This is a genomic window from Collinsella sp. An268 (assembly GCF_002159765.1).
Taxonomy (GTDB): domain Bacteria; phylum Actinomycetota; class Coriobacteriia; order Coriobacteriales; family Coriobacteriaceae; genus Coprousia.
In genome coordinates, this window is sequence record NZ_NFJH01000007.1 from 57,672 (window position 1) to 114,490 (window position 56,819).

The 56,819-nt window shown below is 65.8% G+C and carries 52 protein-coding genes and 1 other RNA gene (2 of these 53 cut by a window edge); 42 read left to right on the top strand and 11 right to left on the bottom strand.

Going from position 1 to position 56,819, the window contains the following annotated elements; translation table 11 throughout:
* The 6 genes in view from rsxC to B5F70_RS10635 are tightly spaced (at most 13 nt apart) and all read left to right on the top strand, a layout consistent with a single transcriptional unit that may run on beyond the window.
* Positions 1-110, top strand: partial view of an electron transport complex subunit RsxC gene (gene rsxC / locus B5F70_RS06825; RefSeq protein ID WP_087204827.1) — the 3' end only. It extends 1,228 nt beyond the left edge of the window; 110 of the gene's 1,338 nt are visible here — the last part of the coding sequence; its start codon lies beyond the left edge, outside the window; its stop codon occupies positions 108-110.
* A gap of 6 nt (positions 111-116) precedes the next feature.
* Positions 117-1,049, top strand: a complete 933-nt coding sequence (locus B5F70_RS06830; RefSeq protein ID WP_087204828.1) for an RnfABCDGE type electron transport complex subunit D — start codon at positions 117-119, stop codon at positions 1,047-1,049.
* On the top strand, positions 1,036-1,653 hold the full coding sequence (locus B5F70_RS06835; RefSeq protein ID WP_241145930.1) for an FMN-binding protein: 618 nt from the start codon (positions 1,036-1,038) through the stop codon (positions 1,651-1,653). The genes B5F70_RS06830 and B5F70_RS06835 overlap by 14 nt, the downstream gene beginning before the upstream one ends.
* A 1-nt stretch (position 1,654) precedes the next feature.
* Positions 1,655-2,296 (top strand): Rnf-Nqr domain containing protein, encoded by a 642-nt coding sequence (locus B5F70_RS06840; protein ID WP_087204829.1) that lies wholly within the window; start codon positions 1,655-1,657, stop codon positions 2,294-2,296.
* Positions 2,296-2,892: an Rnf-Nqr domain containing protein gene (locus B5F70_RS06845; protein ID WP_087204830.1), complete on the top strand. Its 597-nt coding sequence runs from the start codon at positions 2,296-2,298 to the stop codon at positions 2,890-2,892. The genes B5F70_RS06840 and B5F70_RS06845 overlap by 1 nt, the downstream gene beginning before the upstream one ends.
* Before the next feature lie 13 nt (positions 2,893-2,905).
* Positions 2,906-3,070, top strand: a complete 165-nt coding sequence (locus tag B5F70_RS10635) for a hypothetical protein (RefSeq protein WP_158094956.1) — start codon at positions 2,906-2,908, stop codon at positions 3,068-3,070.
* A gap of 180 nt (positions 3,071-3,250) precedes the next feature.
* On the opposite strand, the gene B5F70_RS06850 is transcribed toward B5F70_RS10635, so the two are convergent.
* Together B5F70_RS06850 and B5F70_RS06855 are read right to left on the bottom strand one after the other, a co-directional pair.
* Positions 3,251-3,520, bottom strand: coding sequence for a type II toxin-antitoxin system RelE/ParE family toxin (locus B5F70_RS06850; RefSeq protein ID WP_087204831.1), 270 nt, complete (start codon positions 3,518-3,520; stop codon positions 3,251-3,253).
* The gene (locus B5F70_RS06855; protein WP_087204832.1) at positions 3,513-3,818 is read right to left on the bottom strand and encodes a hypothetical protein; all 306 of its coding nucleotides are present in this window, start codon (positions 3,816-3,818) and stop codon (positions 3,513-3,515) included. The genes B5F70_RS06850 and B5F70_RS06855 overlap by 8 nt, the downstream gene beginning before the upstream one ends.
* Positions 3,819-4,097: 279 nt before the next feature.
* Between B5F70_RS06855 and ligA the strand changes: the two genes are divergently transcribed.
* From ligA to B5F70_RS06915, 12 genes are all read left to right on the top strand, one after another.
* On the top strand, positions 4,098-6,284 hold the full coding sequence (gene ligA / locus B5F70_RS06860; protein ID WP_087204889.1) for an NAD-dependent DNA ligase LigA: 2,187 nt from the start codon (positions 4,098-4,100) through the stop codon (positions 6,282-6,284).
* A gap of 159 nt (positions 6,285-6,443) precedes the next feature.
* The gene (locus B5F70_RS06865; RefSeq protein ID WP_087204833.1) at positions 6,444-7,199 is read left to right on the top strand and encodes a sigma factor; all 756 of its coding nucleotides are present in this window, start codon (positions 6,444-6,446) and stop codon (positions 7,197-7,199) included.
* Positions 7,196-7,975, top strand: coding sequence for a hypothetical protein (locus tag B5F70_RS10765; RefSeq protein WP_087204834.1), 780 nt, complete (start codon positions 7,196-7,198; stop codon positions 7,973-7,975). The genes B5F70_RS06865 and B5F70_RS10765 overlap by 4 nt, the downstream gene beginning before the upstream one ends.
* A gap of 144 nt (positions 7,976-8,119) precedes the next feature.
* Positions 8,120-9,163, top strand: coding sequence for a PepSY domain-containing protein (locus B5F70_RS06875; RefSeq protein ID WP_087204835.1), 1,044 nt, complete (start codon positions 8,120-8,122; stop codon positions 9,161-9,163).
* 202 nt (positions 9,164-9,365) lie between these two features.
* Complete coding sequence (locus B5F70_RS06880) at positions 9,366-9,965, top strand: MarR family transcriptional regulator (protein WP_206383519.1); 600 nt, start codon at positions 9,366-9,368, stop codon at positions 9,963-9,965.
* On the top strand, positions 9,958-11,745 hold the full coding sequence (locus B5F70_RS06885) for an ABC transporter ATP-binding protein (RefSeq protein WP_087204836.1): 1,788 nt from the start codon (positions 9,958-9,960) through the stop codon (positions 11,743-11,745). The genes B5F70_RS06880 and B5F70_RS06885 overlap by 8 nt, the downstream gene beginning before the upstream one ends.
* The gene (locus B5F70_RS06890) at positions 11,745-13,787 is read left to right on the top strand and encodes an ABC transporter ATP-binding protein (RefSeq protein WP_087204837.1); all 2,043 of its coding nucleotides are present in this window, start codon (positions 11,745-11,747) and stop codon (positions 13,785-13,787) included. The genes B5F70_RS06885 and B5F70_RS06890 overlap by 1 nt, the downstream gene beginning before the upstream one ends.
* Positions 13,788-13,934: 147 nt before the next feature.
* Positions 13,935-15,026, top strand: coding sequence for a GTP 3',8-cyclase MoaA (gene moaA / locus B5F70_RS06895; protein WP_206383520.1), 1,092 nt, complete (start codon positions 13,935-13,937; stop codon positions 15,024-15,026).
* Between the two features lie 5 nt (positions 15,027-15,031).
* Positions 15,032-16,246: a molybdopterin-guanine dinucleotide biosynthesis protein B gene (gene mobB, locus B5F70_RS10975; RefSeq protein WP_087204838.1), complete on the top strand. Its 1,215-nt coding sequence runs from the start codon at positions 15,032-15,034 to the stop codon at positions 16,244-16,246.
* A gap of 146 nt (positions 16,247-16,392) precedes the next feature.
* The gene (locus B5F70_RS06905) at positions 16,393-16,689 is read left to right on the top strand and encodes a PTS sugar transporter subunit IIB (protein ID WP_087204839.1); all 297 of its coding nucleotides are present in this window, start codon (positions 16,393-16,395) and stop codon (positions 16,687-16,689) included.
* Positions 16,690-16,890: 201 nt separating this feature from the next.
* A complete protein-coding gene (locus tag B5F70_RS06910) occupies positions 16,891-18,375 on the top strand; it encodes a family 1 glycosylhydrolase (protein WP_087204840.1) in 1,485 nt (494 codons plus the stop codon).
* 240 nt (positions 18,376-18,615) lie between these two features.
* Positions 18,616-19,314, top strand: coding sequence for a Bax inhibitor-1 family protein (locus B5F70_RS06915; RefSeq protein WP_087204841.1), 699 nt, complete (start codon positions 18,616-18,618; stop codon positions 19,312-19,314).
* A gap of 219 nt (positions 19,315-19,533) precedes the next feature.
* Here B5F70_RS06915 and B5F70_RS06920 read toward each other — a convergent pair whose 3' ends face one another.
* Positions 19,534-20,484, bottom strand: coding sequence for a MurR/RpiR family transcriptional regulator (locus B5F70_RS06920; RefSeq protein WP_087204842.1), 951 nt, complete (start codon positions 20,482-20,484; stop codon positions 19,534-19,536).
* A gap of 192 nt (positions 20,485-20,676) precedes the next feature.
* Between B5F70_RS06920 and B5F70_RS06925 the strand changes: the two genes are divergently transcribed.
* The 5 genes from B5F70_RS06925 to B5F70_RS06945 all read left to right on the top strand — a co-directional run bounded on the left by B5F70_RS06925 (position 20,677) and on the right by B5F70_RS06945 (position 26,907).
* Positions 20,677-22,119: a glycoside hydrolase family 1 protein gene (locus B5F70_RS06925; RefSeq protein WP_087204843.1), complete on the top strand. Its 1,443-nt coding sequence runs from the start codon at positions 20,677-20,679 to the stop codon at positions 22,117-22,119.
* Positions 22,120-22,143: 24 nt separating this feature from the next.
* Positions 22,144-22,998 carry a Cof-type HAD-IIB family hydrolase gene (locus B5F70_RS06930; protein WP_087204844.1) on the top strand — a complete coding sequence of 285 codons (855 nt, stop codon included), beginning with the start codon at positions 22,144-22,146 and terminating at the stop codon, positions 22,996-22,998.
* 298 nt (positions 22,999-23,296) lie between these two features.
* Positions 23,297-24,223, top strand: a complete 927-nt coding sequence (locus tag B5F70_RS06935; protein WP_158094957.1) for an ROK family protein — start codon at positions 23,297-23,299, stop codon at positions 24,221-24,223.
* A 126-nt stretch (positions 24,224-24,349) separates the two neighbouring features.
* On the top strand, positions 24,350-25,804 hold the full coding sequence (locus B5F70_RS06940; protein ID WP_087204846.1) for a family 1 glycosylhydrolase: 1,455 nt from the start codon (positions 24,350-24,352) through the stop codon (positions 25,802-25,804).
* A 182-nt stretch (positions 25,805-25,986) separates the two neighbouring features.
* Positions 25,987-26,907 (top strand): AEC family transporter, encoded by a 921-nt coding sequence (locus tag B5F70_RS06945; RefSeq protein WP_158094958.1) that lies wholly within the window; start codon positions 25,987-25,989, stop codon positions 26,905-26,907.
* Positions 26,908-27,052: 145 nt separating this feature from the next.
* Here the strand turns inward: B5F70_RS06945 and B5F70_RS06950 are convergent, their stop codons facing one another.
* From B5F70_RS06950 to B5F70_RS06970, 5 genes are all read right to left on the bottom strand, one after another.
* Positions 27,053-29,002 (bottom strand): hypothetical protein, encoded by a 1,950-nt coding sequence (locus tag B5F70_RS06950; protein ID WP_087204848.1) that lies wholly within the window; start codon positions 29,000-29,002, stop codon positions 27,053-27,055.
* 150 nt (positions 29,003-29,152) lie between these two features.
* Positions 29,153-30,127, bottom strand: coding sequence for a hypothetical protein (locus tag B5F70_RS06955; protein WP_087204849.1), 975 nt, complete (start codon positions 30,125-30,127; stop codon positions 29,153-29,155).
* 9 nt (positions 30,128-30,136) lie between these two features.
* The gene (locus tag B5F70_RS06960) at positions 30,137-31,084 is read right to left on the bottom strand and encodes a GHKL domain-containing protein (RefSeq protein WP_087204850.1); all 948 of its coding nucleotides are present in this window, start codon (positions 31,082-31,084) and stop codon (positions 30,137-30,139) included.
* The gene (locus B5F70_RS06965; protein ID WP_087204851.1) at positions 31,081-32,286 is read right to left on the bottom strand and encodes a hypothetical protein; all 1,206 of its coding nucleotides are present in this window, start codon (positions 32,284-32,286) and stop codon (positions 31,081-31,083) included. The genes B5F70_RS06960 and B5F70_RS06965 overlap by 4 nt, the downstream gene beginning before the upstream one ends.
* A gap of 9 nt (positions 32,287-32,295) precedes the next feature.
* Positions 32,296-33,060, bottom strand: a complete 765-nt coding sequence (locus B5F70_RS06970; RefSeq protein WP_158094959.1) for a LytTR family DNA-binding domain-containing protein — start codon at positions 33,058-33,060, stop codon at positions 32,296-32,298.
* A 250-nt stretch (positions 33,061-33,310) separates the two neighbouring features.
* Here B5F70_RS06970 and B5F70_RS06975 point away from each other — a divergent pair, with 250 nt between their 5' ends.
* The 11 genes from B5F70_RS06975 to B5F70_RS10770 all read left to right on the top strand — a co-directional run bounded on the left by B5F70_RS06975 (position 33,311) and on the right by B5F70_RS10770 (position 47,776).
* Positions 33,311-33,619: an Asp-tRNA(Asn)/Glu-tRNA(Gln) amidotransferase subunit GatC gene (locus B5F70_RS06975; protein ID WP_087204853.1), complete on the top strand. Its 309-nt coding sequence runs from the start codon at positions 33,311-33,313 to the stop codon at positions 33,617-33,619.
* On the top strand, positions 33,619-35,142 hold the full coding sequence (gene gatA, locus B5F70_RS06980; protein ID WP_087204854.1) for an Asp-tRNA(Asn)/Glu-tRNA(Gln) amidotransferase subunit GatA: 1,524 nt from the start codon (positions 33,619-33,621) through the stop codon (positions 35,140-35,142). The genes B5F70_RS06975 and gatA overlap by 1 nt, the downstream gene beginning before the upstream one ends.
* Complete coding sequence (gene gatB, locus B5F70_RS06985; RefSeq protein ID WP_087204855.1) at positions 35,139-36,881, top strand: Asp-tRNA(Asn)/Glu-tRNA(Gln) amidotransferase subunit GatB; 1,743 nt, start codon at positions 35,139-35,141, stop codon at positions 36,879-36,881. Before gatA ends, gatB begins: the two co-directional genes overlap by 4 nt.
* 263 nt (positions 36,882-37,144) lie before the next feature.
* On the top strand, positions 37,145-38,656 hold the full coding sequence (gene malQ / locus B5F70_RS06990; protein ID WP_087204856.1) for a 4-alpha-glucanotransferase: 1,512 nt from the start codon (positions 37,145-37,147) through the stop codon (positions 38,654-38,656).
* 401 nt (positions 38,657-39,057) lie between these two features.
* Positions 39,058-40,662 carry an ABC transporter substrate-binding protein gene (locus B5F70_RS06995; protein ID WP_239463109.1) on the top strand — a complete coding sequence of 535 codons (1,605 nt, stop codon included), beginning with the start codon at positions 39,058-39,060 and terminating at the stop codon, positions 40,660-40,662.
* A gap of 151 nt (positions 40,663-40,813) precedes the next feature.
* Positions 40,814-41,830 carry an ABC transporter permease gene (locus B5F70_RS07000; protein WP_087204858.1) on the top strand — a complete coding sequence of 339 codons (1,017 nt, stop codon included), beginning with the start codon at positions 40,814-40,816 and terminating at the stop codon, positions 41,828-41,830.
* Between the two features lie 5 nt (positions 41,831-41,835).
* On the top strand, positions 41,836-42,780 hold the full coding sequence (gene nikC, locus B5F70_RS07005; RefSeq protein WP_239463110.1) for a nickel transporter permease: 945 nt from the start codon (positions 41,836-41,838) through the stop codon (positions 42,778-42,780).
* 5 nt (positions 42,781-42,785) lie between these two features.
* Entirely contained in the window at positions 42,786-43,901 is a 1,116-nt protein-coding gene (locus B5F70_RS07010; RefSeq protein WP_087204860.1) for an ABC transporter ATP-binding protein, read from the top strand.
* Positions 43,902-43,904: 3 nt separating this feature from the next.
* Positions 43,905-45,056: an oligopeptide/dipeptide ABC transporter ATP-binding protein gene (locus B5F70_RS07015; RefSeq protein WP_087204861.1), complete on the top strand. Its 1,152-nt coding sequence runs from the start codon at positions 43,905-43,907 to the stop codon at positions 45,054-45,056.
* 153 nt (positions 45,057-45,209) lie between these two features.
* Positions 45,210-46,586 (top strand): ATP-binding protein, encoded by a 1,377-nt coding sequence (locus B5F70_RS07020; protein ID WP_158094960.1) that lies wholly within the window; start codon positions 45,210-45,212, stop codon positions 46,584-46,586.
* Positions 46,587-46,792: 206 nt separating this feature from the next.
* Positions 46,793-47,776: a lysine exporter LysO family protein gene (locus B5F70_RS10770; protein ID WP_204555444.1), complete on the top strand. Its 984-nt coding sequence runs from the start codon at positions 46,793-46,795 to the stop codon at positions 47,774-47,776.
* A 698-nt stretch (positions 47,777-48,474) separates the two neighbouring features.
* Here B5F70_RS10770 and ssrA read toward each other — a convergent pair.
* Positions 48,475-48,842: a transfer-messenger RNA gene (gene ssrA / locus B5F70_RS07030) on the bottom strand.
* Between the two features lie 265 nt (positions 48,843-49,107).
* Between ssrA and B5F70_RS07035 the strand changes: the two genes are divergently transcribed.
* The 5 genes from B5F70_RS07035 to nagB all read left to right on the top strand — a co-directional run bounded on the left by B5F70_RS07035 (position 49,108) and on the right by nagB (position 52,492).
* On the top strand, positions 49,108-49,989 hold the full coding sequence (locus B5F70_RS07035) for a patatin family protein (protein WP_206383521.1): 882 nt from the start codon (positions 49,108-49,110) through the stop codon (positions 49,987-49,989).
* A 129-nt stretch (positions 49,990-50,118) separates the two neighbouring features.
* Positions 50,119-50,562 carry a 50S ribosomal protein L13 gene (gene rplM, locus B5F70_RS07040; protein ID WP_087204864.1) on the top strand — a complete coding sequence of 148 codons (444 nt, stop codon included), beginning with the start codon at positions 50,119-50,121 and terminating at the stop codon, positions 50,560-50,562.
* A 3-nt stretch (positions 50,563-50,565) separates the two neighbouring features.
* Positions 50,566-50,961: a 30S ribosomal protein S9 gene (rpsI, locus tag B5F70_RS07045; protein ID WP_087204865.1), complete on the top strand. Its 396-nt coding sequence runs from the start codon at positions 50,566-50,568 to the stop codon at positions 50,959-50,961.
* Positions 50,962-51,187: 226 nt separating this feature from the next.
* Entirely contained in the window at positions 51,188-51,685 is a 498-nt protein-coding gene (locus B5F70_RS07050; protein WP_087204866.1) for a PTS glucose transporter subunit IIA, read from the top strand.
* Between the two features lie 72 nt (positions 51,686-51,757).
* Entirely contained in the window at positions 51,758-52,492 is a 735-nt protein-coding gene (gene nagB / locus B5F70_RS07055) for a glucosamine-6-phosphate deaminase (protein WP_087204867.1), read from the top strand.
* A 171-nt stretch (positions 52,493-52,663) separates the two neighbouring features.
* Here the strand turns inward: nagB and B5F70_RS07060 are convergent, their stop codons facing one another.
* Both B5F70_RS07060 and B5F70_RS07065 read right to left on the bottom strand, forming a co-directional pair.
* Complete coding sequence (locus B5F70_RS07060; RefSeq protein ID WP_158094961.1) at positions 52,664-53,509, bottom strand: putative RNA methyltransferase; 846 nt, start codon at positions 53,507-53,509, stop codon at positions 52,664-52,666.
* Between the two features lie 90 nt (positions 53,510-53,599).
* Positions 53,600-54,511 (bottom strand): LysR family transcriptional regulator, encoded by a 912-nt coding sequence (locus B5F70_RS07065; protein WP_087204869.1) that lies wholly within the window; start codon positions 54,509-54,511, stop codon positions 53,600-53,602.
* A gap of 289 nt (positions 54,512-54,800) precedes the next feature.
* On the opposite strand from B5F70_RS07065, the gene B5F70_RS07070 reads away from it, so the two are divergent.
* From B5F70_RS07070 to B5F70_RS07080, 3 genes are all read left to right on the top strand, one after another.
* Positions 54,801-55,622, top strand: coding sequence for a ZIP family metal transporter (locus B5F70_RS07070; RefSeq protein ID WP_087204870.1), 822 nt, complete (start codon positions 54,801-54,803; stop codon positions 55,620-55,622).
* Positions 55,623-55,684: 62 nt separating this feature from the next.
* Positions 55,685-56,542, top strand: coding sequence for an HAD family hydrolase (locus B5F70_RS07075; protein WP_087204871.1), 858 nt, complete (start codon positions 55,685-55,687; stop codon positions 56,540-56,542).
* Positions 56,543-56,678: 136 nt separating this feature from the next.
* Positions 56,679-56,819, top strand: partial view of a TetR/AcrR family transcriptional regulator C-terminal domain-containing protein gene (locus B5F70_RS07080; RefSeq protein WP_241145931.1) — the start only. 657 nt of this gene lie beyond the right edge of the window; 141 of the gene's 798 nt are visible here — the first part of the coding sequence; the start codon lies at positions 56,679-56,681; the stop codon falls past the right edge of the window.

Sequence of the window (56,819 nt, forward strand, 5' to 3'; positions counted from 1 at the left end):
GCGCCTACACCTGCCCGGCGCACCGCCGCATCACCGCTTCGATTCGCGAGGGCAAGGGCTACTACCGCAACGAGTCCCGCCGGCTCACCGAACCTGCGAAGGAGGCGTAACCGCGCATGAATCTGATTAACGAGGCCTCCCCGCATTTCCACGGGGAGTCGCGCACGTGGAAGATCATGGGTGCCGTTTGCCTGGCGCTCGTGCCCACCCTCATCGCGGCGACCGCGCTCTACGGTCTTGCCGCTCCGCTCGTGGTGCTGGTCTGCATCGCCACGGCGCTCGTCTGCGAGCACCTGTGCTGCATCATCATGCACCGCGAGTCCACCGCCGGAGATTTCTCCTGCGTGGTGACGGCGATGCTGTTCGCCTACACCCTGCCGGCGACCTGCCCGGTCCACGTGGCGGTTGCGGGCACCGCGTTTGCGATCATCGTCGCCAAGATGCTCTTCGGCGGCATCGGCGCGAATGTGTTCAACCCCGCCGTCGCCGGCCGCGTCTTCATCATGGTGGCCTTCCCGTCGGCGCTTTCGAGCTATCCGGCCGTTCAGGGCACGCCGCTCGACGCCATCACGGGCGCCACGCCGCTTGCCGAGGCCGCCTCGGGCGCGCCGGTTGCGAGCTATACGGACCTGCTCTTTGGTCTGCATGCGGGCGCGCTGGGCGAGACCTGCATCATCACGCTTCTCATCGGCTATGTGTTCCTGCTCGCCGTCAAGGTGGTTGACGCTTGGGCCACGGTTCCCTTCATCGCCACGGTCGCCCTCATTACGGGCATCGGCGGCGAGGACGTCGTCTACCAGGTGCTCGCCGGCGGTCTTGCCCTCGGCGCCTTCTTCATGGCGACGGATTACACCACCACGCCCATGACGTGGAAGGGCAAGATTATCTTCGGCGTCGGCTGCGGTGTCATCACCGCGCTCGTGCGCCTGTTTGCCTCCGCTCCCGAGGGCGTGGCGTTCTCCATCCTCTTCATGAACATGTTCGTTCCGCTGATCGACCGCTACACGCGGACGCAGCCGGTGGGAGGTGTCAAGCATGCCCTCGTCTAACACGACCCCCGCGTCCGGCGCCAAGCTCTCTTGGATCGCCCGCCATCGCAACGGCTCGCTCTACGCGTTTGTGACCGTGCTCGTTGCCGCCGTGGTGTGCGGCGGCGTCCTCGGCTTCGCCTATTACCAGGGCCAGTGGGCGACCACGGCGTTTACCGACGCCGACGCTCGTCTCGACGAGGCCCAGGGCGGCGCCCAGCGCGCGCTGCTCTTCCCGGAGGCCGCGAGCTTCGAGAAGCTCGACGCCCCGGCCATCGAGGGCCTCAACTCCGCGTACGTGACCGATGCCGGCGACTATGTCTTCGACGTGCAGTCGGCCGGTTATGCGGGCGACGTCCAGCTTATGATCGGCATCGCGTCCGACGGTACCGTTGCGGGCATTCAGATCGTCTCCGAGAACGAGACGGACGGCATCGGCACCAACGCGCTTACCGAGGACTTCTTCGGTACCTTCACGGGTCTCGCGGCCGAGGGCTCGCTCTCGCTCGACGGCTCTGAGGGCACGCAGGTCGACGGCGTTTCCGGCGCGACCTTCACCTCCACGGCCGTGGTGGAAGACCTCAACATCGCCTTCGAGGCGTACGCACAGTTGGGAGGTAACTAACATGGCTCTCAATGAGAACGTGGTGCGCGAGCAGAACGAGCGCATCGCCGAGCTCGTGCGCACGCCGGCCTTCTTGGTGGCGGCGAGTTCGCTCACGGGCCTTGCGGTGGCGACCTCGGTCGAGAACGGCATCGCCATCGGCGCCGTGAGCGCGGTTGCCATCGTGGCTATGGCGCTCGTCGCCCGCCCGCTCCGTGCCCTCACCGGCATCTGGGCGCGCATCCCGGTGCTTCTGATGGTGAGCGCGACCATCGTGACCTTGGTGTCGTTTGCCGTGCGCATCATCGACCCGCTCATCTACCAGAACCTCGGCATCTACCTGCCGCTCGCTGCAGTGAACGGCATCGTTGCCGCCTTCATCTACGATGACGGCTTTGCGGGAGGCCCCGCTAAGGGCTCAACCATGGGGACGGCGCTCTTCTGCGCGGTGTGCGCGTTCTGCACGCTTACCTTTGTGGGTTTCATCAACGGCATGTTCGCTACCGGCGCGGTCTTTGGCCTCACCATGAACGAGCTCGCCGCTTCGCCCATCGCGATTTTCGGTACGCCCGCCGGGTCGCTTCTCGTGCTCGCGCTCGTGTGCGCGTTTGTGAACTCCATCGTCGACGCTGCGCGCAAGAGCGCAGAGGGAGGTGAGCGCTAATGGCGTTTCTGAATGCGCTCTTCTCGGCGGCGCTCGACCAGAACATCGTCTTTGGCCAGCTTGTTGGCATGGTCATCGTGTTTCTGGCAGCTGAGCGCCCGCAGGACGCCTTCCGTCTGGGCGGCGCCCTCTGGGTCGCCACCTTTGCGGCGGGGCTCATCGGCTGGCCGCTCTACACCTACGTGCTCGCCCCCTGGGGCATCGATTACATGGCGCCGGTGGTGTATGTGCTCGTGAGCGCTGCCGTGATCTTTGCTCTGGGTGCTGCTGTCGCGGCGCCGCGCGCTAAGGCGGAGCGCTCGCGCATCTATCAGCTCTGTGCGCTTCTCGCCGTCAACGCCGCCGTGCTCGCCGTGCCGCTCTCCATGGCGGCATCTGCCGACGTGACCACGTTCGATACCGCCCTCGGCGCCGCCATCGGCGCCGGCATGGGCCTCTTTATCGCCGTGGTCGCCTTTGCCTTCATTCATGACCGCATCGACGAGCGCCTCGTGCCCGGCGTGCTCCGTGGTGTGCCCATCTCGCTCGTCACGGCCGCCCTCATGGCGCTCGCGTTCACGGGCGTCGCGGGCATCGCCGGCGGGCTCTTTGTGTAAGGGGGTATGTGCTATGGGAATCTACGTTGTCGCACCGCCGATCATCCTTGCCGTGCTCGCCTTCATTCCGGCCGCCGTCATCGGCTTCGCGTCGCGCGCGGCGCGTCGCGCCGATTGGCTCGAAGAGCAGGCCGCTGCTGAGGCTGCCGAGGCTTCTCAGGCAGAGGACGCCGCCTAGGCAACTGCGGAGTAGCGTCTGGTTATATAGCGCGTGTAGGGGCGCGGCACCTGTTGCGGGTGCCGCGCCCTTGCTAGATGTATGCAATGCGTATGGCGAGGCGCTAGCACGGAAGCTGCGTGACACGCATCTCGACTGCTGGCCCAAAGCACGCCGATATTCCCAAGCCGCTATGTTTAGCTACCAAACCGAGTGATCGTAGGGCAAGGAGAGAAACTCCAGCCGGTCACGCTCGTCGTCGTAGCGGTACACGATGGTATAGGGCGGCACGGGAAAGGTGCGGAGTGTCGGTCCAAAGCGCTCGGTAAGCGAGGGCCGCACGTTAGGGTTGCCGATGAAGGGGTGAGATTCGATGGCGGCAAGGCGCCGGTCGAGGAGGGAAAGCACCCGGTGGGAGTATATTGCCGCTACGTTGTCAGCAAAGTTGTCGGCATACACGACGCTACGCATAGCGAGCCCTCCGCTCACATGCGCGCTGGAACATCTCCTCGCGCGAGGTGGAGTAGCGACCCTCCTCAATGTCGGTTGCGCCCCGCTGCACGGCATCAAGCAGGTATGCCTCGTAGGCGGCATCGGCGCGCTCGCGCTCAATCAGGTCGTTGAGGGCCTGCTCGCTCATAAACACATAGGCGCCACGGCCGTTCTCGGTAATGCGTACGGGACCCTTGTCGGCGGCATCTTTTACCTCTTTTGACTGTTTGGAGAGCGCCGTGATGGGAAAGATGGGTGCGGTGATGCTGGTATTCATAGGCTGCTCCATCAGATGATTATCAGATAATAAGCAGATTATAACAGGACTAGAATAGCTGCACCCCTAAGGAGGCCTTGGCTCTGCGACAGTGGCGGGGTTGGGCGATTGATAGGGGGCGGGTGCCTCGAGTTGGTCGGTCCGCGCGGGATGGTACCCTATAGGCCGGAGCGAATTGGACGGCCGTGCAGTGCGGTCGTGTGCCATAAGGAGGGTACCGTGGAGCAGGAGAACCTGTTTGGCGAGAACGTGGCGGCAGAGCAGGCGGGAGCGTCAGGTGTGACGGGCGCACAAGGCGATGGGGACGCCGCCCGCGCCGAGGCCGCCACGCGCGCAGCGGAGCTCCGCCACGAGCTCGATTACCATGCCTACCGCTACTACATTCTCGATGCGCCGGAGATAACCGATGCCGCCTTCGACAAGCTTCTCGTCGAGCTGCAGCAGATCGAGGCGCGCTATCCGGATCTGGTGACGCCCGACTCCTACACGCAGCGCGTGGGCGGCGGCTACGTTGATACCGAACAGTTCGCGCCCGTCACCCACATGGCGCGCATGTATTCGATGGATGATGCCATGAACCTCGAGGAGCTGGACGAATGGCTCGAGCGCACGGAGGACGCGCTTGGCGCGGGGCGGGTCATCTACACGTGCGAGCTCAAGATCGACGGCCTGGGCGTGGCGCTCACCTATCGCGGCGGCTCGTTTGCGCGTGCGGCCACCCGCGGTGACGGTACGACGGGCGAGGACGTCTCGCTCAACGTCCGCACCATCAAGGATGTGCCGATGCATCTCTCGGCGGCCGCGCTCGACCACATGGGTGCCGACCGCGACGCCGCGATCGAGGTGCGCGGTGAGGTCTACATGCCCAAGGGGAGCTTTGTGCGCCTGAACGAGGAGGCCGACGCCGATGGTCGCGACCCCTTCGCCAACCCGCGCAACGCCGCCGCCGGCAGCCTTCGCCAGAAGGACCCCAAGGTCACGGCGCGTCGCGATCTCGCGACCTTCCTCTATGCCGTGGCGGACACGGCGCCGTTGCACGTCGACAGCCAGCACGCGTTTCTCGACTGGCTTCGCCAAGCAGGCTTTTCCGTCAATCCCAACGTGGCGCGCTGCGCCACGCCGTCAGAGGTGCACGAGTTTTGCGCCAACGCCCTGGCGCACCGGAGCGAGCTCGACTACGACATCGACGGCGTGGTGGTGAAGGTCGATAGCTTCACCCAGCAAGACGAGCTGGGCTTTACCGCACGCGCTCCGCGTTGGGCCATCGCGTTCAAGTTCCCGCCCGAGGAGAAGCGCACCGTCCTGCGAGAGATTCGCATTCAGGTCGGTCGCACGGGCGTGCTCACGCCGGTGGCGGAGTTCGATCCGGTGACGGTCTCGGGCTCTACGATCGCCCGTGCGACGCTTCATAACATCGACGAGATTCGCCGTAAGGACGTGCGCGTGGGCGACACCATCGTGGTGCACAAGGCGGGCGATGTCATTCCCGAGGTCGTGGGGCCCGTGCTCGACGATCGTCCGGCGGATGCGGTGGAGTACCAGATGCCCGATGCCTGCCCGGCGTGCGGTGCGCCGGTGGTGCACGAGGAGGGTGAGGTCGCCTACCGCTGCGTCTCCATCGACTGCCCGGCGCAGCTGCGCGAGCGTTTGGCGCACTGGGTAAGCCGCCCCTGCATGGATATCGACGGCGTGGGCACCGAGCTTATCGACAAGATGGTTGAGGCGGGGCTTCTGCGCGACGTCGCCGACTTCTACGCGCTGACCGTTGACGCGGTGGCCGCGCTCGACACGGGCCGCGTCTACCAGGCGGATAACAATCGCCGCGGCATCAAGGCGGGCGACCCCATTCCTGTGGGTGCCACCATCGCCCAGAAGGTGGTGGACGAGATCACACGTTCCAAAGAGCAGCCGCTCTCGCGCGTGCTCTTTGCGCTGGGTATCCGCCATGTGGGCAAGAGTGTGGCCGAGCTTATCGCCCAGCGCTTCCTCAACCTGCCGGCGCTCATTGACGCAAGCGAGGAGGACATCGCCGGCATCGAGGGCATCGGTCCCAAGATCGCGGCAAGCGTGAAGGAGTTCTTTGCGGTTCCCGAGAACCTCGCGGTGCTCGAGCGCCTGCGTCTGGCGGGCGTCACGCTGGAGGAGAACCTCGGTGGCGCGGGGGCGGATGCAGCCTTTGCCGAGGAAGCGGGGGTTGCAGCCGAGCTCACCGAGGCGCAGCCGCTCGCCGGCCTTACCTTTGTGCTCACGGGCGCCCTCACGCGCTTCACGCGCGACGAGGCGGGAAGCGTCCTTAAGGCCCTCGGAGCCAAGGTTACCGGCTCGGTCTCCAAGAAGACGAGCTACGTGGTGGCGGGCGAGAAGGCGGGCTCCAAACTCGCCAAGGCGGAGAGCCTGGGCGTGCCGGTCCTCACCGAGGACGACCTCGCCCAGATTATGGCGACCGGCGTAGTGCCCGAGCGATAGGCGCGTCTTACCGATTCCTTACCAAATCCGTCATCTCCCCTTACCGAATGTGCGTCGGCGACCCGGTACGCTCGACGTTCCAGCAGTTTTGACCAATCTGCCCGCGCGACCCCAAAACGCGCGTGCGCGCTGCGCATCCTATGGGCAGAAGGGGAGACCATGGGCTTGCGGAACGACATTGCCGCGCGCGTGCGGGCGGCGCAGAGAGATGCGCATCGGGCAGATGACCTGGTACGCGACTACCTGCCGTTCATCAAGGCCGAGACCGCAAAGTTCACGGGGCGAAGCCCCCAAGAGGGGTCTGATGACGAGCTGGGAATCGCTATGTTTGCGTTTCACGAGGCAGTGATGGCATATGATGCGCGCCGGGGTGCGTTCCTGCCGCTTGCGGCCCGCTTCATCAAAAACCGCCTCATCGACTACCGCCGCCGCGAGGCGCGCCACCTCACGGTCGTGTCGCTCGACAGCGCAACCGACGACACCGACGGTGACGAGCGTCCCGCTCTGGTGGACCAAATCGCCACTGAACATTCGGATATGGACGAGGGCATGGTTCGCGAGGCGACGCGAAAAGAGATTCGCGAGCTCGCTGCGCTCCTCGAGACCTACGGCGTGTCGTTTGCTGACGTAGCGGACAACTGCCCTAAGCAGGACCGCACACTCGAGACCTGCCGGACCGCCATCCGCTATGCGCGCGAGCATTTTGAGCTCATCGAGCAGCTTGAGGCAACGGGTAAGCTACCGCTTGCCGCCATAGCCTCAGGCGCGGGTGTCGAGCGCAAGACGCTCGAGCGCCACCGTCGCTACCTTGTGGCGATGCTTCTCATCTATACCAACGGCTTCGACATCATTCGAGACCACCTCTACAAGTTGGTTGGTGCCGCGCCCGAGGCAGCGGGGGGTGATGCGGCATGAGGTACCTGGTGCTCGAGTGCGCTCTGAGCTTTGCCGTCGTGCTCGACGAAGAGGGCCGCGTGCGGCGCGTGCCCAACCTGGGCTACGCCGTGGGCGAGGTGCGGGAGGATATCTACCTTGCCGATACGCCCATAGACGACGCCGTGGCCCGGCGCCGCGGTCCGGCGCGCACGGTGTGGTGGCTGGCGGCTGCGGCTTGCCTCTGCGCCGCGATCATCGGCGGTGCGTGGTCCTGGCAGACGCCGCGAGGTACCGTGCACTTGGAGATCAACCCATCTGTTGCCATTGAGGTCAACCGGTTTGACCGTGTGGTTGGGCTTGCTGGTGAGAATGCCGACGGTGAGGCCCTTATCGAGGGCTATTGGTCCTACGGCAAGGAGGCCGAGACGGTGGTCTTTGAGCTCACCGACCGCGCGGCCGACGCGGGGGATCTTGCAGCAGGTGGCGCGGTGGCACTTGATGTGGCTTCGGACGACGAACCATGGCGCGCCGAGACCGAGGAGCGTCTGATCGCTGACCTCTCCGCCCACGTGGGCGAGGACATCATGGTCGCTCGCAGGGCAGACATCGAGGCCGCGCAGGCAGCTGCTGACGAATTGCCCGAGGAGGTAATCGTCGAGGTGCCCGAGCCGGAGCCCGCGGACCCCGCACCGGTTGAGGCCGCGCCTGCGCTGGCAGCGCCCGCGCCTGCGCCTGCCCCCGCCCCGACGCCTGAGCCAACCTATAGCGATGACAGCGGCTATGGGAACTCCGGCTACAGCGGTTACGACGATTAACGCTCGCGTTCTGGCTTCTCCTGCGTAGCGGCAAGAAAAAAGTCCAAAAAAGTACTCGTGCGACCCCGGTTTGGGAATGGGTCCTCCGCAACCTATCACTGTCAGAAGGGAAGACCGGAAGAACCGGTGACCAAAGGAGGAAACATGTTGGCTACAAGGACTCTCTCCCGCATCGCAGGCATCGGCGTGTGCGCTGCCCTGATAGCCGGGCTTAGCGGCTGCGGAACGCTGCTCCCCTCAACTCCCTCGGGTAATGGCACGGCGGCCATCGGTAGCGTTCTTTTGAGCGTGAACCCCGAGATTGAGATCGCCTATGACAGCCAGGGTGACGTGGTGGCGGTTTCTGGCGCCAATGAGGACGGCAAGAGCGTGCTTGCCGATTTTGACAACGCTATCGGTCGGCCGGCGACGATGGTTGCGGGTGAGCTCGTCGGCGAGATTGATGACGATGGCTACTTTGAGAACGGCATCGGCGGGCGCGAGCGCAATATCGTTCTCAAGATCGCGGACGGGTCGCGGGCGCCTTCCGATAGCTTTATGGATGACATGGCGGCAAGTGTGCAGAGGGCGGCAAGCGACCGCGGTTTGGGCTCGAGCGCCTACGCCATCGGAGATGACGACCTGGACGATACCGGACTCATCGGCATCGATGCTGCCAAGCAGCTGGTATTGGGGCAGCTGGGACTCGATCCGGCGACGGTGACCTTCCACGAGCACGAGTATGAACTCGATGACGGCGTGTACGAGCTCGAATTCACAGCGAACGGCACCGAATACGATTTTGAGGTTGACGCCAGTACCGGCAAGGTGCTCGAGGCCGACTTTGACCGCAACGATGACTGGGACGACCGCGATACGTGGGATGATGGCAATTCTGGCTACGACGACGGCAACTCAGCATACGACGATGGAAGCTCGGCCTATGACGACGATATGGGCGACCACGACGACGGAAATTCCGCGTATGACGACGGCGCGAGCGACTACGGCGTGACCGCAACGGTCTCGACCGCCGCTCCCGCCCCAGCTCCCGCTCCGGAGCCCACTCCAGCACCCGCTCCCGCCCCGTCATCCTCTTACGATAGCGACAGTGGGTATGACTACGACAGCGGATACGATTACGATGACGGAAACTCGGGCTACGACTCTGATAGCGGCTACGACGCTGACAGCGGATACGACGATTAGCGCATCTGAAAGTCTCCTACAGGGGCGGCCCCAGCGGTTGCCCCTTTCGCATGTAGTGAGAACGCGTTTATCGCAACCGGCAAAACGATTCTCTGTCGGTTGCAAGATAGTGACAAGCTGGCGCAACTGTCTTGACAGGCGTGGTAGCGTGAAGTAATAATTGATAAGTCAACAATTGACATATCAAGTATTGCGAGGAGCTATGCAAGACAACGAACGTGCAAATTCCCCAGAGGCAGACGCAACCGATCAAGTCAATCTTGGTGCCTACCGCATGCTGCTCTTTAGGGCGTCTCATGCGCAAAAACAGCTGCTTCACCCCTATATGGCAAGCATTGGGTTGGGTACCGGTCAGCCCAAGCTGCTGAGCTACTTGGCCGAGAACGGTTCCTGCACGCCCCGCGAGCTCGCCGACTTTTACGAGCTCGATCCAGCGGGCGTCTCGCGCATGCTCGACGCACTTGAGCGCAAGGGCTTTGTGAGTTTTGCTCCGCATGCGGACGACCGTCGCTGCAAGGTGGTTTCGCTAACCAGCGAGGGGGAGCGCGTCGCCCGCGCGTGGAACGCCGCATGCGTGGAGGAGGCACGCGCCATGCTCGACGGCTTTACGCCCAAGGAACGCGAGGCGTTTGCCGACTACCTGCGCCGCGCGCACGCGAACCTGCGCACCTACGGGCAGAAGCTCGCTGCCGCCGCGGCAGATAGTCAGGCCACCGGCCGCATACCCGCCGAGCCCGGCGCGAGTGAGGCGCCCGGCGCGAGCGAGGCACTCGGTGCAGGGGAGGCGACCTCCCGTGCATGAGATCGGACGCATCGTCTCCTATCTGGGGCACTATCGCAAAGATGCCATCCTCGGCATTCTGCTCGTGGTCATCGAAAGCGCCTTTGAGATGGTCATCCCCATCCTCATGGCGGACATCATCGACGTTGGCGTTGCCCAGCGCGACCTCGCCTACATCACCCGGCAGGGCATGCTCATGGGCGTATGCGCCATCCTCGCCCTCATCACCGGGCTTCTCTATGCGCGCTATGCCGCCCGCGCCTCGTACGGTTTGGGGGCGCACCTGCGCGCCGCTGAGTACGAGCGCGTGCAGGAGTACTCGTTTGCAAACCTCGATCACTTTGAGACGTCATCGCTCATCACGCGCATGACCACCGACGTAACCGTCATCCAAAACGCCCTCAACGCAGGCTTTCGCCCCATGGTGCGAGGGCCGGTGATGCTCGTTATCGGCTTTGCGCTCGCGTTTTACCTCAACGCGGAGCTCGCGCTGGTGTTTTGCGCCGTGGTGCCGGTCATGGCGATCGCCATCGTGGTGATCGTCCGCCGCGTGAGCCCGCTGTACGGCGTGCTGCAGGCCACGGTCGACAAGCTGAACGATGTGGTGCAGGAGATGCTCACGGCGGTCCGCGCGGTCAAGGCCTACGTCCGCGGCGACTACGAGTGCGAGGAGTTCCGCCGCGTGAACGAGGGGCTCGCCGCCACAAGCGAGCGGACCTTCCGCCTGGCGGTCTTCAACATGCCCGTGCTCTATGTATCGATGTACACGGCCACGACCCTCATCATGTGGTTTGGCGGGCAGATGATTTTGGGCGGGGCGCTTCAGGTGGGCGAGCTCACGGGCTTTCTCTCCTACGTCATGCAGATCCTCAACTCGCTCATCATGATTTCCAATGTGTTTTTGCTGCTTACGCGTTCGCTGGCGAGCGTGCACCGCATCTCTGAGGTACTGGACGAGCCCGTTGATCTCACCTCGCCGAAGGGTGCGCTGACCGAGGTTGCGGACGGATCGGTTGTTTTTGACGATGTCTCCTTCAAGTACCGCGCTGACGCGCAGGAGTACGTGCTCGAGCACATTTCGCTCGCCATTCCCGCTGGCGCCACGGTGGGCATCCTCGGCGGCACGGGCTCGGGCAAGACTACGCTTGTGCAGCTGATTCCGCGTCTCTACGATGCGACTGAGGGTGAGGTCCGCGTAGGCGGGCGTGACGTGCGTGCCTATGACCTCGCCGCCCTGCGCGACGCGGTTGCCATCGTGCTGCAGAAAAACGTGCTCTTCTCGGGCACGGTGCGTGAGAACCTGCGTTGGGGCAACCCCAAGGCGACCGACGAGGAGCTTTTGGCGGCCTGCCGGCAGGCGCGGGTGGACGAGTTTCTCGACCGTTTGCCGGGTGGTCTCGACTACGACCTCGGCCAGGGCGGCGTGAACGTCTCCGGCGGTCAGAAGCAGCGTCTCTGCATTGCACGCGCGCTTCTGAAGCACCCCAAGGTCATCATTTTTGACGACTCAACGAGCGCGGTTGACATGGCGACGGACGCACAGATTCGCGCCGCGCTTGCCGAGCTCACCGGTGTGACCAAGATCATCATCGCTCAGCGCGTGAACTCGGTGGAAGACGCCGACCAGATCATCGTGCTCGACGACGGCCGTGTGAGCGCCGTTGGCACGCACGACGAACTCCTCGCCAGCTCCGAGATCTACCGCGAGATCTACACCTCGCAGCAATACGGCACAGTTGGGGACGGGGCCGTTTCGTGCACTGCGACAGGCACCCCCGCCTCGAAGGGAGGTGAGCGCTAATGCCGGCACCGGGAAACAAGCCCAAAAATCTCCTGCATACCCTGCACGAGCTCATGTCCTATCTGGGTCGTCACAAGCTGCTCTTCTTGGCTGTGGCGATGCTCGTCACCATCTCTGCGGTGGCCAACCTCGTCGGGACCTATATGATTCGCCCCGTGGTGGATGCGCTCGCCGCGGGCAACTACGAGGCCTTCGTCAAAAACATCCTGCTCACCGCTGCCATCTATTGCGCGGGCGTACTCGCCACCTTTGGCTACACCCAAACGATGGTGCACGCCGGGCAGAAGGTGCTTGTCGATATCCGCCGCGACCTCTTTGCGCACATCCAGACGCTGCCGCTGCGCTACTTTGACTCGCGCAGCCGCGGCGACATCATGAGCTACTTCACCAACGACGTCGACACCGTGGCAGAGGCCATGAACAACAGCTTTGCCATGGTCATCCAGAGCTTCATCATGATCGTGGGCACGCTCACCATGATCTTTATCTTGAACTGGCGACTCTCGCTTATTGTGGTCGTGGGCTATGCGGTGATGTTTGCCTACATCAGCTTCTCCACCCGCCGCAGCCGCCGGTACTTCCAAAAGCAGCAGGCGGTGCTCGGCGAGCTCGATGGCTATGTGGAGGAGATGGTCACCGGCCAAAAGGTCGTAAAGGTCTTTAACCACGAGTCAGCCAACGTGGCGGAGTTTGGCGATAAGAACGAGCAGCTGCGCGTCGCCGGTACGGGCGCGCAGGCCTACGCTGCGTCGATGATCCCCGCTGTGGTATCCATCAGCTACGTGAACTACGCCATTGTGGCGGCGGTCGGTGGCTGGATGGCCATTACCGGCGCGACCGACGTGGGCGCGCTCGCGAGCTACCTGGTCTTTGTGCGCCAGACCGCTATGCCCATCAACCAGTTCACGCAGCAGTCGAACTTCCTGCTCTCGGCGCTTGCCGGCGCGGAGCGCGTCTTTGCCGCCATGCACGAGAGGCCCGAGGTGGACGAGGGCCGCGTGCGACTCGAGCAGACGGGTCGCGGCTCTTGGGTATGGCGCATTCCCGAGGGTTGGGGTATCGGCGCCTGGGGCTCGCTTGTAAAAGTCGCTGACGGGTGCACAAATGGGGACGGGGTCGTTTCGTGCAGCTCAGCTGGCCTCGCGGCCGGCCCGGTAGCCCCCTCGCCAGCTCCCGAGTCGGACAATGCGGCGCGCTCTGAGGTTCCCGCCGCTACCGCTGCGCCGGCTGCCCTCGAGGCGGGCGCCAAGGTGGGTGCCACCGCGCGCGGCGTCGATGGCACGCTGCTGGCCGTGGGCGCGCTGCCGCTTTGCGGCGACGTGCGCTTCCATAACGTGAGCTTTGGGTACGAGCCCGGTCACGAGGTGCTCCACGACATCAACCTGTTTGCGAAGCCGGGGCAGACCATCGCGTTTGTGGGGTCGACGGGCGCCGGCAAGACGACCATCACCAACCTCATCAACCGCTTCTACGACGTGCAGACCGGCGAGATCACCTTCGATGGCATCAACGTCAAGAACATCGAGAAGGACTCGCTGCGCCGTTCGCTCGGTATTGTTTTGCAGGACACGCACCTGTTTACGGGCACCATTGCAGATAACATTCGCTTCGGCAAGCTCGACGCCACCGACGAGGAGGTGCGCGCGGCGGCTCGCATCGCCAACGCGGACAGCTTCATCCGTCGCCTGCCGCGGGGGTACGACACCATGGTCACCTCGGACGGTGCGAACCTCTCCCAAGGCCAGCGCCAGCTTCTCGCCATCGCGCGCGCCGCGGTTGCCGATCCTCCGGTGCTGATCTTGGACGAGGCGACCTCCTCGATCGATACGCGCACCGAGATGCTCATCAGCCGCGGCATGAGGCAGCTCATGGAGGGCCGCACGACCTTCATGATCGCGCACCGTCTCTCCACCGTGCGCGACGCCGACGCCATCATGGTGCTCGACCACGGCCGCATCATCGAGCGCGGCACGCATGATGAGCTCTACGCGCTCGGCGGCACGTACTGGGAGCTCTGTCAGGGGCTCAAGGAGCTGGATTAGCGCCCGCGGGCGGCCGCGGCCCCTCGTGCCCAAGCCGCCCGGGCCCGTGCCCGCCGGGGCGGCCGTATGCGTCGCGGGCCTGTGCGATTGCGCTCGATTCATTCTGATGCGAGAATAATGCTGGAATCGAGACGAGGGGAGATGCGCATGACGGAAGAGCTGCACGACGGCTTCGGTCGCGGTATCACCTACCTGCGCATCGCCGTGACGGACAAGTGCAACTTCCGCTGCGTGTACTGCATGCCCGAGGAGGGCGTGCCCGCCCGCGCGCATGACGAGCTGCTTTCTGCCGAGGAGATCGCCCGATTCGTGCGCATCGCCGCCGCCGAGGGCGTCCGCCGCGTGCGCCTGACCGGGGGAGAGCCGCTTGTCTCGCATCGCATCGTGCCGCTCATCCGCGACCTTCGCGCCATCCCCGAGATCGAGGACATATCGCTCACCACCAACGGCGCGCTGCTGCCGCGCATGGCCGCCGAGCTCAGGGACGCCGGGCTCGATCGCGTGAATATCTCGCTCGATACGCTCGACCCTGCCCAGTTCTCGGCCATCACACGTCTCGGCCGTCTCGAGCAGACGCTCGCCGGGATCGACGCCGCGCTCGCGGGCGGCTTCGCGCCCGTGAAGGTCAACTGCGTGGTCGTCCGTCGGCTCGAGCAGGACGTCTTCGGTCTTGCCCGGCTCTCGCTCGAGCGGCCGGTGCACGTGCGCTTCATAGAGTACATGCCCATCGGCAACGAGAAGACCGGGGTCGACCGGGCGCACGATGCCGCCGAGGACCTTGCGCGCGGCAAGACCGCCGATCCGCACTGCCCGGGCGGCGTCGATGCATCTGCCTGGGACGCGAGCGACACCGTCCCGTCCGCGGAGCTGTGCGAGCGCATCGCACGCGCCGGCGAGGCGGCCGGTGTGGGCGCGCTCGAGCCGGTCGCCGCCGGCAGCGGGCCGACTGGGGCGGGGCCGGCCGCGTACTGGCGCTTCCCCGGCGCCGCGGGCACCGTCGGCTTCATCTCCGCCATGTCCAACCACTTCTGCTCGTCGTGCAACCGCATGCGCCTGACGGCGGACGGCGCCATTCGCCCCTGCCTCTTCTCCGATGCCGAGTACCGCGTCCGGGACGCCCTGCGCGCTGGCGACGACGCGGCGGTCGCGGCGATCTGGCGCGACGCGGTGGCGCACAAGCCCGAGGAGCACCATGTCATCAACGGGACGGAGCGCTTCATGTCCCAGATCGGAGGATGAGGGCCATGACCGACGATCCGCGCGCAGGGGCGCGCGACGCCTATCGCGACGAGCTGACGCACGTGGACGAGCACGGTGACGTGCGCATGGTGGATGTGTCCGAGAAGGCGACGACGCGCCGCGTCGCCATCGCCGAGGGGACCATCCTCATGCATCCCGAGACACAGGCCATGGTGCTCGAGGACCGCGCCAAGAAAGGTGACGTCCTCGCCTGCGCCCGCGTCGCCGGCATCATGGCGGCGAAGCGCACGAGCGATATCATCCCCATGTGCCATCCGCTCATGATCACCAAGGCGAAGGTCGATATCGCGCCCATCGCCGCGCCCGGCGCCGTGTCCGCCGCCGCGCCCGGCGAACTCGGCGAGCCCGGCGGTGCCGGCGTGTCGCCGGAAGGGTGGGCCCCGCCCCGGGAGGACGGCCGTGTGGGCTTTCGCGTGACCGCCACGTGCGGCGTCACCGGTGTGACCGGTATCGAGATGGAGGCGCTTACCGCGGCGAGCGCGGCGTGCCTGACCATCTACGACATGTGCAAGGCGGTCGACCGTGGCATGGAGATCGTCGACGTGCGCCTGCTTCGCAAGGAGGGCGGCCGCTCCGGGCTCTGGGAGCGCGGGACGACGGACGATGATGGTGCGGCTGAGGCCGAGGATGAGGGCGGCGCCCCCGCGCCGTCGAATACGCCGGCCGCCGCGCCTGCGCGCCCCGCGCCCGCCATCGCGTTCATCGGCTACCAGAACTCCGGCAAGACCACGCTCGTGGAGAAGGTCATCGCGGTGCTCACGCGCCGCGGGGTGCGCGTGGGCACCGTCAAGCACCACGGCCACGCGGGCTTTGACATCGACGTGCCCGGCAAGGACTCCTGGCGCCACGCCCGGGCGGGTAGCCGCCACGTGGGCATCGTGTCGGCCGCCCGCTACGCCGAGTACGCCGACACCGAGACGGAGCTTTCGCTCGAGCGCCTGCTTGCGCGCTATACCGATGTCGACGTGGTAATCGTGGAGGGTTACAAGTCGGCCGGTCTCCCCAACATCGTGGTCGCGCGCTCGGGCGTCGACCGCCTGCGCGGGGCGAATTCGCTCGACCTCGTGGATGGGCGCACGGTGGCGATCGCCTGTAACGACGCCCTTGCGCGCGGTGCGCGCCCCGAGGCACCCGTGGTGGACCTCAACGACGAGGAGGCCGTCGCCGACGTGGTGGAGCGCTGGCTGCAGGAGGGCTAGGGCCTTCGTTTGGGAATGCCGGCTGCTTGCGGCATCTTGCATTGTGGTATAAGAAGCCTTACCGGCGCGTGCCGCCTTCTTGCGGCGGCAGCGGCGTCGGCAGCCCATGCGACGGCGCGCGTCGCACCGTGTAGAGAGGACAGACGATGAGGGTTCTTTTGGCGTGTGCCGGCGGCATGTCGACGTCGATGCTCATGAGAAAGATGGAGGCCTATGCGGCCGAGCATGGGATCGACGACTTCCATATCGACGCGGTGGGCATCGGCAAGTGCAAAGAGGTCTGGCAAAACTACGACTGCATCCTCCTGGGACCGCAGGTGGGGTACAGCAAGGGCCAGGTGACCCGCTATGTCGAGATTCCCGTCGAGGTGATGGCGCCCATCGATTACGGCCGCCAGAACTGCGAGGCCATCTTCAGGCAGATCGAGGGCATGCTTGGTTAAGGGTCTCCCGAGGGCAGGGTGCGCGGTGCAAACCGGATGCGCCGCGGGGCCAGCCGGACGTCTTGGGGCGCCCGGCCGGTTTCATCTACCGAAAAGAAGTGTCAGACGCCGACTCGTTCGGTCTGCTGTCGCCCGGTCGGGGTATACGCCAATCGTTTGAGGCGCCGATGCGCGGCGCCGTCGCGTGAAAAGGAGCATATCATGGCATTTCCCGAAGGATTCCTGTGGGGCGGCGCCACCGCGGCCAACCAGTACGAGGGCGGCTGGGACGAGGGCGGCAAAGGTCCCAACACCTCCGATGCACTCACCAACGGCAGCCACACCGTGCCGCGCCGCGTGACGTGGCGAAACCCCGCCACGGGCGAGACCGGCTCCACCGGTATGGGCTTCGGTGCGCCCATGGAGGTGCCCGAGGGCGCCGAGGTCGCCATCATCGACGGCGAGTATTACCCGAGCCACACCGCCACCGACTTCTACCATCACTACAAGGAGGACATCGCCCTCATGGGCGAGATGGGCTTCAAGTGCTTCCGTCTCTCCATGAACTGGGCGCGCATCTTCCCCAACGGCGACGACGCCGAGCCCAACCCCGAGGGTCTGGCCTTCTACGACGCGGTCTTTGACGAGTGCGCCAAGTACGGTATCGAGCCGCTCGTGACGCTTTCCCATTACGAGACCCCGCTGCACCTCACCAACGCCTACGGCGGCTGGAAGAGCCGGGCGTGCATCGAGCCGTTCGTGCGCTACGCCACGACAGTCATGAAGCACTACCTCGGCAAGGTGAAGTATTACCTCACCTTCAACGAGATCAACATGATGAGCCACGCCCCCTACATGGGCGGCGGCCTCGTGGACCAGTCCCCGCAGGCCAAGGCGCAGGGTGCCCACAACCAGTTCGTGGCATCCGCGCTCACCGTCAAGGCGGCGCACGAGATCTCGCCCGACATCAAGGTCGGCCAGATGCTCGCCTTCGGCCCGACGTACCCCTACACGGCGGACCCCGCCGACGACCTGCTCGTCATGGAGCGCGAGCACGACACCCTCTGGTACTCCGACGTGCAGACGGGCGGCTACTATCCGGCCTACCGCCTGAAGGAGATGGAGCGCCAGGGCATCGAGCTCGAGATGGAGGAGGGCGACCTCGATCTTCTCGCCACCTACCCGGCCGACTTCCTGTCGTTTTCCTGCTACGGCGGCTCGACCGTGACCACCCATCCCGAGGATGCGGGCGTTGAGGGCGGCAACTTCACCCAGGGCGTCTCGAACCCCTACCTCGAGACGAACGCCTGGGGCTGGGCGACCGACCCGTACTGCCTGCGCCTCACGCTCAACAAGCTCTACGACCGCTATCGCAAGCCGCTGTGGATCGTGGAGAACGGCATCGGCTGGAGCGACGTCAAGGAGGCCGACGGCTCGGTCCACGACGACTACCGCATCGACTACCTGCGCAAGAACATCCAGAGCATGAAGGACGCCATCGAGATCGACGGCGTCGACCTCATGGGCTACACCATGTGGGGCTGCGTCGACTTGGTGAGCTGCGGCACGGGCGAGATGCGCAAGCGCTACGGATTCGTCTACGTCGACCGCGACGACGAGGGCAAGGGCACGCTCGAGCGCTCGCGCAAGGACAGCTTCTACTGGTACCAGAAGGTCATCGCCACCAACGGAGAGGACCTTTCCTAGGCACGCTCCCCGCGCGGCCCGGTGCCGCCGCACCCGACGTGACCGCGCCCACGCACCCGACGTGACCGCGCCCTCGCGCCGCCCGTATGCGCAAAGCGTGCGGGCGGCGCGTCTGTATGGAGATGCCGCGCCCTGTTCGCGTCGTCGCGACGCAAATTGGGTACCATAGGAGGATCCAAAGGTGCGTTCTCGCCGCGCGTGCCGAGGTAAGACCCACGCGGCGTACCAAAGGAGGCTCAGATGAACGAGCTCGAACAGTACGAATCCCCCATCTATACCGAGGAGGCGCCCGGCTCTGCGCCGCGTCTCATCTCGCGGCGCATGTACAACCTGGTCCTGACCGGCCTTGTGCTCCTGTCGTTCGCGATCATGGGCGTCTGCTCGCAGATGACCTCGACGCTTGAGTTCTGGATGTTCGTGGGGCGCAACCCGCTCATGTTCATGCTGCTCACGCTCGCGGGCTCCATCGGCGGCATCGTCGCCATGAGCATCGGCCGGGCGCGCGAGAGCCTGACGATCGGCATGATCGGCTACACGCTGTTCACGCTGACGTTCGGGTTTACCACGTCGATGACGCTCTCGATGTACGCGCTCGACACCATCTCCGCCGCCTTCACGGCGACTGCGGGCATCATGGTCGTCTTCGGTCTGGCGGGCATCGCGTTCCCGCGCTTCTTCGAGCGTATTGTGGGCGTGTGCGCGCTCGGGCTGCTCGCTGTGATCGTCGTGGAGGCCGCGCTCATGCTCTTCGGCATCCAGCAGAGCGTGACCGACCTCGTGGTCATCCTGCTCTTCTGCGGCTTCATCGGCTACGACGTGCATCGCGCCGCCACGGCGGTGCCCACGCTCACCAACGCCGTGTGGTACGCCATCGAGCTCTACCTCGACATCATCAACGTGTTCCTGCGCCTGCTCGCCATCTTCGGCCGCCGCGAGTAGCGCGCGGCGCGCCCGGCTGACGGGGCGCGGACAGGCAGACGGTGCGAAGGGCCCGGCGAGTGCGAGCGCTCGCCGGGCTTTTTCCGTGCGCCGGGGAGCCGCTGTGAGCGGATGCGCCGGCGGCAGGAGGCGCACCGGCGGCAGAGGCACCGGCGGCAGAAGGCGCACCGGCGACAGAAGAGGCGCCAGCGGCAGAAGGTGCACCGTCGACGTGCGGGCTCAGCGCATGCTCTGGACCATGTCGAGCGCGGTGCTTCCGCCGCCCGTCGGCTCGCCCGGCCCCGAAGGGCTCAGGGTCGCCCCGCGCCGCGCCCCCGTATCCTCGGGGTGCCCCAGGTAGGGGAGCGAGGCGCGCAGGAAGTCGAGGTCCTCGCGGTAGGAGCGGGCGAAGAAGCAGCTGAAGAGCGTGTCGAGCGTGTACTGGACGGCGATATGGCTCGCAAACTGCGTGATGCGGTTGCGCAGGCTCTCGCTGTCGCTCACGTGCAGGTAGGCGTCAAGACCGGGGTGGCGCCGCGCCGCGTAGGGCGTGCCGATGAGGATGATGGGGCATGAGCGCTCGCGCAGTATCGGCAGCAGACGAAAAATCTGGCTGGCAAGGCCCGAATACGAGATCATGAGCGCGGTGTGGCGCTCGTTGCCGGAAAGGGCGGTTCTGGTCTGGCGTTCGAGCGATTCGTGGCATGTTGCGGCGCGCCCGGCCGAGAGCAGGCGGTCGCAGAACATGTTCGCCGGGTAGAGGTTGTGCGAGGTGGTGTAGATGTCCACCTGCTCGGCCCGGTCGATGAGCTCGGCGGCGCGATCGACCGCGGCGGCGTCGAGCATCTCGCGCGTCTCGCGCAGCGTCTTGGCGTAAAGAAGCTCCATCCTCGGCCCGATATCCTGCGCGGTCTCGCCCGCTTTGAAGGGGAAGTTGATGTCGACGGCGTCTGCCGGCGCGACGCGCCGCGCCTCGGAGCGGGCGAGCTCGACCTTGAGCTCCTTGTATCCCTCCAGCCCGAGCTTGCGGCAGAGCCGGTGGATGCTCGCGATCGAGGTCGAGGTGGCGCTCGCGAGCTCTTTGATGGTGTAGCCCTGAACGCGATCCCCCATGGCGAGGACTGTGTTGGCGAGATGCTGCTCGGTGGGGGTGAGGTCGCGCGCGCCGCGTATACGGTAGACGATATCCAAGCCTGCTCCTTAGGTATCAAAACGTATCAGAGGTATCATAGGCCACAAACCAGTTGCTGGAAAGAAGTATCCGAACGCCCGCTTGCCGGCGTAAAGTGCCCCGCAGCGGTGCATACTTGACCATGTCGGACCGTATCGGCCGGACTGTTGCCCGAGGGGCGACCTGATACGGTCGCGAGAGAGGATGCTGACATGGCAGTTGTGTTTCCGAAGGGCTTCTATTGGGGCGGCGCCACGGCCGCGAACCAGTTCGAGGGCGCGTGGGACGTCGACGGGCGCGGCCCGAGCGTAGACGACCACTTCATGGGCGGCAGCGTGGAGAAGCCGCGCGAGATCACGCTCGACATCGATCCCGACAAGCTCTACCCCAACCACGACGGCATCGACTTCTACCACCGCTACAAGGAGGACATCGCGCTGTTCGCCGAGATGGGCTTCAACATGTTCCGCATGTCCATCTCCTGGAGCCGCATCTTCCCGACCGGCATGGAGGATGAGCCCAACGAGGCCGGCCTCGCCTTCTATGACAAGGTCTTCGACGAGCTCGCGAAGTACGGCATCGAGCCGCTCGTGACGCTCTCGCACTACGAGATGCCCTACGCCCTCGTCGAGAAGTACAACGGCTGGGAGAGCCGCGAGCTCATCGAGCTCTTCGAGAAGTATTGCGCGACCGTGTTCGAGCGCTATAAGGACAAGGTCACCTACTGGCTCACCTTCAACGAGATCAACTGCGGCACCTCCGCTATGGGCGCGCTCTTCGAGACCTCGATGATCCGGGGCTTCGAGGGCCCCGCGTCCAAGGTCGTCGTGACCCCGCAGCAGTGCTACCAGGCGCTGCACCATCAGTTCGTGGCGAGCGGCCGCGTGGTGCGCCTCGCCCACGAGAAGTACCCGCAGTTCAAGATGGGCAACATGGACTGCTTCATCCTCTCCTACCCGGCGACCTGCGACCCGGCGGACGTGCTCGCCAACCTCAAGGAGATGGACCGCATGAACTGGTACTGCTCCGACGTCCAGGTTCGCGGCGCCTATCCGTACTATGCGAAGCGCTACTGGCGCGAGAACGGCATCGAGCTCGACATCGCCGACGGCGATATGCAGGACATCGCCGACGGCAAGGTCGACTTCTACACCTTCTCGTACTACATGAGCGGCACCGTGGGCACCCACGAGGTCGAGATGATGCAGGGCAACATGGCCATGGGCGGCAAGAACCCCTACCTCGAGGCCACCGACTGGGGTTGGCAGATCGACCCGACGGGCCTGCGCGTCGCGCTGAACGAGATTTACGCCCGCTACGAGATCCCGCTGATGGTGGTGGAGAACGGCATGGGCGCCTTCGATGCGGTCGAGGAGGACGGCTCGATCCACGACCCGTACCGCATCGACTACCTGAAGCGCCACGTGAAGGCGATGGGCGAGGCCATCGACGACGGCGTCGACCTCATCGGCTACACCTGGTGGGGCCCGATCGACCTCGTGTCGGCCGGCACGGGCGAGATGCGCAAGCGCTACGGCTTCATCTACGTGGACAAGCACGATGACGGCACCGGCACCTACGAGCGCCGCCGCAAGGACTCCTTCTTCGCCTATCAGAAGATCATCAAGTCCAACGGCGCTGAGGGCCTGGAGTAGGGATTTCGGAAAGGATTACCGGCGATGTCCGATAAGAAGATCATCTTCCTCGACGTGGACGGCACCATCACTGACTACGAGAACAACATCCCGCAGTCGGCGAAGGACGCCATCAAGCTCGCCCGCGCCAACGGGCACCGCGTCTACATGTGCACCGGCCGCAGCAAGGCCGAGAACCCGCCCGAGATCTGGGAGATCGGGTTCGACGGCATGATCGGCGGCAACGGCTGCTACGTGGAGGACCACGACCACGTGGTCATGCACCAGCTCATCACCCTCGAGCAGTGCCGCCATATCGTGGACTGGCTGCACGGCCGCGGCCTCGAGTTCTACCTCGAATCCAACAACGGCCTCTTTGCGAGCGAGCACTTCCGCGAGGCCTCCCAGAAGGTCATGGTCGAGTACGCCAAGGGCAAGGGCGCAAGCGAGGAGGAGGCCGAGAAGTCGGCCCACGCGTTCTCTGACGTGCTCATCTACGGCGGCGAGCTCTACCGCGACGACCTCAACAAGGTGAGCTTCATCCTCTCGAGCTACCAGGACCATCTCGACTCCATCGAGGAGTTTCCCGATCTGGTGGCCAACACCTGGGGTGGCAAGGGCGAGCATGCGCTCTTTGGCGACCTCGGCGTGAAGGGCATCGACAAGGCGCACGCTGTGCGCGTGCTCGTGGACTACCTCAAGGCCGATATGGCCGACACCATCGCCGTGGGCGATGCCAAGATCGACATCCCCATGTTCGAGTGCTGCGCGCAGAGCGTGTGCATGGGTTCGGGCGGCGAGGAGGCCAAGGCCGCGGCCGACTGGGTCACCACCGATGTGGATGACGACGGCATGTGGAACGCCTTCGTGCACCTCGGTCTTATCGAGGACAACAGGTAAGGCGCGGGTGCTCGGCGGCGGGCTCGGCGCGCCCCTGCGCGGGCGTCGCGGCGCGTCGCTGCGACATAGCTCCCTCTTCTGTGGGCGGCGGACCGGTGGGGAACGGTCCGCCGCCCGCTTGCGTACGCCGCGTCCCGTCCCGTCTGATAAGAGGGCGCGTCCGCCTGCCCGCCGCTCCTTCGGCCCGCCGGATGCTCGCGTTGCCCGATTTGCCGCGACTGCCGCCGTGCTCTCGGGGTATGCTTGCTGCGTACCTTCGGTTCGGGCGGCGGCGCTTGCCGCCAAGGGAGGAGACCCCATGAACGTAGTGGTTTTCGATGTGGGCGGCACGTCGGTCAAGTACGGCCTCATGCAGGACGACGAGCTCAAGGCGCAGGGCAAGGTACCCACGCCGCAGGGGGCGGACGCCACGCAGGAGGAGTTCCTTGCCGGACTCGACGGCGTGATCGACAAGCTCCGCGCCGAGGCAGGAGGGGCACTCGACGGCGTGGCCATGTCGCTCCCTGGTACCATCGACGTGGACGCGCGCTACATCAAGACGGGCGGTGCGCTTCTCTACAACTATGAGACGGACGCCAACACCTGGGCTGCGCGCTGGGGCATGCCCGTCGAGATCGAGAACGACGCGCGCTGCGCCACCATCGCCGAGTACGACCTCGGCAACCTCCAAGGTGCCAAGACCGGTGTGGTGCTCGCCTTTGGGACGGGCATCGGCGGCGGCATCATCATCAACGGCGAGGTCTACAAGGGCACGCACCTCTATGCGGGCGAGGCGAGCATGATCTACATCGAGACGCCGCCCGTGACCCAGGAGCTCGTCAGCGGCACCTCGTTCTCGGACAAGTGCAGCACCGTGTCGCTTACCCGCCTCATGGCCGAGGCCAAGGGTCTGGATGGCTGCTCGGGCGAGGAGGCGCTTGCGTGGGTGAAGGCGGGCGACGAGGTTGCCTGCGGGGTGTTCGACACCTATCTGGAGAACCTCTCGCGCGAGATCCACAACATCCAGTGCCTGCTTGACCCAGATGTGGTCTGCCTCGGCGGCGGCATCAGCCAGGATTCGTTCTTCGTGGAGAAGGTGCGCGAGGCCGTGCGCTACTTCAACGAGGACTTGCTGCCCTTCGCCTTCCCTGTACCCGAGATCCATGCGTGCAAGTTCTTCAACGACGCGAACCTGGTGGGCGCCTACCGCCACTTCCTCCGCATGCAGGCCAAGCGCGCCGCGTAAACCGCCCCGTTGCGCCGCCGTGCGGGCGCTCACCGAAAGACGCCCCTCGTTCATCGTCCCAAGCAAAACGAATGCGCGGAGATGGGCATTTTCTGCTCTGCAGTGCAGATTTGAAAGGAGCTTTACATGGCACGTTTCCCGGCAGGATTCCTGTGGGGCGGCGCGACGGCCGCCAATCAGTGCGAGGGCGGCTGGCAGGCCGAGGGTAAGGGCGACAGCACCTCCGACCACCTCACGGGCGGTACGGTCGACACGCCGCGGCGCTACACGCATGACATCGAGGAGGGCACGTACTACCCCTCCCACGAGGCCATCGACATGTACGGCCACTACAAGGAGGACATCGACCTCTTCGCCGAGATGGGCTTCAAGTGCTACCGCTTCTCCATCAACTGGACGCGCATCTTCCCCAAGGGCGATGAGACCGATCCCAACCGCGCGGGCATCGAGTATTACCGCGGCATCCTCCAGCATATGAAGGACAAGGGCATCGAGCCCGTCGTCACCATCTCCCACTACGAGATGCCGTTCCATCTCTGCGATGCGTACGGTGGCTGGACCAACCGCAAGACGATCGACTTCTATGTGCGCTACGCCACGACGCTCTTCACCGAGTACAAGGGCCTCGTAAAATACTGGCTCACCTTCAACGAGATCAACTGCGGCCTCATGAAGTTCGGCGATTACATGAGCCTCGGCATCCTGCCCAAGGAGGATGGCCCGACCATGTTCCACGATCCCAACGAGACCGTCGAGGACCGCACCAGGCGCTTCTGCGCGCTGCACCACCAGTTCTTGGCGAGCGCCAAGGCCGTGCAGGTGGCTCACGCCATCGACCCCGCGAACAAGGTCGGCTGTATGATCGCGGGCAACATGCCCTACGCCTACACCTGCAACCCCGACGATCAGCTCGCTGCCCAGCGCGCGTTCTATCAGGGCAACTACTACTGCGGCGACGTGCAGGTGCGCGGCGAGTACGCGCCGTTTGCCGGACGCATCTTGAAGGAGGCCGGCGTCACGCTCGACTGGGAGCCGGGCGACGCCGAGACCCTCAAGGCCGGTACGGTCGATTTCTACACGTTCAGCTACTACATGAGCAGCTGCGTCTCCACCGATCCCGAGGCGACCAAGGCCGCCGGCAACATCTTCTCCGGCGTGAAGAACCCCTATCTCGAGGCGAGCGACTGGGGTTGGCAGATCGATCCCAAGGGTCTGCGCTACTACCTGAACGACGTCTACAACCGTTATCGCATACCGCTCATGATCGTGGAGAATGGTCTGGGCGCGGTGGACGAGCGCGCCGAGGACGGCGGTTTCCACGACAGCTATCGCATCGATTACATGCGCAAGCACATTGAGCAGATGGCCGAGGCCATCGAGGACGGCGTGGACCTCATGGGCTACACCCCGTGGGGCTGCATCGACCTCGTGTCCGCCTCCACGGGAGAGATGAAGAAGCGCTACGGCTTCATCTACGTCGACAAGGACAACGACGGCAACGGCGACCTTCACCGCGAGCGCAAGGACTCCTTCGCGTGGTACCAGAAGGTCATCGCCACCAACGGCGAGGACCTGGACTAGCCTATTTGGCTCATTCGGGGACGGGGTCGTTTTGACCCATGGGGCGGCGCGTTCGGGCAACCGGGTGCGCCGCCCCCGCATGTTGGGCGCATGTTTGGGGACGGGGTCGTTTTATGCAGGCATGCATAAAACGACCCCGTCCCCAAATGCGTACAATGGAGGGTGAGCGAGGGGGCTGGCGTATGGATGTGGGACAGACGATGTCGATCATGGTCACGCAGACGGTGGCCATGTTTCTTATGATGGCTATCGGCATCGCGCTCCATATGGCGCACTACCTCGATCGCAAGGGCGCCCAGCAGCTTGCGAGCATCGCCGTCTACGTGGCGACGCCGGCGGTCGTGGTGAGCTCGCTCGCCACCGACTTCTCATGGGACAAGCTCGCGAACGCGGGCATCTGCGCGGTGCTCTGCGTGGTCCTCACGTTGGGCTCCGCCGCCATCGCGTGGCTCGTCTACCGCGATCGGCAGCGCATCTCGCAGTTTGCCATCATGATCTCAAACATGGGCTTCATCGGCATCCCGCTGGTGCAGAGCGTGCTGGGCGAGGAGTACGTCTTCTACGTCTCTGCCGCCATCGCCGCGCAGGTGCCCATTTCGTGGACCTATGGCATCTGGCTCGTCTCGCAGGACAAGAGCCTCATGTCGCCGCGTAAGGTGCTTACAAACCCCTCGGTGATTGCCGTGGCCGTCGGCATCGTGCTCTTCTTCTGCTCGGTCAACCTCTCGGGCGTGCTCGAGGTCACGGCGGTCGATATGGGCAACCTCAACACGGGGCTCGCCATGCTCGTGTTGGGAAGCTATCTGGCAGAGACCGACTTCCGCTCCATTCTGCGCAACAAGAACGTCTACCTCACGAACGTCATCCGCCTCGTTGTCGTGCCGCTCGCCACCATCGCGCTGCTGGCGCCGCTTCCGGTGGCGCTCGAGGCCAAGCTCGTGATGCTCATCGCCTTTGCCGCGCCGTGCGGCACCACGACGGCGATGTTCTCGCAGATGTTCGGCGGCGATTACCGCTTAGGGGCGGGCTTGGTCTCCGTCTCTACGCTGCTCTCGATGCTGACTATGCCCGCAATGCTGTTCTTGGGGCTACTGGTGTTTTAATCCTGTGCGGCCGGCAAGGGATTGTTGGCTCTACGAGAAAAGGGCCGGTCGCATCCTGTTGATGCGACCGGCCCATGCATGACCGCGGTATGGGTTCTGGCTGCGGCGGGCGCGCTTGCCCACGGATGCAGCCGGCAGCCACACGCTACTTGCGGCGCTTCGAGCCCACAGCCACAAGCCCTGCGCCGGCAAGGCCCGCCGCCGCAGCTCCCGCGCACGTAATCAGCGAAGCATCGCCCGTGCTCGCGAGCGTGCCGTTTGCCGGGCCGTTGCCGTTGCCGGTGGGGGAACCCGTCTGCCCGCCGGCTGCGCCCGCGACGTTTGCCAGCACAAACGTGGAGAAGTGCGAGGTCGTGAAGCTCACGGTGCCGGCACCGGCGTTGACGGTGGCATTCATATCGGTCACCGTGCCGTCATCGGCCACATGGAAGACGCGCAGCCCTTCCAGGCTCATGCCGAGCGGGACGCGCATGGTAACCGTCACTTGGTCGCCTGCGGGAATCTCGAACTCCGCACCCGTGGGGTCCTCAAGGTGGATGTCGTAGACGTACATCTTGGTGACGCCCGCGATGGCGGCGTTGATAGCGTCTCCCGCCGCAGTGGCCACGTCACCGTCCAGCCAATCGGTCACGAGGGTGAGCATGCTCCATATCGCATCATCGGAGTAGGAGCTGCCGTCTTCTCCGACTACGGTGCCCGCCTGATGGGTGAGCATGGCGCCGTCCTCGTTGGCAATAACCGTTTCGGACGCTGCGCGCAGCTTGAGCGTGGAGGGTGCAGAGAGGTTGATGGAGAGGGTGTTGGGTCCTCCTACGCGGCTGATGGTGCCCGCCCCCTGGGAGAGCTCGTAGGAGAGCGCTTTATCGGCGGGATAGGTAACCAAAAGGTCGGTCGACATGCCTTGGCCGTCGCCGCGTACAAAATAGATGCCAGAGTCGGGCTGGCTGCTGAAGAGCGGATCGTCCTCATCGAGAGCGGCCGCATCGATCGTCATGGTCCAGGCTGTGCCGCCGCCCGGGTTGCTAAAGCTGATGCCCTCGTCTGCCTCGACCGTGAGCTGGTACCACGAGCCTAGCTCAGGATGATCGGGGAACGTCATGACGCCGTTCTCGATGGTGTAGGGGAGGAGGTTCCCGTCCGCGCCCCACGGCTCTGCAACGTTCTTGTAGGTGTAAAACGCGTACGTGCCGGTCGCAGTCATGTCATTGATGACGAGGTTTCCGCTCGCATCATGGGTGATCGACATGGTTTCCGGCTCGCCACCGTCCTCGGGGAGGCGCATGGCCCACACATCGGTAAGGTCGTCCACGCCGAGGGTGTCTTCGAGGCCATAGAACGTGAGGTCGAACGTTACGCCGTCGCTCGCGGCAAGGTCGTGCTGCGCCACATCGAGCGTGCCGTCGCTGCCGTCGGTGAGGTATTCGTCGAAAGCGATGTCGACGGTCTTTAGGCCTTCGAAACCACCGTTGGCGAGATGAGTGTCATACGCCTGCTGCTGGGCGGCGTTGAGGGTGGTCGTGTTGACGGCGATGGGGTACTCGTTGGCGCCCGCGCCGCCGATGCGGTCGCAGAACGCCTGCCAGGCGTCGATGCAGGAGGCATCGACCCTGCCGTTCGCGGGAATCTCGCTCGCGTTGGATGCGGCGATGAGGGTGGTGGCACCCGTCCACCGCGCGGTGAGGACGATCTCGTGGATGCCGTTGCTACCGGTATCGCGGAAGTCGGAGGCGGCAAGCTCCTTGTCGAAGGCGATCTGCTCGAACCCGGTCGTCCAGCCTTGGAACGTATGCACGGTACCGTCGTTGAAGGTCACCGTTTGCCCTGCGGTGTAGTCGATGCTATAGCGCGCAAGGACCTCATCGATGGTTTCGCCCAGCGTGACGCTAAGGCTTTGGTTGGGCAGCGTGCCCGTTGGATCGTTGAGGTACAGCGAGAGCTGGTAGCTCGCATCTGCTTGTGCGCTCACGGCGGCGTCATCCGCCCATGCGCCCGTGGGCGCGAGCCCCGCCGTCACGGCCGCGACGCCCGACGTGGCGAGCAGCAGCGCCGCGGCCAGGGGCGCAACGCGCCGGGCTGCTCCGTTCCATCTTCTCATACGGTTCCCTCCTTCTCCGCGCCGGAAGTGCGGCGCGTCCAGATGCAGTCTTCCGTATTCTCCCAACAGGCAGCGGGCGATAAAAGAGGTTTGGCAGGACAGGTGGCCTCTGCGGCAGCATCGGTCGGTGCGGCGGCGTCGTGCGCCTGCCTACGCGTGCAGCTGCCGGCGGAGCTCCGCCGCGTAGTCCCGGGCACGGTCCAGCTCGCCGCGCTCCACGAGCATGCCGATCACCTGCAGGTGGTTGCGCTGGTCGTGCCTGAAGCGCGCCGCCGCCTCGGCCTCGCGCGCCATGCGCCGTGCGGCATCCGCGTGCACGGCAAGCTGCGCCTCAAGGCCCGCGGCGCGCGCCCGCTCGCGCTGCGCGGTGCTGAACCGACGCAGGGAGAAGACGGCCGCGATGTCCGCAGCGGCGCAGAACAGGGTCACGCCTAGCATCACGAGCGCGAGGGGCGTGGGGATGACGCCCAGCCCGCCGCAGAAGTAGGCAGTGTAGAGGACGAGTATCACGAACCCCTGCGTGGCCAGAAACCGCCCGTATGGGGCAGCATCCTCCGCGTCCTCGACCTGCCCGCTTCCATCTAGTGCAGCGCGGTCCAGGGGTCTCGAGCCGTCTGCCGCCGTGCGGTCGTATGCAAGGATCGCCTCCCGCTGCCGGGCGAAGAGCCGTCGGAGCGCCAGGCCGAGTATGGCGAGCACCACCAGCCCGGCAACGCGGACCGCAAACTCGAGCGGGCTGCTCGTTACCTGAGCCGTGAGGGGGAGGCCCAGCACGCTGTAGAGCACCATGGTGGAGGTTTCTACCGTCAGCTCCGCAATGACCCCGATGGCGATTGCCGCGGCGCGCACCGTGCGCGGGCCGCGCCAGCACAGGTAGGGGATGAGCACGTAGTCGGTAAGATACCAGAGCACGCGCTGGGTGGGATCGGGACCGATGGGCAGGAGCATGTTGCCGACGATCTGGCACGCGATCGCCGCCGTCCAGTACACGCGCGGGTTTTTGATGGGCAGGACCCATGCGCAGACGGCATGGTAGACCAGGTCGAAGGCAACGTGCTTGACGGTGAAGTTGAAGAGCAGGATGGCGAGGGCGCCGGTATCGGCGGCTTGGAGGAAGGGCTGCATGGAGGGCTCCTAGTCTTTCCAGAGGGCGCTCAGGGTAAAGACGCCGTTCTCGCGCGTGCAGGCGAGGTCGCCGTCGCGCCGCTCGACGATCTGGCGCATGATGGCGAGACCGAGCCCGTGGCGGGGGAGCGCTCCCGTGCCGTGGCGGGCGGCATCCGTCTCCCGTCCGGCGCCCTCTCTGCCTGACGTATCAGGCGCCGCGACCGGGTTCTCGACCTCCAGAAGGAAATAACCCTGTGCGGGGTGCGCGTAGAGGCGGATCCAGCGCTTGCCCGTCGGCAGTGCGGTGCAGGCGTGCACGGCGTTGTCGAGCGCGTTGGCGAAGAGCGCGCAGAGCTCGACGTCAGGGGTGGCGAGGTCTCCCGGCACGGTCGCGTCCGCATCGAGCTCGACGCCCTCCTCGGCACACCACGCGGCCTTGGCTGCCAGAAGCGCGTCGACCACGGGGTGCTCGCAGAAGCGGTCGTCCGGCGTGCGGACCACCTCGGCCGCGCCTGCCAGGTGGGTGAGCGCGGCGGCATCGTCGCCCGTTGCGAGGGCGGCCTCGACCTGGGCGAGCTGAGCATCGAGCTCCGTGCGCACGCGGTCGCCTTCGGCCTGCGTGCGCCGCATGAGCAGGGCGTAGTGCTCCTGCGCGGCCACTTGGTCCTCCAGAAGCGCCGCTCGCTCGGCCTCGATGCCAGCTCGCTCGGCGTCGAGTAGGCTGCGGAAGAACAGCGGGTTCAGACAGGCGCAGACCACGCCCATGGCCGCCGCCAGGAGCGCCACGGCCTCCCAGGCGGCGAAGTGCGGGCGGAGCAGGAACGCGCTGGCCACGAAGAGGATCTGGCTCGCCGGCATGAGCAGGTTGACCGCACGGCGCGCAAGCGGCAGCTCGCGGAGGAGCCACCACAGGTAGACGGTCGAGACGGCGAGCGCGCCGAATGAGACGGCTCCCAGGGCGTAGACGATGTTCATGGGGTTTCCTCAAGGATCGGTGCCGTTCGAGAGGCGGCTGGACACGGGGCGCCGGCGGCGCCGCGAGGCCCGCGGCGGGACTCGGGTCGCGCTGGGCGGGGCGGCGGCGCGTCGGCGACGGATGAGGAGGAGGTCGGGCTCGGCCGGGTGTCTGGTGTCGCGATATCCCGTGCGCCCGGCGTCGCGGCCGCGGGCTCGGCCACGGCGGGTGCCTCGCCGATGCCGCGGCGCAGATCGCGCGCGTAGGCCAGGGCACGCCTGCGCTCTCCACGCTCCACGAGCACCCCGAGCACCTGCAGGTGGTTGCGCTGATCGTGCCTAAAGCGCGCCTCCGCCTCCGCCTCCCGCATCGTGCGGCGCGCGGCGTCTGCGTGCACGGCGAGCTGTCGCTCGAGCGCCTCCGCCCGTTCACGCTCCCGGAGCGCCGCGCCCAGGCGCCTGAGCGAGGCGAGGGCGAGCACGTCGGCGCCGAGGCAGATGGCGACGAGAGCCGCCATGATGAGGTAGGGGGCGGGCGAGATGTTGCGGTGCGCCATGATGACCGCCGAGCCGACGAGCAAAGATCCCAGCTGGGTGGCGAGGAAGAGCAGGTACGGTCGGTCGGGTGTCCGGGCGGCGCGACGGTCGCGCTGGTGCGGGTGCGCGGCGCTGCGCAGGCGGTTTGGCGACGCTCCTGCATCTGCATCGCTCGCTGCAGCCTTCGCGTTGCCCGCTCGCCTCGCGCCTCGTCCGCATCCGCCCGCAGCGGACCCCTGCCAGCCGGCGCGCCGGACGGCGATCGCCATGACTCGGCCGATGGTGAGCATCGATACCCCGCACAGGATTCGCGCAACGATGCCGGTCGCATCGACCGCATCGCGGTTGACGCTGAGTCCGGTGAAGAGGATGAGGATCCCGAAGACCATCTCGCTGGAGATCTCGGTCGCCACGAGCACGAGCGCGCAGACTGCGCGCCGCGCCCAGGGCGCCTTCCAAAATAGACAGGGGATTACGAGGTAGTTGAGGACGTACCCCGCGATATTCCAGGACGTCAGGGTGGTCGGGCTCGCCAGCGCAAGCGCAAGGGGGCTGATCGCGAGCATGCAGGCGAAAAAGGCGGCGGGCCGCCGGACGGGCAGCAGCCAGGTGGCGACGACGGCGATGACGGCGTTGACGCCAAGGAGCACGATCTGGTTGAGGGCGGACAGCGCGAGCAGCTGCATGGGCGCGGCCTACCGGCGACGGGCTCGCAGATGGGCGAAGAGCGCGGCGCGCACCTCGGCACGCATGCGGCGGCTTACGGGGACCTGCTCGCCGCTTACGAGCGTGATCGACGAGGCGTCGAGCGAGGTCACGGCATCGAGGTTCACCGCGAAGCTCTGGTGGCAGCGCACGAAGCGCGCGGGCAGCGCGTCGAGCAGGTCGGAGAGCTTGCCGTAGACCTCCAACACGCCGCGCGCCGCGTGGACGCGGACCACGTGGAGCCGGCTCTCCAGGTACCGGATCTCGGCGGGCTCCACCACCTGGTCGGCGCCCTTGACCTTGAGGCAGAGGGGTTCCTCGGCCGTGCGCGCGCGGGCGGCCAGCGCGAGGTCGAGGGCGTAGGCGACGTCCTCGGCGCAAAACGGCTTGCGCAGGTAGGCGGCGTGGGGCGTGCGGTAGACCTGCGTGTGGAACGCGTCGTAGCCGCTCACGTAGATGATCTGCGTGAGCGGGGAGCGCGCGAGCAGACGGTCCACGGCCTCGATGCCGTCGGCGGCGGGGCCGGCGGTTGCGGGGTCGAGCACGATGTCGATGAAGACGATGTCGGGGACGTAGGCCTCGTCGAGCTGGCGCGCGAGCTCATCGGCCGAGGCGAAGCAGCGTACCTCGAAGAAGGCGCCTTGCAGGGGCTCGCTCGCTGCGGTCGGCGCATCGGACGGTCGGGAGGCGGTCACGAGCCGTGCGAGTGCCTCGGCGTCCGCGGGGATGTCATCGACGATAGCGGCGGCGTACACGGATCCTCCTTCCCGGTTCATGGCTACGCAATGCTCACATTATAGGTGCGCCCGGCTTCTTGCCCGCGATGGAGGCCCTAAGCTGCCGAAGCTGATGAAAATCGAGCCGAATATGCATGCCCCCGGTGCATCCCGCGCTCGAGCGAGCGCCGCCGCGAGCGTTGCCATTGCGTGACCGCCGCGCCCGTCGGCGGGGCGCGCGCAGAGGGCCGCGTATAATGATGCGGATTGACGTACGGAAGGAGCGCCCATGGCACTCACCCAAGAAGACGTGCGCGGCATCGCCGATTACGCGCGCATCGCGCTGGAGGGCGACGAGCTCGCTCAGATGACGGCCTACATGAACGACGCCGTGGCGATGCTCGAGCCCGTGCTCGCCTACAACCTGCCCGATGTGGAGCCCACGTTCCATCCCATCGGCGACCTCTCCAATGTCATGCGAGAGGACGCCGCGGCGCCGGAGCGCGACCTTGCGCGCGACGCCGCGCTCGGCAACGCCGTCGCGACGCGCGGCGACAGTTTCCGCGTGCCCTCGATTCTGGGGGAGGGTGAGGCGTGATGGCGCGTTCCTTCGATACCCTCACCGCCGCGGAGATCGCGGCCGGCATCGCCGCGGGGGATTTCTCTGCCGCCGAGGTATGCACGGCTGCGCTCGACGCCATCGCCGCGCGCGAGCCGGAGGTGCAGGCCTTCTTGCAGGTGACGCCCGAGCTGGCGCAAGAGGCTGCAGCGCGCATTGACGCCGCGCGCGCCGCCGGCGAGGCGCTGGGGCCGCTTGCGGGCGTGCCGCTTGCCATCAAGGACAACATGAACCTGGCGGGCACGCGCACGACCTGCGCCTCCCGTATGCTCGAGAACTACGAGAGCCCCTATACCGCCACCTGCGTGGCGCGCATGCTCGCCGCCGGCTGCATCCCCGTGGGCAAGGCCAACATGGACGAGTTCGCGTTCGGTTCCTCGACGGACAGTTCGGCCTTCCACCCCACCAACAACCCGTGGGACACCGCCCGCGTGCCGGGCGGCTCCTCGGGCGGCTCGGCGGCGGCGGTCGCCGCGGGCATGGTGCCGCTCTCGCTCGGTTCCGACACGGGCGGCTCGATCCGTCAGCCGGCGGCGCTCTGCGGCGTGGTGGGCATGAAACCCACCTACGGTGCGGTCAGCCGTTACGGCGTGGTCGCCTTCGGCAGCTCGCTCGATCAGGTGGGGCCCTTCGGCCGCACGGTTGCGGATGTGGCGCTCGCCATGGATGCGCTCGTGTCCGGCGGGCGCGACCCGTATGACTCGACGGCGCAGGACGTCGTCCCGGGCTTTGTCGCCGCTGCTGCCTCGGCAGAGGACCTCGCCGGCACGCGCATCGGTCTGGTGCCGGCGTTTATGGAGGCCGAGGGCCTGACGGCCGAGGTCCGTGCCGGTGTCGAGCGCGCCGCCTCCGCGCTCGAGGCGGCGGGTGCCGAGCTCGTCGAGGTCGATCTGCCGCATGTCGACGCGGCGATCGCGGCCTACTACGTCATCGGTCCCGCCGAGGCGTTCTCCAACCTCGCCCGCTTCGATGGCATCCGCTACGGCTACCAGGAGCCCGGCTGCGCGAACCTCGCCCAGCAGAGCGCCCTTTCGCGTGCGCATGGCTTTGGCGACGAGGCCAAGCGCCGCCAGATGCTCGGCGCCTATCTGCTCTCGAGCGGTGTGTACGACACCTATTACTATGCGGCCCAGAAGGCGCGCACGCTCATCACGGCGGACTACACGGCGGCGTTTGCTCAGGTCGACGCCATTCTCATGCCGGCAACCCCGCACGCGGCCTTCCGCCACGGCGAGATCTCCGATCCCACGCAGATGTACCTCTCCGACATGTATACCATCTCGCTCAACATCGCCGGCAACGGCGGCATCGTCGTACCGGTGGGTCTTGGCGAGGACACGGGGCTTCCCATGGCGGCCCAGCTCGTGGCGCCTGCGTTTGCCGACGAGCGCCTGGTGACCTACGCTGCGGTCATCGAGCGCGCGCTGGCCGATGCGGCGACGGGGGCGCCCGTGCTCGGCGTCGCCCCGGCCTGTGCCGGGAAAGGGGGTGAGCTCGCATGAGGGAGCTCAAAGAGGTGCTTGAGGACTGGGAGGCCGTGATCGGCCTCGAGATCCATACCGAGCTCACGACGCTCGACACCAAGATGTTCTGCAACTGCAAGCTCACACACGACGACGAGCCCAACACGCACGTCTGCCCCGTGTGCCTGGGCCTCCCCGGTGCGCTGCCGGTGCCCAACCGCCGCGCGATCGAGAGCATCGTGAAGGCCGGTCTCGCGACCAACTGCGAGATCCAGAAGCACTCGATGTTCTACCGCAAGCACTACTTCTATCCCGATATGGCCAAGAACTTCCAGACCACGCAGGGACCGGTCGCCTTCTGCATGCACGGGCGCCTGGATCTGGAGGTCACCGGCCGCGGTGCCGAGGAGCGCCCCGCGTGCGCCTTCGGCGAGGCGGAGGCGGCGAGCCTGGCCTCGGCGTCGGCCGGTGCGGTGGGGCTTTCGGCAGACCTCTCCCGTCGCGCCGACAGCCAGCCGGCGCCGACGGGTGCGGACGCGTGTGCGCAAAACGACCCCGCCCCCAACGATGCGGGCGGCACGGCGCTCGCGGGCCTCTCGTCCTACGACACCGCCGCACTCGCCACGGCAGAGCGCCGCGAGGACGGCTCCTACACGGTGCCCATCCGGATCCTGCGCATCCATATGGAGGAGGACGCCGCCAAGATGGTGCATGTCGGCGGCGAGGAGGGGCGCATCGGCGGCGCGGCCGAGTCGCTCATCGACTACAACCGCTGCGGCACGCCCTTGATCGAGCTCGTCACCGAGCCCGACCTGCGCACTCCCGAGGAGGCGCGCCTCTTCATGGAGAAGCTGCGCCGCATCTTCCTCACGCTCGGCATCTCCGACTGCTCGATGGAAAAGGGTTCCATGCGCTGCGACGGCAACGTGAGCCTGCGTCGCCGCGGCGACGCGAAACTCGGCGTGAAGACCGAGCTCAAGAACCTCAACTCCTTCAAGGCGCTGCACGACGGCCTCGCCTACGAGATCTGCCGTCAGGCCGAGGTGCTCGAGGCCGGCGGCGAGATCTACCAGGAGACCCGCCACTGGGAGCCCAGCCGCAAGCGCACCGTCGTTATGCGCACCAAGGAGACGGCGGACGACTACCGCTTCTTCCCCGATCCCGACCTGGCGCCCTTCGACCTCACCGATGAGTTCATCGCGCACTGCGCGGCCGAGATTCCCGAGCTGCCGGACGCCAAGCGCGACCGCTACCAGCGCGATTTCGGTATCAAGCGCGCCGATGCCGAGCAGATCGCTGGCGACCCGGCCTGTGCGGACTTCTTCGAGGAGGCCGCCGCGGGTCTTGCCGGCAAGGCGGCGCAGACCGTGGCGAACCTCATCGTGAACGAGCTCACCGGCTATCTCAACGCCGCCGGCGCTGAGGTGACGCTCGAGACCTGCGGCATCGCGCCCGCGCAGGTCGCCTCGCTCGCGCGCCTGCTCGCCGAGGACGCCATCAGCTCCAACCAGGCGCACGAGGTCTTTACCCTCATGGCAGAGACGGGCGACGACCCGGCGAAGATTGTGGACGAGCGCGGCATGCGCCAGGTGAGCGACACCGCCGCGCTGCAGCCGATCGTCGACGCGGTGCTCGCGCGCTGCGCGGACCAGGCGCAGCAGTACCGCGACGGCAATCAGAAGGTGCTGGGTTTCCTCGTGGGGCAGTGCATGCGCGAGAGCCGCGGCCAGGGCAATCCCAAGCTCTTCAACGAGCTGTTGCGCGCCTCGCTCTCCTGATAGGGGGCGCGGCGGTCGGGTCGGGGCGCGCGTCGGCCTGGGGTCGGCGCGTCCCGCGCCCCGACCCGGTTGACCGCCCCGCGCATTCGCTCGTCTGCGGGCCCGCGCGCCGAGAGGACGCTCCGCTGATGGGCGCCAAACGCCCGCCCGCCGATATGACAACTTGTCTGAACAAGTAGCATGCTAGGCTACCCCTAGGTATGACACGGGCGTGCGGGCCGTCTGCCGCAGGCGGCCCGCGCGCCATCGCAAAGGGGGAGCATATGCGCAAAGCCGGTGTACTGATGCCCATCACCTCGCTGCCGAGCCCGTGGGGCGTCGGCACGATGGGCGCCGAGGCGCGGTCGTTCGTCGATTTTCTGGCGCAGGCGGGGGTGGCCGTGTGGCAGATCCTGCCGCTCGGGCCCACGAGCTTCGGCGACTCGCCCTACCAGTCCTACTCGTCGTTCGCCGGCAACCCCTATCTCATCGACCTCGACGACCTCGCCGCAGAGGGCTTGCTCGAGAAGGCGGAGTACGCCGGACGCCCCTGGGGTAGCGACCCGGCGCGGGTCGACTACGGCGCGCTCTACCGCGAGCGCTTCGACGTGCTCGCCGCGGCCGTCGCGCGCCTTGCGGAGCACGCGCCCGCCGAGCTCGACGCGTTTTGCGAGCGCGAGGCGGCGTGGCTCGAGGACTACGCCCTGTTCATGGCGCTCAAGCGCGCGCACGGCGGGGCCCCGTGGAGCCAGTGGGAAGACGGCATCCGCTTGCGCGAGCCCGCCGCGCTCGATGCGGCGCGCGCCGAGCTCGCCGACGAGGTGGCGTTTTGGAAGGGCGTGCAGTACCTGTTCTTCCTCCAATGGGGCCGCCTCAAGGGCTACGCGCACACCGCCGGCATCGAGATCATGGGCGATCTGCCCATCTACGTGGCCGAGGACAGCGTGGAGGTGTGGGCGCACCCGCAGGAGTTCCAGCTGGATGAGAACCTGCGGCCCGTCGAGGTCGCCGGCTGCCCGCCGGACGGCTTCTCGGCCACCGGCCAGCTCTGGGGCAACCCGCTCTTTGACTGGGAGCGCATGCGCGAGGACGGTTACCGCTGGTGGATCGGCCGCATCGCGCACCAATACAAGTTCTACGACATCCTGCGCATCGACCACTTCCGCGGCTTCGATTCCTACTACGCCATCCCCGCGGGCAACACCACCGCGGCAGGGGGCCGTTGGCGCGAGGGGCCGGGTATCGGCTTTTTCCAGGCGGTGGAGGAGCGCCTGGGACCGCGTTCCATCGTGGCCGAGGACCTGGGCTTTCTCACGCCGTCGGTGCACAAGCTCCTCGCCGACACGGGGTATCCGGGCATGAAGCTTCTGCAGTTCGCCTTCGACAGCCGCGACGGCGGCGCAGACGCCTACCTGCCTTTCGTCTATCCCACCAACAGCGTGGCCTACATCGGCACGCACGATAACGACACCGCGCTCGGCTGGCTCGAGACCGCGCCCGCGGCAGACACTGCCGCGGCGCGCGCGTACCTGGGTCTGAATGCCGCGGAGGGCGAGGGCTGGGGCCTCATGAGGGGCATTCTGGCGAGCCCGTCCGACCTCGCAGTGCTGACCATGCAGGACCTCCTGGGCCTGGGGAGCGAGGCACGCATCAACACCCCCTCGACGCTCGGCGGCAACTGGACGTGGCGGGCGCTTCCCGGTTTCGCGACCGAGGAGCTCGCCCACACGCTCCGCGATAAGCTCGCGCTCTACCGACGGCTGCCGCCCGAGGTGGAGGTCGCCGAGGCGGTCTAGTGCTGATTTGGGTGCTGATTTGGGGACGGGTTCAAGCCGTGCATGGCGGCATTTGGGGACGGGTTCAAACCATGCGTTGCCCGTCCCCGTCGCGCGTGCAGGAACGTGGAGGCAGGGTTGCTTTGCCCGAGGCGGCGGAGAGCAACCCCGCCTCTGCCCCTGTCCGAACACTGCATGTTTTGACCCCGTCCCCAAATGCACGTTTTGACCCCGTCCCCAAATGAGTCCCGAACCCCTCGCCCCGGGCCCCGCCTTTGCAGGGGGTTTGTTTCGAACGCGTTTCCGACCTATGACCACTTTATTTCGATAAAGTAGCAAATAACTCTCTCCGCTCCCGAGCGCACTCTAGCGCGCTAAAGTACCGTTTACTTCGGTAACAGGGAAGGAGAACCATTATGTCCATGGCAGAGATTTCGAGAAGGCGCTTCATCCAGGCGTTTGGCGCCGTCGCGGCCACGAGCTCGTTTGCGCTCGCTGGTTGCGGTGCCCAGCGCGCGAGCGAGGCGGACGGCAGCGCTGCGGCAGGCGGCACGGCCGATACCATCACCTTCGCCCAGGGTGCCGACCCCCGCGGTCTCGACCCCGCGTACGTGGACGACGGCGAGTCCGCAAAGATCATGTGCAACATCTACGACACGCTGCTTCGCTATGACACGGAGACCTGCGACATCGTACCCGGTCTGGCCGAGCTGCCCGATGTCTCCGACGACGGTCTCACCTACACCTTCACGCTGCAGGAGGGCGTCAAGTTCCACGACGGCACCGACTGCAACGCCGAGGCGGTCATGACCTCCATCGTCCGCCAGCTCGAGCCCGAGCGCACCGAGGACATGCCCTACGCCTCCTTCGTCTTTGGTTCTGAGGCGTCCAACAACGGCGTCGCTTCCGTCGAGGCGCCCGATGACACCACGCTCGTCATCACCCTGCGCGCCGCATCCACCCCGTTCATCAAGAACATGGCGATGGCGCTCGCCGCGCCCGTGGTGGCGCCGTCCGCCATCGAGGCCGGCGACTCCAACGAGAACCCCATCGGATCGGGCCCCTACAAGTTCGTCTCCTGGTCCAAGGGCGAGAACGTCGTGCTCGAGGCCAACGAGGACTACTGGGATGCCGACCACATGCCGCAGACCAAGAACGTCATCTTCCGCTTCATCGCCGAGAACTCGAGCCGCGTGACCGCCCTCAACAACGGCGAGGTCGACATCATCGACGGCATCGACGCCTCCGTGGTGCCCACCATCACCGACGCGGGCAACGAGCTCTTCGAAGAGGACGGCATGAACATCAACTACATGGCGTTCCGTAATGACGAGGGCGTGTTCTCCACGCTCGAGGCGCGCCGCGCGTTCTGCCAGGCGGTGAATGTCGAGGAGATGGTCGAGAGCCTCTACAGCGATTACGCCGGCGTCGCGACCTCCGTCATGCCGCTGTGGATGGCCCCTTACGATAAGGACATCCAGCAGACCGCCTACGATCCCGAGACCGCCAAGGCGGCGTTTGCCGAGCTCGGCATCACGAGCTGCACCATGCTCACCTACACCAACCCGCGTCCCTACAACTCCATCGGCGGTCAGGCGCTCGCCGAGGCGATCCAGGGCTACCTGGCGGATGCCGGTGTGGACATGGAGATCGTCTCCTATGACTGGACGACCTATCAGACCAAGGTGGAGACCGACGCCTTCGACTGCTGCCTCTACGGCTGGGTGGGCGACAACGGCGACCCGGACAACTTCATGAACCTGCTCGCCGACGAGAACGTCTCCATGAACGTCGGCCGCTATCGCAGCGATGCGTACAACGCCCTCATCCAGCAGGGCTTGGCCACACCTGAGGGCGACGAGCGCGACAACATCTACAAGCAGTGCGAGCAGATGGTCGCCGACGAGATGCCCTGGATGCTCATCAGCCACTCCAAGAACCTCGCGGGCTACAGCCCCAAGGTCAAGGGCTTCTACTATCACCCGACCGGCGTCGTGCACCTGGAGGGTGTCACGAAGGAGGCGTAGCACACGGTGCCGTAACGGCACGTATGAGCGCTAAGACCTGGTAGACAGACGGGCCGGGCTCACCCTCGGCCCGTCGATGTTTTCCGCCGCGCTCCGCGCGGCACCGGCGTGTGGCAGGCGCGCCGCAGATATTGGGGAGGAGGAAGGTAGCGTGCTGAAATACATCTTGAAGCGCATCTTGCTGGCGATTCCCGTGCTTCTGGGCGTCTCCATCATCGTGTTCCTCATCATGCGCGTGTTTTCAGCTGACCCGGCGCCCGTGGTGCTCGGGCAGCACGCTACGGCGGAGGCCATGGAGGCATGGCGCGACGCCAACGGGCTCAACGACCCGCTTATCGTTCAATACTTCAACTTCTTGACGGGGGCGCTCACGGGCAACCTCGGCGAGAGCTACTACACGCACACCCCCGTGACGCAGGAGCTGCTCAGCCGCTTCCCGGCTACGGTGGAGCTCGCGCTGGTGGCCATCGTCATCGCCGCGGTCGCGGGCGTGGCGCTCGGCGTGGTCTCGGCCACGCACAAGAACTCGCCCATCGACGGCTTGGCGACGATCCTCGCGCTCGTGGGCGTGTCCATGCCCATCTTCTGGTTGGGCGTGCTGCTCATCATCCTGTTCGCCGGCGTCTTTCATATACTGCCGAGCTCGGGGCGAATCGATCCCTTGCTCCAGCCGGTGGGCGGGACGGGCCTCTATCTTATCGATACCCTCCTCATGGGCGACTTCGAGGCGTTTGCCGACGCAGCGAGCCATATCGTGCTGCCGGCGCTCGCGCTCTCGATGTACTCCATGGCGGTCATCACCCGCATGACGCGCTCGAGCATGCTCGAGACACTCAACGAGGATTATGTGCGCACCGCGCGCGCCAAGGGCCTCAAGAAGCGCCGCGTCGACATCCATCACGCGCTGCGCAACGCCATGCTGCCCGTGACCACGGTCATCGGCCTGCAGCTGGGCAGCCTGCTCGGCGGCGCCATGCTCACCGAGACGGTCTTCGCTTGGCCCGGTATCGGCAAATACGTCGTCGACTGCATCCTGAAATCGGACTTTCCCGTCGTGCAAGGGGCGGTGCTCCTCATCGGCGTGATCTTCATCGTGATCAACCTCGTGGTGGACGTCATCTACGCCTACCTCGATCCGCGCATCACCTATACCAAGGAAGAGGGGTGATACGCATGGCAGCTGCATCCGTCAACCTTGACAAGCGCCGCGCGGGCGCGCCCGAGGGTCCCGACGGCGCCCCCCAGGCGCCCGCCGCTGAGAAGACCGAGTCGCTCTGGAAGGACGTCTGGTACGCCCTCAGCCAGAACATCCCCGCTATGGTGAGTCTCGTTATCATCGCGGCGCTCGCGCTCGTGGCCATCGTCACCTTCATCGCACCGGGCATCTTGCCCTACGACCCCTATCAGCAAGACCTTTCGGCCTCCTTCGAGGGACCGAGCCTCGCGCATTGGTTCGGGACCGACCAGCAGGGGCGCGATATCTTCTGCCGCGTGCTCATCGGCAGCCAGATCTCGCTCACGGTCGGCCTGCTCTCCGTGGCGATCTCGCTCGTCATCGGCGTGACGCTCGGCGCCATCGCCGGTTACAAGGGAGGTGTCGTAGACACCATCATCATGCGCTGCATGGACATGATGCTCGCCATCCCGTCGATCCTGCTCGCCATCGCCTTCATGGCGGCGCTTGGGCGCGGCATCGACAAGGCGATCATCGCCATCGGCTTCGTGTCCATTCCCGAGTACGCGCGCATCGTGCGCAGCCAGGTGCTCGCGGTCAAGCAGTCGGATTACGTGGCCGCCGCCCGCGTCATCGGCGATTCGGACGCGACCATCATCTTCCGTCACGTGCTCCCCAACGTCATGCCCTCCATCATCGTCCGCGCGACGCTCGGCATCTCGAGCGCCATTCTCGACGCGGCGGCGCTCGGTTTTCTGGGTCTCGGCGTGCAGCCGCCGGCGGCGGAGTGGGGCGACATGCTCGGCCGCGGCCGCAACTACATCTTCGCGGCGCCGCACGCCATGATCTTCCCGGGTCTCGCCATCACCGTCACGGTGCTTGCGTTCAACCTGCTGGGCGACGGTATCCGCGATGCGTTTGACCCCAAGAGCAGGGCGAGGTGAGTGCCATGGCATTGTTAGAGGTACACGACCTCGTCACCGAGTTTCCCACCCGCAAGGGCGTGGTGCGCGCGGTCAACGGGGTGACCTTCGATCTGGAGCGTGGCGAGATTCTCGCCGTGGTGGGCGAGTCCGGCTCGGGCAAGAGCGTGACATCGCTTTCCATCATGGGGCTCTTGCAGGAGCCGGGTCACGTCGCCGAGGGCTCCATCACCTTTGACGGCAAGGACCTGCTGGCCGCCTCGGAGGAGGAGATGGAGCAGGTCCGCGGCGGGCAGATCTCGATGATCTTCCAAGAGCCCATGACGAGCTTGAACCCGGTCTACCGCGTGGGCGACCAGATCGTGGAGGCCATTCAGACGCACTCCGACATGAACAAGAAGGAGGCGTGGGCGCGCGCCGTGGAGATGCTCCGCATCGTGGGGATCCCCAGTCCCGAGGAGCGCGCACGCGACTATCCGCATCAGATGTCCGGCGGCATGCGCCAGCGCGTCATGATCGCCATGGCGCTCTCCTGCGACCCCAAGCTGCTCATCGCCGACGAGCCCACGACGGCGCTCGACGTGACGATCCAGGCGCAGATCCTGGACCTCATCTACAAGCTTCGCAGCGAGTTCAACATGGCGGTGCTCCTCATCACGCACGACCTCGGCGTCGTGTCCGAGGTGGCCGACCGCGTGGTCGTCATGTACTGCGGGCAGCTCGTGGAGGAGGGCGAGAAGTTCGAGCTCTTCGAGCATCCGCTCCACCCCTACACGCTGGGCCTGCTGGAGTCCATCCCGCGCTTGGAGGATGAGGAATCCGAGCGGCTCTACCAGATCTCGGGGTCGGTGCCCAACCCGCTCGACATGCCGGCGGGCTGCCCGTTCTCCGACCGTTGCGAGCGGTGCTTCGACCGGTGCCGTGCCGAGCGTCCCGAGCTCAGGACGGTTCCCGGCACCACGCGGCGCGTCCGGTGCTTCCTCTACGACGATCCCGCCGAGGTGGCGCGCGCCCAAGAGGCGACCGAGGCAGCGCACCAGGTCAAGGCCGACCTGGAGGAGCAGGAGCGCGAGCGCATCGCGCGCGCAGCCGCTGCCGCCCGTCGCCCCCGCCGTCCCGAGCTCGATAAGGAGGTGCGCTAGCACATGGCAATCGATAAGACGGATAACCTGATCGAGGTGCAGCACCTCACGAAAAGCTTTGTGGCCGACACCAACTTCTTTGGCAAGCCGACGTCCTTCGTGCAGGCGGTGGACGACGTCAACTTCACCATCCGGCGCGGCGAGGCGTTTGGCCTCGTGGGCGAGTCGGGCTGCGGCAAGACCACCATCGGTAAGATGATCGTGGGGCTCCTCAAGCCCACGAGCGGCCGCATCCTGTTTGAGGGCGAGGACATCACCGCGCTCTCGCAGCGCGACCGCCGGCGCCTGAGCACCGACATCCAGCTCATCTTCCAGGACCCGTACGCGAGCCTGAACCCGCGCATGACCATCGGCCAGATTGTGGCCGAGCCCATCCTCACCAACAACATCCTGCCAAAAGACCAGGTGGATGCCCGGGTTGATGAGCTGCTGGAGCGCGTGGGCCTGGCGAGCTACATGAAGAACCGCTATCCGCACGAGTTCTCGGGCGGGCAGCGCCAGCGCGTCGGCATCGCCCGTGCGCTCGCCGTCAACCCCAAGCTCATCGTCTGCGACGAGCCGGTCTCGGCCCTTGACGTCTCCATTCAGGCCCAGGTGCTGAACCTTCTGGACGACCTGAAGGACCAGTTTGGCCTCACGTACCTTTTCATCGCGCACGGCCTGAATGTCGTCAAGCACATCTCCGACCGCGTGGGCGTTATGTACCTCGGCCGCCTGATGGAGGTTGCTCCCAAAAACAGCCTCTACCACGAGCCGCTCTGCCCCTATACGCAGGCGCTCCTCTCCGCCATCCCGAGTCCCGACCCCAAGCTGCAGCGCCGTCGCATCATTCTCGAGGGCGACGTGCCGAGCCCCATCGACCCGCCCGCGGGCTGCCGGTTTGCGAGCCGCTGCTTCGCCAAGGTGGGCGCGTGCGACGTCTCGGCGCCCGAGCAGCGCGAGGTCCTGCCCGACCATCTGTGTTCGTGCCATCGCTACGACACGGTCGATGCCGATGACGTGCGCCAGCTCGCCCTCGACATCCAGTACGCCGCCGCCCGCCCGAGCTACGGGCGCGGCAGCGACCTTATGAACGCCGACCCGGTCGTCACGCCCGAGGCCGACCTCGCAGCCGAGGGCGATGCCTCCGGCGCCACCCCGGCCGCAACCGACTAGCGGCCCTACTGCGACCTCCTTCCCCGGGGCGCGGGTCTGTTCCTGCCATGCCGGACCCACTGCCCCCATCGAGGTGCGGCCCCGCGAGCATATTGCCGCGGGGCCGCGTTCTTGTGGGTATAAATGCCCTTAGCCGCTCGCAGGAGGTACGCCATGTTCAGCCCGTTTCGCGACGAGCAGGGTCGGCCGCTCGGCCTTGCCGCCCTCACTTACGCCGACCTCGCCCAGCTTGCGACCATGGACGAGGGTTACGTGCTCGAGTTCAAGCGCTCGTTCGCCGCGAGCGTCAAGGCAAAGGTGCCCAAGATCATCGCCTCGTTTGCCAACTCGGGCGGCGGATGGCTCGTCATCGGCATCGCCGACGACGACCATGCCATCTGCCCGGTACCCAGGCTCTCGGCGGACTACAGTCAGATTATCGGCGAGCTCTGCCGGCGCCATGTTTCGCCCGCCCCGCCCTTCGACGTGCGCTTCATCGCCGATCCCAACAACGATGCGCAGGGCGTGGTCGTCGTGCGGGTGGACGAGGGCAGTTTTCCGCCGTACGTGGCCGACGGCATCGTGGAGATTCGCGAGGGCTCGACGTCGGGGCCGGCTACGGGCACCGCGCTCGTGGAGCTCTACGACAAGGCGATGCGGCGGCGCTCGCACATCGCCGAGTTCTGCCGGCGCACGGTGTTCTTCGCCCGCCCGGTGCCGCTCTTTGACCTGTACCTCTACCGGATGGACGGCCCCTCGCGTGACGTGCCCTCGCGCGACGAGGTGAGCGCATGCGCCGCCGCCATGCGCCGCGCCTTTGCCGCCCAGAGGCTCGACTGCCATGTGCAGCATGCGCACGACTCGCTCATCTTCCGCACCTCGATCGCCTTCGACGGCCTGGTGCCGCACTCGGCCATCGAGCTCTTTCCCGATGAGTCGATCAAGCTCACGGTTCCCGCCGTGCTCTGCGCGCCGGCCGAGCGGGCGGAGGCCCTGGCGTCGCTGCGCGCCGCCTGCGGTCCGCTGCTCGGCGGGGTGGGGGAGGCCGCCCTCGCGCAGGGGAGCTCTGCCGCTGAAGCGGGCCCTGCTCAAGGTGAGGGAGCGGTGTCGGGCGTCTCGCCCGCGGGCGGGGGCGCATCTGTGCCAGATGGCGCCCAGCCCCGCGTCATGTCCGCCTCCGACACGCTCCGCCGCGTCACGCGCATGGCGTCGCTGCTCGACCGTTATATCCGCGAGCGGGGCGGGCGATGGCAGGCGTATGCCGCCGCCTACGAGCTCGAGAACATGGCCGGTGTTCTTCTGTGGTCGCGCGACCCCCTCTATCTCGATTACGTACGGGGCCACGGCCCGCTCTTCTGCGGTACGACGGATTGCCGCAGCCGGGTGCGCTACCTCGATGACGGCGAGCACGACTCGTTTCGGGCGCGGCAGTTTGCGGGCAGCCATTTCTTCGAGGCGTGCGGCCTGCCGCTCGGCTCGCCCGATCCCGAGGACAACGCGCTGGTCGATGCTCTGCTGCGCACCGAGCGCGGTGCCCGGCGCGGCGAGTGACGGAGCTGGGTGCGCAAGGGAGGCGCTGATGAATTCGGCCGGGGACGGCGACGCCGCCACGCGGGCTGCCGAGCGGTGCGCATCTTTGAGAATCCGCCCCGCGGCTGCCTGCTTTTCGTCGGATGGTGCCGCTCGGTGCCCCGCGCCCTGCCGGTTGTGCGATACTGTGACGCCGGAAATAAACCGGACGGCGCCGGGGGACGCACGTGGATATTCTCATCATCATGGTCGTGGGCATGCTCGCGGGGCGCTTCGCGGTGCCCGAGCGCTTTCGGCCCTATAACGGCAAGCTGCAAACTGTCTGCACCTGCCTGCTCATCGGCTCTATGGGCGCCTCCATCGGCTCGGGGGAGGGCTTTCTCGCCAGCGTTGCCGCCTGGGGTGGCAAGAGCCTCGTTTTCTGCCTCATCCCCACGGCATGCTCTGTGGTGCTCGTCTACCTCCTGACCGCCCGCCTGCTCGACGCGCCCGCGCCAGGCTCCATTTCCTCCGCTTCCGCTTCTGCCGGGGGCGCAGTCGCCCCTGCCGCCGACCCCGCCGCTCCCGCGGCCGACCGTGCCGGCGGGAAGTCCAAGCTGCGCCTGCCCATCGATGGCATGGCGGTCGCCGCGCTCATCATGCTCGCTCTCGGCATCGCCCTCGGCGTGGCTGCGCCGGACAGCGCGCTCGTCCGCGTGCTGGGGGATGCGAGCGAGCCCGTGCTCTGGCTGCTCATGGCGCTTGTCGGCATCGGTGTCGGCATGCACCGCGGCCTGGTGGCGAGCATTCGCGAGCATCATCTCAAGATGCTCGTCATCCCGGCGGGCGTTGTCATCGGATCGCTCGTGGGCGGTGCGCTCGCGGCGCTCCCTCTCGGCTTCACGGTGCAGGAGGGCATGGCGGCGGCGAGCGGTCTGGGGTGGTACAGTCTCGCCGGGGTCACCATCGAGAACGCCGTGGGTGCCGAGCTCGGCGGCATCGCCTTTCTCGCCAATCTCATGCGGGAGCTGCTCTCGTTTTTCTGCATCCCCTGGATCGCGCGGTATCTGAACGGGTACGCCTGCATCGCCGCCGGCGCCGCCACGAGCGAGGACACCACGCTCCCCATGATGATCCGCTATACCGACGAGCGCTGCGTGGTCTACTCCCTCATCAACGGCGTCATCTGCTCGGCATGCGTGCCGGTGCTCATCGCCCTCTGCCTGGGTTAGCGCGTCTTTGGCGAGCGCTGGTACATCACCGTGCACATTGCTGCGTACATAGCCGCGTACATTGCGAGCCCTTTTGCCGGGGCGCCGGTGCAATATGGCCCGCAATGCACCCGGAAATGCGCTGCAGAGGAGAAAACGGACCCGGGAGTACATTGCAAGGGGAAATGTACAGCCCGCCACCTGCGGTTCTGTCGACCGTACATTCGCGGGTTCATTGCCGGGCTCATTGCCGCGAGAAATGTCCCGAGGCCCGGGCAAAACGCGCGGCAATGAACCCGCGAATGTACGGTGGGGCCGCGGGGCCGCTGACGGGGCGGCAGGTGCCGATGAAGCGACGCGGCTACCGCGGCATGGCTGCCGGGTCGATGGCGCGGGGCTGAATCGACGGGGAAGCGTTACCTTCGGCAGGCCTCTGCAAACGCTTGCGCGAGCGCGAGCTCGGCCGCCGCGTCACGGGGGTGGTCGGTCTGGGCTTCGCGCTCATCGTGGCGGCATGTCTTTTGTACCTTGTCATCGTCTAGGCGAGCCGGCTTCGCGCGAGGTTGCGCGAGGAGCTGCTGCTGTCTTCGTTGGTGCGCAGGGTGCACGCCCGTGCTATAAGAAGGAAAAAAAAGAGAGACCCTCTACCTGCACGTAGGTAGAGGGTCTCTTACAAGGCGGAGGCGCTCCGAAGAGCACGGTTCGCCCACATGCTGCGTTGGTGGAGGCGCGGAGAATCGAACTCCGGTCCACGAAAGCCCCCTGATCGGCATCTCCAGGCTCAGTCGCTGGTTTGATCTCGGACGCGTTGCGCGCAGCGACACGCTCGCGGCATCCCAACCGGTTCGGTCTTAGCCCGCGCCATACCGATTACGTGCGCGGGAGCATTCCCCTGAAATGACACCGCACCCGGGGCGGGGAAATCCCGGGATTGGCGTGCCAGCTATAAACTAAGCGGCAAGAGCCAGCTGGGGCTCGTAAGAAGAGTTCTTGTCAATTCATTTTGACGGTACCCCTGTTTAACGTGGCGAGGAGACCACGGCCTGCTTCCTCTCTCAGAGCTATCGCGTCGAAACCAGTCGCCCCCATCACAAGAGACTGCCGGCGTCCCCACCAGATAGGCGAGGCCATCGACCTTGTCAATGTTCCCATCGCGCGACACGCAATCGAATCGCGCTGACATTTCATCATACCACAAGATGGTCCGGTGCATGCGCGCGGCCGTCTCGCGCGGTGCCGGCGGGGTTGCGGTGCGCACGTTTCGGGGCAAATCGACACAAGAGGGCCTGACAGGCGTCGCACCATTGGGGTACAAGAAGCGCGTTAGTCTGCGTATGGCAAAGGAGCGCATCATGACGACGGCTGCGGGTACCACGGGCAAGACGGCTCTCGTGTTGGAGGGCGGCAGCTTCCGCTGCCAGTTTACGGCGGGTGTGCTCGACGTGCTGATGGAGAACGGCATCACGTTCGACGCGTGCTACGGCGTGTCGGCGGGCACCCTCTGCGGCCTCAACTTCAAGTCCCATCAGATCGGTCGCGCCAACCGCGTGAACCTCGCCTTCTGCAACGACAGCCGCTACATGGGCTCGCGCGCCGTCGCACAGTCGGGGAGCCTCGTGGGCTACGACTTTATGCTCTATGACGTGCAGGACCGCATCGACCCGTTTGACACGCAGGCCTATCTCGCCAACCCTATGCCGCTCTTTGCCACCGTCTCGGACATCGTCTTCGGCACGCCCGCGTATCTGGAGGTTAAGGACCCGATCCTCGACATCGACGCGGTGCGGGCCTCGACGTCGATGCCGCTCGTGACCCCTCCGGTCGAGATACAGGGGCATTTCTACCTCGACGGGGGCATTACCGACTCGGTTCCGGTGGAGCGGGCGCTCGAGCACGACGGCTATAGCCGGGCGCTCGTGGTGCTCACGCAGGACCGCTCTTACGTTAAGGGCCCCTACGATCTCATGCGCGCGGCCCGAGCGCGCTATGGCGAGTACCCGTATTTCCTGGACGCGCTCGAGAACCGTCACGAGCGCTACAACGAGCAGCGCGCTCACATCGACGCCTATGAGGAGGAGGGTCGCGCCCTGGTGGTGGCGCCGCCCACGCCGGTTGAGGTCGGCCATGTGGAGCGCAATCCGGAGAAGCTCCTCACCCTCTACATCCAGGGTCGCCAGGAGGCGCAGCGCCTTCTGGGGAGCATTCGGGAGTTTGTTCACCAGAATCATGCATGACATGCGGAGACTCTGAGAATGACCAGCGGTTGACGGTTGACGGCGGAGCGTAGGGCGGTATACTCGACAAGTTACTTTTCAGAGCCCCGTGAATCTCTGTCAAGACACGTAACTGTTGGAGGAGTCCAAGTGATTTCTAAGTCGACTCACTACGCCAAGCAGGGTGAGGTCCAGCGCAACTGGGTTCTCATCGATGCCGAGGGTGCCGTGCTGGGCCGTCTTGCCACCCAGATCGCCATGATCCTGCGTGGTAAGAACAAGCCTCAGTTCACCCCCAATTCCGACTGCGGCGACTTTGTGGTGGTCATCAACGCCGATAAGGTCCAGCTTACCGGCAACAAGGCCGCTCACAAGACCTACTATCGTCACAGCGGTTGGAACGGCGGCCTCAAGGCGGAGAGCTTCCGCGCCGCTATGGAGAAGCACCCCGAGCAGGTCATCGAGCGCGCCGTCCGCGGCATGCTCCCCAAGACCACGCTCGGCCGCAAGCAGCTGACCAAGCTCAAGGTCTATGCTGGCACCGAGCATCCCCATGCTGCCCAGAACCCCGTCAAGATCGAGCTGGAGGCGTAAACCATGGCTGAGAACTCCGTTGTCTACCAGGGCACCGGCCGTCGCAAGAATGCCGTGGCCCGTGTCCGTCTCGTCCCCGGCACCGGCAAGGTGACCGTCAACAAGCGTGACGCTCTCGAGTACTTCGGTCGCAAGAACCTGCTCGACGACGCGCTCGCTCCCTTCAAGGTGACCGACACCCAGGGTGCCTTCGATGTCATCGCCCTCTGCGATGGCGGCGGCATCTCCGGTCAGGCCGGCGCCCTTCGCCTGGGCATCGCCCGCGCGCTTCTCGATGCCGGCGATTACCGCGCCGACCTCAAGCGTGCCGGCTTCCTCACGCGCGATGCGCGCGTGGTCGAGCGCAAGAAGTACGGTCTCAAGAAGGCCCGTCGCGCTCCCCAGTTCTCCAAGCGCTAATCCGCACGAGACATCGCTGGTTGTATGCGGGGCCGCCTTTGGGCGGTCCCGTTTTTTTGTGCCATCTCCATCTGTTTTTCTTTAGAAAAGTTCTCCTAGCCGGTGTTGGCTCCAGCCTGTGCATCTGCGCCGCGCAAAGGTGGATGGCGAGGACGATAGACACCCCAAATTGGGGTACCATTGAGACGTAACCGAAGGCGGATGCGTCGAGTGGGAAAGGGGGATCATGTTCAGCCGTTTTCTGAGTTCGCTATCATCGCGGAGTAAGAGCGAGGTGCTTCTGGCGCCTTTGGCTGGTACCGTGATACCGCTTTCCGAGGTGCGCGATTCGACGTTCTCCTCGGGGGCGCTGGGCGATGGCGTGGCCATACGTCCCACGGGCACCACGGTGGTCGCCCCGGCAGACGGTAAGGTAAAGGCGATATTCCCCACGGGGCACGCGGTCGCCTTGCATACCGATAACGGCCTCGATGTCCTGATCCACCTTGGGCTTGACACCTATAAGCTGGAGGGCCGTCATTTTACGGTCCATGCGCAAGTGGGCGATACGGTCAAATGCGGCGACGTGCTCATCGAGTTCGATCGGGACGCCATTCTGGCTGAGGGTTATGATCTGACCGCGCCGATTCTCATCTGCAACGCGGTCGAGTTCTCTAGCATCAAAGGTAGCGTGGGAGAGACGGTCCATGAGCTCGACAAGCTTATGACGGCTCGAGAACGATAGGTGGGGTAACGGGCGGCGCACGTCACGGCGGGTGCCGCTTTTGGTAGATAGCTCTTTGAAAGGGGCCGCGCTATGAAGATCGTTCGTGCTCGTGATTACGATGATATGAGCCGCAAGGTTGCCAATATCATCTCCGCTCAGGTTATCCTGAAGCCCGATTGCGTGCTGGGCCTGGCTACGGGTTCCACCCCCATCGGCGCGTACAAGCAGCTCGCCGAGTGGAACCACAAGGGCGACTGCGACTTCTCCCAGGTCTCGACCTACAACCTCGATGAGTATCGCGGTCTTTCGCACGATGACCCGCAGAGCTACCACTATTTCATGAAGACCAACTTCTTCGACCATGTGAACATCGACCAGTCCCGCACCCATGTGCCGGACGGCTCCAACCCCGATGCCGAGGCCGCGTGCAAGGAGTACGACCGCATCGTGGCCGAGGCCGGGTATCCCGACCTGCAGCTGCTGGGCATCGGTAACAACGGTCACATCGGCTTCAACGAGCCCGACGATCACTTCTCCAAGGGCACGCACTGCGTCGACCTCACCGAGTCGACGATTCAGGCGAACAGCCGCCTGTTCGATCGCATCGAGGACGTGCCGCGCCAGGCGTACACCATGGGCGTGCAGACCATTATGTTCGCCAAGATGATTGTCATCGCCGCAAACGGCCCCGCCAAGGCGCAGGCCGTCTACGACATGTGCTATGGTCCCGTGACGCCCAAGTGCCCGGCCTCTATCCTGCAGCTGCACGATAACGTGGTGGTTGTTGCCGACGAGGCGGCGCTCGCGCTCTGCCCCAAGGAGTAGCGCGGGGTGCTGCGTGCTTGAATCGCGCAGGCGCCGGCTCTGCGTCTGATGCAGACGCGCCGGATCAGAAACCAGACGATGAGGGCGGTCCGTATGCTCGGGCCGCCCTTTCGCGTTGCGTGGCGGCGTTGCCGCGCTCCGCTGGCGCGGCGTACGCTGTGCCAGCGGGCCTTACCACGTGCCGACGAGCACCTCGGCCTCGACGGTCGCCCGCGTGAGACCCGACCAATCGATGGCGGCGGCGTCGACCGAGAACAGAAGCGGCGTCATGGCGATGAGCGCATCGCGCACCTTAGGCGTGAGCGCGAGGGTATGGGAGACCGTCGTGCGGCTGATAAGCCTGCACGATGCGGCAAAATGGTCGATGACGCGCCGGTTGGAGTATGCGCTGTGGCGCAGCTGGTCGGCGGCGAGCTCGCGCACCTCGTGCAGGTGATGCGCCGTGGGGACGACCTTGATGACGCACCCGCCGGGGGCGAGCACGCGCCGGAACTCCCCGTAGTGTGCGGGTGAGAACACGTCGATGACAGCGTCGATGGCTCCGTCCTGCACGGGAATGGCGGCAAGGTCGGCCACAAACCAGAGGATGCCGTCCTCGGCGTTTTGCCCTGCGGCGAGCTGTATGGAATCGCGCGAGATGTCGAAGGCGCACACCGCGGCGCCCGTACGGCGCACGGCCTCGGCGAAATAGCCCTCGCCGCAGCCGGCGTCGAGGACGCGCAGCGGTTGGCCAGATGAGGGCGACCTCTCGGCGAGCGCCGTGACGACAGCTTGGGCCACCGGGGCATAGAGGCCGCTTGCAAACACGCGTCGACGCTGCTCAAATGAGGAGCGGTCGTACGCGTCGTGCGCATGGGCGCCGCGGAGAAGGTTGACGTAGCCCTGGCGGGCGATGTCGAAGCGGTGCCCGTGGGCGCAGGCGAGGCATGTGCCCTCGCGTGAGACGGGCTGCTTGCAGATGGGGCATGCGAGTACCTGCGCGCATGCGTCAAAACGGTGCAGTTTACGTTGGTCCATCATGCCCTTTCGGCTTACCGTGTCAGGCCGCTACCGCAGGCCGTATGCAGCAGTATAGCCAACGGGACGGCGTGGGGTGACGTGCGCGTGTTACGCGCGCAGAAGCGACGTCAGCTTGAACACGGAGCGGAGCTGCTGCTCGAGCTTGAGGTACGCTTCGCTCTTAGTCGTCTTGAGGGTGACGAGGCAGATGGGAATCGAGATTGCCTCGGATGCGTCGATGGGGACGACGCGGCTCTCGCGAAACGGCTGGCCAAAGGGAGACAGGTACACCGAGAAGTACACGGCCTTGGTGAGGTCGGTATCGGCGGGGTCGCACGTTCCGTCCTCGTTGATGCGCACGATGGGGGCGGTGAGCCCCCGCTCTCGGTAGACGGTGCAGATCGAGCGGTTGAACGAGTCGAAGTCCTCGGACCAGATGATGGGGTAGGGGGCGACATCGGCAAGGCTCAAGGTTTTGCGCCGCGCCAGAGGATGGCCCTTCGTCATGCCCACGCCCGTCGGCAGGCTGCCGATGGCGATGCAGTCGGTGTCCGGCGCGCTGTATGAGCCGATCATGCAAAGGGCGTCGACGGTGCCGGAACGCAGCGCCTCGAGCGATGTTTTGCCGGGGGCGATGAGGATCTCGATTTCGATACCGAGCTTGGCGCCCACGATATCCGCAAGGCGCTTCATAGCCACGTCGCCACCCTCAAACGGCGGCGCGCAGAAGGAGAGCAGCAGCCGCTCGCGCGAGTGCTGGGTGGTGACGCGGTCGGAGAAGGCCTCCAGCTCGTTGAAGCTGTCGAGGATGCGTCGCGCGCGGTTGTAGAACCCCTGCCCGACCGCGGTGGGCTTGACGCCGTGATTGCTGCGGATGAGCAGCGGTGTGCCCACCTCCGCCTCGAGTTCGGAGATGCCTTTGGAAACGGCTTGGACGGTCACAAACTGCTGCTTAGCCGCTGAAGAAAGCGAACCGCCGTCGACGGCGGAAACTAAATAGCGTATGTGACGAATGTCCATAGGTTCTCCGGCATGATAGGCGGCAACTTGAGATGGCAGAAAGCTGCCAAGACATAAGTCTAGGCTCCGAGGAAGGCCGGGCGAAAGGTTCCGGCGGCGTGTTCAACTACTTGTTGATGGGGGGTGCGCACGTGCGCGCGCGGGCGCGGAGGGATGCACGAGGGCGTCACGCCTCCCGCCTCTGTGTACGCGGGGTGCAGGCGGGGTATCCCTATGAGTGCTATGACGCACGTTGGAACAACCGACGGCCGCCGCACCTAAAGACGGCGGCCACGCGAGGAGGTATCGCATGTTTGACCAGCAGACGCTCCAGGCGCTCGCATGGGCGGCGCTCGGCTGCGGCTTTACGTGGCTTATGACGACGGCGGGCTCAGCCGTCGTGCTCTTCACCTCAAACGACCCGGAGAAGGGACGGCTCACGCATCACATCTTTTTAGGCTTCGCTGCGGGCGTGATGATCGCGGCGAGCGTCTGGTCGCTGCTGAACCCCGCGATCGAGCAGGCCGAGGAGCTCGGCCAGATAGGTTGGATCCCCGCTGCGGGCGGGTTTCTGCTCGGCGTCGCGTTCCTCATCGCGCTCGATACCCTGCTGCCCCACCTTCACGCGGGGGAGAAAGATCCCGAGGGGCTGCCCTCGTCGTGGAAGCGCACGACGCTTCTGGTCTCGGCGGTTACGCTTCACAACATCCCCGAGGGTATGAGCGTGGGCCTGCTTTTCGCCATGGCGTCGCAAGCACCGGGTGCGGCGGGCGAGGCGTATCTCGGTATGGCGTTCGCCCTCGCCATCGGTATCGGGCTGCAGAACTTCCCCGAGGGGGCGGCCATCTCGCTGCCGCTGCGCCGCGAGGGGTTCAGCCGTGTAAAGGCTTTTGCAGCCGGCTCGCTTTCCGGCATCGTCGAGCCCATATTTGGTATTCTCGTAGTGCTGGCGAGCGGCTGGATCGCTCCGTTCATGCCATGGCTCCTGGCCTTCGCGGCGGGTGCCATGATCTATGTCGTGGTGGAGGAGCTCATCCCCGAGGCGCATCTGGGCGAGCACTCCAACGTGGGCACGCTCGGCGTCATCGCGGGCTTCGTGATCATGATGGTGCTCGACGTCGCTCTCGGGTAGGGCACCCTCTCCCGGGCCCGCCCTTGCCGGCGCGGTACCAAGAGAGAACGGATGCTCACCTCATGATCAAGCTGTTTGCCTGCGATCTGGACGGCACGTTGCTGAACGTGCGCCATGCTACCGACCGAACCATTCTGCGCTGCGTCGAGGCCGTCGTCGCGGCGGGCGCGCACATCGCCGTCGCTACCGGCCGCGCCGTGCAGACCACCCATGACCACGGTTTTGACGGGGCTCCCGTCGACATGCTCGGATCTAACGGCACGATCGTGCGCGACCGCGAGGGCAACCTGCTCAAGACCTTCCCCATCGACCCCGCCGTGCTCGAGGACCTGCTCACCACGTTTCCCACCATCCCCTTCGATTGCGCCACGCCGGAGGGCATGTTCATCCGCGGTTCCAAGGAGCAGCACGACGAGGGCTTCAGACGCGACAACCCCATCAAGCGCATCATCGTCCGCGGCATGCGCGGCCCCGTGGGTCAGAACCAGATGCACTTCGACCAGACGACGGCAGACATCTTGAAGCTGCATGATGTCTGCAAGGTCAACTGCCGCGTCGTCGACCCGGGCTTGAGCCGAGAGCTCGCCGCCTATCTTGCCGCACACGAGGATACGCTCGTAAACGCGCCCTTCAATCCCATCATGTTCGAGATCTCCGACCGCGATGCCAACAAGGGCGCCGGCGTGGCGTGGCTCGCCTCGTACTACGGCTACACCGAGGACGAGTGCGCCGTGTACGGCGACGGCGGCAACGACATCGCGATGCTCAAGCGCTTCCGGCATTCCTATGCGATGGCCAACGGCAGCGACGAGGCAAAGGCTGCCGCGAGCGCGGTCATCGGCAGCAACGCGTTTCACGCGGTGCCGCGCCACATCATGGCAACGCTCCGGCGCGAGCGCGGGCGCGTGAGCATCGCGTAGGCGCCCGCTTGCGTTTCCCGGCATCGCCTGCCGGGTGCATGTGGAAACAAGGTGCGCGGTACCTCCTGACGTTTAGTATTGCACGTAATGTGCAATACTACTCATGTCGTGCAATAACGCAGACGAAGGAGAACGCGTGGCACACGTCACATCTATGGTGGCGCTCGGGGAGGACCGTGCAGCGACGTCGCCCACAGACGACGTCGTGGCGGACGACGTGCAGGCGGCGCGGCAGGATGCGCCCGCCACAAAACTCGATCGCCGCTCGGCGCGCAGC

Bases quoted from the DNA above. Each gene is read 5' to 3' on its own strand.
- B5F70_RS06875 (WP_087204835.1), top strand. From the start codon at position 8,120: ATGTTGGCTACAAGGACTCTCTCCCGCATCGCAGGCATCGGCGTGTGC.
- B5F70_RS06935 (WP_158094957.1), top strand. From the start codon at position 23,297: ATGAACGTAGTGGTTTTCGATGTGGGCGGCACGTCGGTCAAGTACGGC.
- B5F70_RS06940 (WP_087204846.1), top strand. From the start codon at position 24,350: ATGGCACGTTTCCCGGCAGGATTCCTGTGGGGCGGCGCGACGGCCGCC.
- mobB (WP_087204838.1), top strand. From the start codon at position 15,032: ATGACCGACGATCCGCGCGCAGGGGCGCGCGACGCCTATCGCGACGAG.
- B5F70_RS06855 (WP_087204832.1), bottom strand. From the start codon at position 3,818: ATGAATACCAGCATCACCGCACCCATCTTTCCCATCACGGCGCTCTCC.
- B5F70_RS06835 (WP_241145930.1), top strand. From the start codon at position 1,036: ATGCCCTCGTCTAACACGACCCCCGCGTCCGGCGCCAAGCTCTCTTGG.
- B5F70_RS06830 (WP_087204828.1), top strand. From the start codon at position 117: ATGAATCTGATTAACGAGGCCTCCCCGCATTTCCACGGGGAGTCGCGC.
- moaA (WP_206383520.1), top strand. From the start codon at position 13,935: ATGACGGAAGAGCTGCACGACGGCTTCGGTCGCGGTATCACCTACCTG.
- B5F70_RS06845 (WP_087204830.1), top strand. From the start codon at position 2,296: ATGGCGTTTCTGAATGCGCTCTTCTCGGCGGCGCTCGACCAGAACATC.
- B5F70_RS10635 (WP_158094956.1), top strand. From the start codon at position 2,906: ATGGGAATCTACGTTGTCGCACCGCCGATCATCCTTGCCGTGCTCGCC.
- B5F70_RS06880 (WP_206383519.1), top strand. From the start codon at position 9,366: ATGCAAGACAACGAACGTGCAAATTCCCCAGAGGCAGACGCAACCGAT.
- B5F70_RS06975 (WP_087204853.1), top strand. From the start codon at position 33,311: ATGGCACTCACCCAAGAAGACGTGCGCGGCATCGCCGATTACGCGCGC.
- B5F70_RS06910 (WP_087204840.1), top strand. From the start codon at position 16,891: ATGGCATTTCCCGAAGGATTCCTGTGGGGCGGCGCCACCGCGGCCAAC.
- malQ (WP_087204856.1), top strand. From the start codon at position 37,145: ATGCGCAAAGCCGGTGTACTGATGCCCATCACCTCGCTGCCGAGCCCG.
- B5F70_RS07035 (WP_206383521.1), top strand. From the start codon at position 49,108: ATGACGACGGCTGCGGGTACCACGGGCAAGACGGCTCTCGTGTTGGAG.
- B5F70_RS07050 (WP_087204866.1), top strand. From the start codon at position 51,188: ATGTTCAGCCGTTTTCTGAGTTCGCTATCATCGCGGAGTAAGAGCGAG.
- nagB (WP_087204867.1), top strand. From the start codon at position 51,758: ATGAAGATCGTTCGTGCTCGTGATTACGATGATATGAGCCGCAAGGTT.
- B5F70_RS06890 (WP_087204837.1), top strand. From the start codon at position 11,745: ATGCCGGCACCGGGAAACAAGCCCAAAAATCTCCTGCATACCCTGCAC.
- nikC (WP_239463110.1), top strand. From the start codon at position 41,836: ATGGCAGCTGCATCCGTCAACCTTGACAAGCGCCGCGCGGGCGCGCCC.
- B5F70_RS10765 (WP_087204834.1), top strand. From the start codon at position 7,196: ATGAGGTACCTGGTGCTCGAGTGCGCTCTGAGCTTTGCCGTCGTGCTC.
- gatB (WP_087204855.1), top strand. From the start codon at position 35,139: ATGAGGGAGCTCAAAGAGGTGCTTGAGGACTGGGAGGCCGTGATCGGC.
- B5F70_RS06905 (WP_087204839.1), top strand. From the start codon at position 16,393: ATGAGGGTTCTTTTGGCGTGTGCCGGCGGCATGTCGACGTCGATGCTC.
- B5F70_RS06995 (WP_239463109.1), top strand. From the start codon at position 39,058: ATGGCAGAGATTTCGAGAAGGCGCTTCATCCAGGCGTTTGGCGCCGTC.
- B5F70_RS06950 (WP_087204848.1), bottom strand. From the start codon at position 29,002: ATGAGAAGATGGAACGGAGCAGCCCGGCGCGTTGCGCCCCTGGCCGCG.
- B5F70_RS06930 (WP_087204844.1), top strand. From the start codon at position 22,144: ATGTCCGATAAGAAGATCATCTTCCTCGACGTGGACGGCACCATCACT.
- B5F70_RS06945 (WP_158094958.1), top strand. From the start codon at position 25,987: ATGGATGTGGGACAGACGATGTCGATCATGGTCACGCAGACGGTGGCC.
- B5F70_RS06840 (WP_087204829.1), top strand. From the start codon at position 1,655: ATGGCTCTCAATGAGAACGTGGTGCGCGAGCAGAACGAGCGCATCGCC.
- B5F70_RS06965 (WP_087204851.1), bottom strand. From the start codon at position 32,286: ATGCAGCTGCTCGCGCTGTCCGCCCTCAACCAGATCGTGCTCCTTGGC.
- B5F70_RS07070 (WP_087204870.1), top strand. From the start codon at position 54,801: ATGTTTGACCAGCAGACGCTCCAGGCGCTCGCATGGGCGGCGCTCGGC.
- B5F70_RS07060 (WP_158094961.1), bottom strand. From the start codon at position 53,509: ATGGACCAACGTAAACTGCACCGTTTTGACGCATGCGCGCAGGTACTC.
- B5F70_RS06850 (WP_087204831.1), bottom strand. From the start codon at position 3,520: ATGCGTAGCGTCGTGTATGCCGACAACTTTGCTGACAACGTAGCGGCA.
- B5F70_RS06960 (WP_087204850.1), bottom strand. From the start codon at position 31,084: ATGAACATCGTCTACGCCCTGGGAGCCGTCTCATTCGGCGCGCTCGCC.
- B5F70_RS06955 (WP_087204849.1), bottom strand. From the start codon at position 30,127: ATGCAGCCCTTCCTCCAAGCCGCCGATACCGGCGCCCTCGCCATCCTG.
- B5F70_RS07020 (WP_158094960.1), top strand. From the start codon at position 45,210: ATGTTCAGCCCGTTTCGCGACGAGCAGGGTCGGCCGCTCGGCCTTGCC.
- B5F70_RS07010 (WP_087204860.1), top strand. From the start codon at position 42,786: ATGGCATTGTTAGAGGTACACGACCTCGTCACCGAGTTTCCCACCCGC.
- gatA (WP_087204854.1), top strand. From the start codon at position 33,619: ATGGCGCGTTCCTTCGATACCCTCACCGCCGCGGAGATCGCGGCCGGC.
- B5F70_RS06865 (WP_087204833.1), top strand. From the start codon at position 6,444: ATGGGCTTGCGGAACGACATTGCCGCGCGCGTGCGGGCGGCGCAGAGA.
- B5F70_RS06915 (WP_087204841.1), top strand. From the start codon at position 18,616: ATGAACGAGCTCGAACAGTACGAATCCCCCATCTATACCGAGGAGGCG.
- B5F70_RS06925 (WP_087204843.1), top strand. From the start codon at position 20,677: ATGGCAGTTGTGTTTCCGAAGGGCTTCTATTGGGGCGGCGCCACGGCC.
- B5F70_RS07075 (WP_087204871.1), top strand. From the start codon at position 55,685: ATGATCAAGCTGTTTGCCTGCGATCTGGACGGCACGTTGCTGAACGTG.
- B5F70_RS07065 (WP_087204869.1), bottom strand. From the start codon at position 54,511: ATGGACATTCGTCACATACGCTATTTAGTTTCCGCCGTCGACGGCGGT.
- rpsI (WP_087204865.1), top strand. From the start codon at position 50,566: ATGGCTGAGAACTCCGTTGTCTACCAGGGCACCGGCCGTCGCAAGAAT.
- B5F70_RS07015 (WP_087204861.1), top strand. From the start codon at position 43,905: ATGGCAATCGATAAGACGGATAACCTGATCGAGGTGCAGCACCTCACG.